A 52,971-nucleotide genomic window follows, 5' to 3' on the forward strand; every position below is an offset into this window, starting at 1 on the left:
CGCGGCCATCTGCAGGTTCTCGACCACCGAGAGATTGCCGAAGATGCCGCGGCCTTCGGGCACGTAGGCGATGCCGCATTGCGCGATGTCGTAGGTCGGACGCTGCGTCATGTCGCGGCCGGCCACGTGCACCGTGCCCTCGCGCGGCCGCACGAGGCCCATGAGCGTCTTGAGCAGCGTGCTCTTGCCCATGCCGTTGCGGCCCATGAGCCCGATGGTCTCGCCGCGCCGCACGTGGAAATCGATGCCACGCAGCACGTGGCTCTGGCCGTAGTACGTGTGCAGGCCGCGAGCGTCGACGAGGAGGTCGTTGTTCACACGTGCTCCTCGCCCAGGTACGCGGCCTGCACGCCCGCATCCGTGCGGATCATCTGCGGCGGTCCGCTGGCAATCACCTGGCCGTTGACCATCACCGTGAGCTGGTCGGCCAGCGCGAAGACCGCGTCCATGTCGTGCTCCACCAGCAGGATGGCGTGTGCGTCCTTCAGGCGGTGCAGCAGTTGCACCATGCGTTCCGCTTCCGCCGTGCCCATGCCGGCCAGCGGTTCGTCCAGCAGCAGCACGCTTGGCGCGGTGGCCAGCGTCATCGCTATCTCCAGCTGGCGCTGCTCGCCATGGCTGATGGTGCCGGCGAGGACGTCGCGTCGGGACGCCAGGCCGGCCAGTTCGAGCGCGCGTTGCGCCTGTTCGTTGACGGCCGCGAAGGACGTGGCCTTGCGCAGCCAGCGCGCGGGGTGCTGTGCGCGCGACTGCGCAGCGAGGCGCACGTTCTCCCACACGGTGAACGGAAGGAAGATGTTCGTCTTCTGGTAGCTGCGTCCGAGGCCCGCGCGTGCGATGGCTTCCGGGCTGCGGCCCGTGATCTCGGTGCCGCCCAGGTGGATTGTGCCGCTGGTGGGCGGCAGGTCGCCCGAGAGCAGGTTGGTGAGCGTCGATTTGCCCGCGCCGTTGGGGCCGATGACGGCATGGATGCGGCCGCGCCAGAGGTCCACCGAGACATCGTTCACCGCGGCGAGTCCGCCGAATCGCTTGGTGAGATGCGCGGCCGAGAGCAGCACGTCGTCAGCCACCGTCCTGCCCCTTGCCACGCATGGCGCGTTCGACGAGCCCAAGCAGCCCGCGCGGCGCGAAGGCCACCACGGCGACGATGAAGAGTCCCATCCACAGCTGCCAGTGCTTGCCGGCATCGAAGCCGCCGACCTGCGGCAGGTCCTTGAACCAGTGCAGCAGCCACTCGAAGGCGAAAGCGCCGACCACCGCGCCGGCGAAGTTGCCCATGCCGCCGAGGATCACCATCATGATCGCGTGCGCGCTCATCTGGAATCCCATCAGCTCGGGATTCACGAAGCCGGTCTGCGCGGCCCACAGATAGCCCGCCAGGCCCGCCAGCGCGCCAGCCAACGTGAACGCCGCGAGCTTGTAGCCGAAGGTGCCGTAACCCAGCGCGCGCATGCGGTGCTCGTTGATGCGGATGCCGGCCAGCACGCGGCCGAACGGGCTCCACAGCAGCCGGCGCAGGAACGCGTACACCAGCAGCAGGCAGGCGAGGGTGAAGAAGTAGAAGACGCGCTTGTTCTCCAGGTCGAACAGCTTCGCGTCCGGCTTGAAGTTGATGTACAGGCCGTCGGAGCCGCCCAGCGGCTTGTTGTCGAAGAACAGGTAGAACACCATCTGCGCGAACGCCATGGTGACCATGATGAAGTAGATGCCGTGCGTGCGGACGACGAAGAAGCCGATCACGAGGGCAGCGAGTGCGGACGCAGCCATCGCGGCCGGCAAGGTCCACCACAGCGACACGGGCTCGGCCTGCGGCATCAGGAAGGCGAGGGTGTAGCCCGCCAGCCCGAAGAACGCGGCATGTCCCAGCGACACCAGGCCCGTCACGCCCTGCAGCAGGTCGAGGCTCATGGCAAAGATGGCCAGCACCATCATGCGGGCGACCATCTGGCTGTAGAAGTCGGTGGCCATGAAGGGGCAGGCGACCAGGGCCACTAGTCCGAGCGCCAGCAGCACCTGCAGGCTGCGCGGCAGCACTTCGAGATGGGACTTGGCGGTGCTCATTGCCGGAACAGGCCTTCCGGGCGCCACAGCAGCACGGCCGCCATCAGCATGTAGACCAGCATGCCCGAGACCTGCGGCAGCAGCACCTTGCCGAACGTGTCGACCGTGCCCACGAGCAGTGCCGCCACCAGCGCGCCACGCACCGAGCCGATGCCGCCGATCACCACCACGACGAAGCACATGATCAGCACCTGCGATCCCATGTTGGGGTACACGCTGGAGATCGGCGCGGCGATCATGCCGGCCACGGTGGCCAGGCCGACGCCCAGCGCGAACACCACGGCGTGGATGCGCTTGATGTTGACGCCCAGCGCTTCGGCCATCGCGTGGTTCGACGCACCGGCGCGGATCTTCATGCCCAGCCTCGTCTTCGAGATCAGCGCATAGAGGCCAAGCGCCAGCGCGATGCACACCGCGGACATGAAGAGCCGGTACACGGGGTAGGACAGGTTGTCCGTCAGCGGCACCGATGCGGCGAGCGCAGCGGGGACGCCCACGCCATGCACGTCGTCGCCCCAGAGGATGGAGCGCAGTTCCTCGAAGACGTAGATCAGGCCGAAGGTGAGGAGCACCTGGTCGAGATGGTCGCGGTGGTAGAAGTGCCGGAACAGCAGGCGCTCCAGCAGCAGGCCGAAGGCGACCGCGATCACCGCGCCCACCGCGATGGCCAGCGGCAGGTTGCCAAGCCGGCTGGAGAGCCACCACGCGAGGTAGGCCCCCAGCATGTAGAAGCTGCCGTGCGCGAGGTTGACGACGCCCATGATCCCGAAGATCAGCGTCAGGCCGGCGGCCAGCATGAACAGCAGCAGCCCGTACTGGACGCTGTTCAGCAACTGGATCAGGAAATTCGCGAGGTCCATCCGGGAGGCGGGCAAAAAAATGGGAGGCGTGAACCTCCCAGGGGAGCGAGCAGGAGGCGTGTCCTCAGGCGTTCAACTTGCAGCCGGCGCCCGAATCCGCCAATGCCTTGGCCGCCACGCCGACGACCTTGTTCTCGCCCTTTTCCACGCGGCGCAGGTAGATGTCCTGCACCGGGTTGTGCGCCTTGCTCATGGTCCACTTGCCGCGCGGGCTGTCGATGGTGGCCGACTCCAGCGCCTTGTACAGCGCCTGCTTGTTGCCGATGTCGCCCTTGACCGCGGCGGCGCCCTGTTCGAGCAGCAGTCCGGTGTCATAGCCCTGCACGGCATAGACGTCCGGCTGCATCTTGAAGCTCTTGGCGTAGTCGAGGCGGAATTTCTGGTTGCGCGGCGTGTCGAGCGAGTCGCTGTAGTGCATCGTGGTCATGATGCCCTCGGCCGCAGGACCGGCCGCGTCGAGCACGCCTTCGGTGAGGAAGCCAGAGCCCCACAGCGGGATCTTGTCCTTCAGGCCCGCGGCGGCGTAGTCGCGGATGAACTTGGCGGCACCGCCGCCAGCGAAGAAGCAGGCCACGGCATCGGGCCGCAGCGAGGCGATCTCGGTGAGCAGCGCCTGGAACTCCACGTTCGGGAAGGGCAGGCCAAGTTCCTTGACGATGGTGCCGCCGGCCTTGGTGTAGCTCTCCTTGAAGCCCTCGAAAGCTTCGTCGCCCGCCGCGTACTTCCACGTGATCCACACGGCCTTCTTCAGGCCCTTGTCCATCATCGGCTTGCCGAGCGCGAGCGTCGGCTGGCTGTTGGTGAACGAGGTGCGGAACACGTTGGGCGCGCACAGGGCGCGCGTGGCTGCATGCACGCCGGCGTTGGGGATCAGGTTCAGCACGCCGGACTCGCGCGCGACGCGCTGGATGCCCATCTGCACGCCGGAGTGCACGGTGCCGATCAGGACATCGACCTTGTCACGTTGCACGAGACGATTTGCGTTCTCCACGCCCTTGGACGGCTCGGACTCGTCGTCGACCTTGAACCATTCGATCTCGCGTCCGCCGAGCTTGCCGCCTTTCTCGTTGATCGCCATGCGCACGCCGTTCTCGATGGCGACGCCCAGCTGCGCGAAGGTGCCCGTGTAGGGCAGCATGAAGCCGACCCGCACCTTGTTCGATTGCGCACGCACGATCTGCGGCAGCAGCAGGCCCGCGGAGGCGGCGCCCACGACGGCGGCGCTGCGGGACAGGACGAGGCGGCGGGTGGTCATTCTTCGGTCTCCGGTGACTGTTGTGGCTCCGTCGGTTTTGTACCGCAGCGTGCGCTGCGCCGCACCATGAGTTACCCCAATGATGGCCGCGCGTGCGCGCTGCTCAGCGAGCGGCCGCGCGCAGCTTGAAGCGCTGGATCTTTCCGGTCGCCGTCTTCGGCAACTCCGGCACGAACTCGATCCATCGCGGGTACTTGTAGGGCGCGAGCTGGTTCTTCACGTGCTGCTGCAGGTCCGCGGACGAGGCCTGCTGCCCCGGCTTGAGCACCACGTAAGCCTTGGGCTTGACAAGCTGGTCCTCGTCCGCCACGCCGATCACCGCGGCTTCGAGAACCGCCGCATGCGTGGCGAGCGATGCTTCGACTTCGAACGGCGACACGTAGATGCCGCCCACCTTCAGCATGTCGTCGCTGCGCCCGCCGTAGGTGTAGTAGCCGTCGGCATCGCGCGTGTACTTGTCGCCGCTGCGGGTCCACTCGCCGGCGAATGTCGCCTTGGTCTTGGCGCGGTTGTTCCAGTACATCAGCGCCGCGCTCGGTCCGTTGATCTGCAGCTCGCCGATCTCGCCCGTGCCGCACTCCCGGCCATCGTCGCCGACGATGCGCAACTCGTAACCCGGCACCGCCTGGCCCGTGGTCCCGTAGCGCACCTGGCCAGGCCGGTTGGACAGGAAGATGTGCAGCATCTCCGTCGAGCCGATGCCGTCCAGGATCTCGCAGCCGTACTCCGCGGTCCAGCGTTTGCCGATGTCGGCGGGCAGCGCCTCGCCCGCGCTGGTGCACACGCGCAGGCGCACGTCGGCACGCTTTGGTCGCGAGGGATCGGCCAGCAGCGCAGCAAAGAGCGTTGGCACGCCGTAGAAGATCGTCGGCTGGTGGGTGGTGATCACCTTGAACACCTCGGCCGGCGTCGGCCGCGAGGGCAACAGCACCGTGGTGGCGCCCACGCTCATGGGGAAGGTGAGGGCGTTGCCCAGGCCGTAGGCGAAGAAGAACTTGGCCGCCGAGAACACGACGTCGTCCTCGCGGATGCCCAGGACGCCACGGCCGTACAGCTCGGCGGTCTGGACCAGGTGGCTGTGCAGGTGCACCGTCCCCTTGGGCGTGCCCGTGGAGCCGCTCGAATACAGCCAGAAGCACGCATCGTCGCTGCAGGTGCCCGCGACCTCGTGCCGGTCGCTGCCGGAGGCGACGAGCGCGGCCACCGAGCGCGGGCCATCGTCGCCGGCGACGAACACATGCTCCAGCGTGCCGACGCTGCCCACCAGCGGTTCGAAGGCGGGCAGCAGCGGCCTGGAGACGAACAGCGCCCGGGCCCGCGAATCGCGCAGCATGAATGCGAAGTCAGTGGTCGTCAGCAGCGTGTTCGCGGCCACGGGGACCACGCCGGCGAGGATGCAACCGAGGAAGACCACGGGCCATTCAGGCGTGTCCAGCATGGCGATCAGCACGCGCGACTCGGGCGCGATGCCCTTGTCGCGCAGCGCATTGGCAAAGCGGTGTGCCTGCTCGCGCAACTGGCCATAGGTCATGCGCGTGCCACTCGCCGCATCGATGTACGCGACTTTCGACGTGCGCGCTGCGTTGCGTTCGAGCAGGTCGTGCGCCGCGTTGTAGTCGCGGGGAATCTCGACTCGTGGCGGGCTGGTGGTGTGGTCGGCGTGGCTCAGGCGCATGTGTCTCCTTGTTCTCGTCGCCGTGGGGATGCGGGCGAAGCCCGGTCTCAGGCCTCGGCGTTCTCGTCCGCCAGCGCCTGCGTGAGCCACTGGCGGCACCACGCGGTGCCTTCTTCCTCGGGCATCGTGCCGGCGCTGGCGTCGTGGCACCAGACCTCGCCGATGCGCTGCGCACCCAGACCCTGCAGGCGCTCGTCGAACTTCTTGCCGCCGAAGCAGAACGTCTGCATGTACGTGCGATCGCCCAGCGCGATCACGCCGTAGCGCACGTGGCCGAGGAACCTCGGCGTGGCGTCGAGGGAGTCGTACAGGCCGCGCGCGTTGTCGGGCACGTCGCCCGATCCGTACGTCGAGCTGCAGATGAGATAAAGCGCATCGGGCTCGTCGAAGGCCGAAATGTCCTGGCCGTCCATCAGCACCACCTCGATCTCGTCGACCAGGTCCGCGCAATCCATCTGGATCGCCTGTGCCACGTAGTCGGCGGTGCTGGTCATGGTGCCGACGAGGATCTTGAGCTTCATGGCTGTCTCACATGCAGTAAACTGCTTGACATGTCGATGGCAGGAAGTATAGTGCAATCCTCTTGCACGTCAAGACCGCCTCGATCCCCCCGCCATGCAACTCACTCCCGACCAGGACAGCCGCGCTACCCTCACGGAGCTGGGCGCCCGCGTGCGCGCCTGGCGTGCCCGCCGGGGCATGACCCGCAAGCAGCTTGCCCATGATTCCGGCCTGTCCGAGCGCTTCCTCGCCGACGTGGAAGCGGGCAAGGGCAACGTGTCGATCAACTCGCTCGAAGCCGCGGCGCGGGCGCTGAACATCACCATCCTCGAACTGCTCCAGGACGCGGCGCGGCCCGCCCTCGCTCGCGTGCACAACCTGCTGGGCCGGCTGGACGAGGCGCAACTCGAGAAGGCGCACGCCCTCATCGCGGATGCCTTCGGCCTCGCCGACGCGCATGGCCGCGAGCAGCGCATCGCGCTGATCGGCCTGCGTGGTGCGGGCAAGTCCACGCTGGGCGCGCAGCTGGCGGCCCAGCGCGGCGTGCCCTTCGTCGAACTCGATCGGGAGATCGAGCGCGAGGCGGGCACGAGCATGAACGAGATCCTGCTGCTGCACGGACAGTCGGGCTACCGCCGCTACGAGCGGCGCGCGCTGTTCCGCATCGCCGAGGACCATGCCGATGGCGTGGTGATGACCACCGGCGGCAGCATCGTGAGCGAGCGTGAGACGTTCGACCTGCTGCAAAGCCGCTTCTACTGCGTGTGGCTCAAGGCGAGCCCCGCGGAACACATGAGCCGCGTCGTTGCCCAAGGGGACATGCGGCCCTTCGACACCACGCGGGGCGCGACGGGCGAAGCGATGGAAGACATCCGCCGCATCCTGTCCAGCCGCGAGGCCCTGTATGCGCGAGCCGACGCGGTGGTCGACACCGCGGCCCGCACCGTGAAGCAATCGCTGAAGGACCTGGAGCGCGCCGTTCCGGCCCCGGCATCCATCCCCAAGGAGACCGCATGAACGCCATGACCGAGCCGCTGCTCTTCAAGCAGGGGGACCGCGAACTCGTGCGCTTCGCCACCCATCCGGCCCGCTATCGGCACTGGGCGCTCGCCGTCGACGGCGACGTGGCGCGCCTCAAGCTCGACATCGACGAGGAGGGCGGCATCAAGCCGGGCTACAAGCTCAAGCTCAACTCGTACGACCTGGGCGTCGACATCGAACTGCACGACGCGCTGAACCGCATCCGCTTCGAGCATCCCGGCGTGAAGGTGGTGGTGTTCGAGTCGGGCAAGGAAAAGATCTGGTGCTCCGGCGCCAACATCTACATGCTGGGTCTGTCGACGCATGCCTGGAAGGTGAACTTCTGCAAGTTCACCAACGAGACGCGCAATGGACTGGAAGACTCCTCGCGCCATGAAGGCCTGAAGTCCATCGCGGCCGTCACGGGTGCGTGCGCCGGCGGCGGCTACGAGCTCGCGCTGGCCTGCGACCGCATTGCGATGGTCGACGACCGCTCCAGCACCGTGAGCCTGCCCGAGGTGCCGCTGCTGGGCGTTCTTCCCGGCACCGGCGGCCTGACGCGCGTGACCGACAAGCGCAAGGTGCGGCGCGACCTGGCCGACATCTTCTGCACCACCAGCGAGGGTGTCCGTGCCGACCGCGCGAAGGACTGGCGCCTGATCGACGCCCATGCGAAGCCGCAGCAGTTCCCGCAGCTGGTGGCTTCCGAGGTGGAGGCGCTGCGCGCCCAATCCACCCGCCATGGTCCGCAGCAGGGCATCGAACTCACGCCGGTCGGCGGCACGATCGACGAGCAGGGCTACCACTACGACCTGGTCGACGTGCAGATCGATCGCAGCGCACGCGTCGCGACGCTGACGATCAAGGCGCCGGCCACGATGATCGAGTCCTCGGCCGACGCCATCGTCGCCGCAGGCGCGCAGTGGTGGCCGCTGAAGCTGGCGCGCGAACTCGATGACGCGATCCTCAACCTGCGCACCAACGAGCTGGAGATCGGCACCTGGGTCATCAAGACCCGCGGCGATGCGCAGCGCGTGCTGCAGGCCGACGCCGTGCTGGAGCAGCAGAAGGACCACTGGCTGGTGCGCGAGACGGTCGGCCTGCTGCGCCGCACGCTGGCGCGCCTGGACGTCACCAGCCGCTCGCTGATCGCGCTGGTCGACCAGGGCTCGTGCTTCGCCGGAACCTTCTACGAACTGGCGCTCGCCTGTGACCGCATCTACATGCTGGACCTGCCGGACGCACCCGATGCGGCACCGGTGCTGCGGCTGTCGCCAGCGAACTTCGGCCGCTATCCCGAGGTGAACGGCCTCACGCGCCTGCAGACGCGCTTCAACGAAGACGCCGCCACCATCGCGCAACTGCAGGGCCTGGGCGACAGCGCGCTGCGCGCCGACCAGGCGCTGGGCCTGGGCCTGGTGACGGTGGCGCCCGACGACATCGACTGGGACGACGAGATCCGCCTGATGCTCGAGGAGCGCGCGTCGCTCTCGCCCGATGCACTGACCGGCATGGAAGCTTCGTTGCGTTTTCCCGGCAAGGAGACGATGGAGACGCGCGTCTTCGGCCGCCTCTCGGCGTGGCAGAACTGGATCTTCATCCGCCCCAACGCCGTGGGCGAGGAGGGCGCGCTCAAGCTGTTCGGCACGGGCAAGAAGGCCCGGTTCGACTGGAAGCGCGTGTAAGACAGAAATCGGATTCCCAACGCAGAGGACACCGAGTGAGCGCAGAAGCCGCAGAGGAATTCATTGAAGGTGTTTTCTGCGTCCTCTGCGCTTGCTCTGCGTCTTCCGCGTCTGGGAGTCCGTCCCCGCATTTAGGAGTTGCCCCATGTCCACGATCGACCTGCAAGCCCTGATCCCCAACAACGTCGCCCTCGGCGACAACCGCCAGCTGCAGCGCGCGCTGGAACACTGGCAGCCCGCCTTCCTGCGCTGGTGGGACGAGATGGATCCAGCGACTTCAAGGCCAGCGATGTCTACCTTCGCACCGCCGTCGGCGTCGATGCGTCCGGCTGGGCGCAGTACGGCTACACGCCGATGCCGGAGTACCGCTGGGGCATCTTCCTGGCCGACCGGCAGGAGGGCCGCAAGATCGGCTTCGGCGACTTCATGGGGCAGGACGCATGGCAGGACGTGCCCGGCGAATTCCGCTCGACGTTCCGCCGCCTGATCGTCACGCAGGGCGACACCGAGCCCGCCTCGGTGGAACAGCAGCGCCTCCTGGGGCACACGGCGCCGTCGCTCTATGACCTGCGCAACCTGTTCCAGGTGAACGTGGAGGAGGGCCGCCACCTCTGGGCCATGGTCTACCTGCTGCATGCCTACTTCGGCCGCGACGGCCGCGAGGAGGCCGAGGAACTGCTGGAACGCCATTCGGGCGACCCCGACAAGCCGCGCATCTTGGGCACGTTCAACGAGCCGATGGACAACTGGCTGTCGTTCTTCATGTTCACGTATTTCACGGACCGTGACGGCAAGTTCCAGCTCAAGTCGCTGGCCGAGAGCGCGTTCGATCCGCTGTCGCGCACCTGCCAGTTCATGCTGACCGAGGAAGCGCACCACATGTTCGTGGGCGAGACCGGTGTCGGCCGCGTCATCAGGCGCACGCTGGAGGTGATGAAGGAGCTGGACACCGACGACTGGAAGAAGGTGCGCAATGCCGGCGCCATCGACCTGCCCACGATCCAGAAGTTCATGAACTACTGGTTCACCAGTTCGCTGGACCTGTTCGGGTCGGAGTCATCGTCGAACGCTGCCAACTACTTCAGCAACGGCATCAAGGGGCGGCCCGACGAGGCGAAGTTCGCCGACCACGTGGAGGCCGACACCGGCATGACCGTCCAGGTGCCGGATGGCAAGGGCGGCGTGAAGGAAGAGACCATCGCCGTGCGCAACGGCATCAACGAGATCACGCGGCTGGAGTACGCCAAGGACTGCAACATCGGCGTGACGCGCTGGAACATGCTGGTCAAGCGGGCCGGCGTGCCGTTCGAATTCAAGCTGCCGTCCACGCGCTTCCGCCGCCAGGTGGGTGCATGGGCCGGGCTGCACACCGACCTGCAGGGCAACCCGATCACGGCCGCCGAATTCGAGGCGAAGAAGGCCGACTGGCTGCCCGTCGACGACGACGTGCGATTCGTCAAGAGCCTGATGCAGCGGGTCACCGAGCCGGGGAAGATGGCGGCGTGGATCGCACCGCCCGACCGCGGCATCAATGCGCAGCCGGTCGACTATGAATACGTGAAGCTCTGATCCCGAGAACCTGTCGCGCGAAGCCGGCCTGGTGCCGGCTTTGTTATTGGTGTCGCTGAAAGCGCCGGCCTACCAGCTGTGGGAGGAGGCGCACTGGGATGCTTTCCCATGTCCCACGGCGAGCCGCCAGGTGATCACCCAAGCTGGGCGCACGCCTCGACGGCACACGTCGCGGCTTCACCTCAAGGAGATCACCATGAGCAGACTGCTTTCCATCCTCGTTGCCTCCCTGATCGCGGGCGGTGCCTTTGCGCAGACCACAGGCGTGACCAGCGCGACCTCCGGCGTGTCCGGCTCGACGTCCTCGAGCGGTGGCGCCTCGGTGCAGGCTCCGCCGACCGGCGCCGGCGCGACCACGGGTGGCACGCTGGGCGCCAGCGGCGGCGCCATCGTCGAGCCCGGCTCGACACCCGCGACCCGCGCGAGCTCGCAAAGCTCGGGCAGCACGTCTGCCAGCAGCTCGGCCAACCTCGGCGCGTCGTCGAGCACGGCCACCATGGGCGCACCTGCCGCGCCGGAGCAGGAGCGCCACGAGCGCCATCACCGCGACACGTCGACGGCCGACCGCGAGGCGACGTCGACGATGGGTAACCGCGACTGCCCGCCCGGACTTGCCAGGAAGGACAACGGCTGCCAGCCCCCGGGCCAGGCCAGGAAGCTCCACCACGACGTGCAACGCTGAGCGATGGGGAGGCGTCCTACCGGCGGGGCGCCTCCCGTCCCACGGCAACGAGCCCATCCAGCGTCAATGCTGCTGGGATAGACGAGGAGTGCACGATGACCCATCGATTCATTGCCGCAGCGCTGCTGGCCGCCCTGGCCGGTGTGGCACAGGCGCAGAGCGGAACCAGCCTTGGCTCCCTGAGCACGCAGACGCCTCCGCCAGGTGCCGGCAGCGAGACGCTGCCGCCTGGCCCGGCGCAGCGCAGCCTGCCGAGCCGGCCCTCGACCGCGTCGGTCCCGTCCGTCTCGGGCGGCGGCATGAACACGCCGGATAGCTCGGGGGTTCCGGGCAGCAGCAGCATCGGCAGCACGATTGACCCCAACGTGGGCGGCAGTGGCAGCGCAGGTCTGGCTGCGATGGGCGGCGGCATGGACATGTCCGGCGCTCCGGCGCGCGAGATGGGGTCCGGCGCGATGACCGATTGCCCGATGGGCACCACCCGCAAGATGGGCCTGTGCGTGCCCCATGGGCAGGCCCGCAAGAAGCAGCCCTGATCGGCCTTCAGTCGGGCGCGATGTTCGCGCCCCGTGACGCGAGCAGTTCGCGCAGCACCGAACGGTGGCAGCGCGCCTCGTTCTCGCAGTAGCAGCCGACGGCGAAGTTCGCGTGCTGCGACAGCGCGGCCAGCAGGTCCAGCGTGTGCGCTGCGTCAGGCGCCGCCATCTCGGCCTTGTACCTGCGCACGAACGCGGCCCATTCCTTGTCGGACTGCGCGGCCAGCGCGGACTGCACGTTCTCGGCGCTCGGCGCAAGGTTGGGGTACCAGACGTCATACCAGTCGTCGCTGGCGAAGCGTGCCTTGGGCACGCCGCGCGGCGGCCGCCGCACGGTGCCGATGCGCAGGCCTTCCCCGGCTGCGCGGGGCGTTCCCAGCCTCACGATGCGAATCGCCATGGAGCCTCCTTGCCACCGGCCGGTAGAATGCGGACCGTCGGAGCGTAGCGCAGTCTGGTAGCGCATCTGGTTTGGGACCAGAGGGTCGTAGGTTCGAATCCTATCGCTCCGACCATTCACTCCTCGCCTGCGGTCTCCGCGTTTCCTCGCAGACATCCGTCCCGTCTTCGCACCAACAATCGCTGGTCGGCGCATGCCACCACATCGAACCGCGGAGACTCGACACATGACCCTGAAACGACGCCACCTGTTGCAGGCCACCGGCGCTTCCGCGCTGCTCGCCGGCATCGGCCAGCATGCCTTCGCCCAGGCCGGCCTGGACACCGCCACCATCGTCACCGGCTTCGCTGCCGGCGGCACGTCGGACACCACCTGCCGCCGCATCGCGCAGCGCATGCAGCCGGACTACGCCAAGGCCGTGGTGGTGGAGAACCGCACCGGCGCGGGCGGGCAGATCGCGGTGACGTACGTGAAGGGCCGGCCCGCCGACGGCGCGACCATCCTGCAGACGCCCACGTCGATGCTCACCATCTACCCGCACATCTACCGGAAGCTGCCTTACGACCCGGTGGCCGACCTCACGCCGGTGAGCCTGGCGTGCGTGTTCGACTTCGGCTTCGCCGTGGGACCCGCCGTGCCGGCCAGCATCAAGACCGTGCCCGAGTTCCTCGGGTGGGCCAAGGCCAACCCGAACGGCGCCAACTTCGGCTCGCCCGCTGCGGGCTCCACGCCGCACTTCATCGGCGCGCTGCTCGGCAAGCAGGCGGGCGTGGAGCTCAAACATGCCGCGTACCGCGGCACGCAACCCGCGATGCTGGACCTGCTGGGCGGCAACATCTCCGCGGTGTCGGGCCCCATTGGCGACATCATCCAGCACCTGTCGACCGGCAAGGTGCGCATCCTCGGCGTGTCGGGCGCCAAGCGCAGCCGCTTCGCGCCGGACGTGCCCACCTTCGGGGAGCAGGGCATCGCCAACATGGCGCACAGCGAGTGGTTCGCGTTCTTCCTGCCGGCCAAGGCCGCGCCGGACGTGGTGAACCGGCTGAACACGGCGATGAAGTCGGCGTTGGCCCAGAAGGACGTGATCGATGGCCTCGCGGGTTTCGGCCTCGAGGCGATGTCGTCCACGCCGAACGAACTGGCGGACCTGCTCAAGCGCGACACGGCCAAGTGGGGCCCGATCGTCAAGCAGGTCGGCTTCACCGCCGAGAACTGAGGAGCCTTTCGCGGCGGGCGAGCACAACGACTCGCGGGCCGCACGACCCGCGCATGGACCGTCGCCATTTCCTGCAGCACTCCGGTGCACTTCTCGCCGCGGCTTCGGCCGCATCGTCCGCTCGCGCGGGAACGGCATTCGCAGCTCCCGCGCCGCTGGCGCCGATCCGCGCCACGCCCGACCGACTGATCGACATCTCCGTGTGCACGCGGCCGTTCCGTCCGCAGGGGCCGCGCATCGAGGCCGAGCAGCGGTACGGCAAGACGCTGGTCCACAACTACGGGCACGGCGGCAGCGGCTGGTCGCTGTCCTGGGGTTCGGCGCGCATGGCCATCGCCATGGCGCTGACCACGCGCGAGAAGTACCTGGCCGTCATCGGCTGCGGTGCCATCGGCCTCACGTCGGCACGTGTGGCGCAGCGCGCCGGCCTCCGCGTCCGCATCTACTGCAAGGAGCGGCCGCCCGAGGTGCGGTCGTCGCTGGCCTCGGGCGTGTGGTCGCCCGATTCGCGCATCTGCAGCAGCGAGCACGCCACGCCGGCCTTCGCCGAGCGCTGGGAGGCAATGGCCCGCGCCTCGTTCAAGACCTACCAGTCGCTGCTCGGACTGCCTGGCGATCCCGTGAGCTGGCATGACGGCTACGTGCTGTCGGACGTACCGTTCGGCGAGCCATTGCCGGCAACCGAGGACAACGGCGAGCCCGATTACCCCGACCTCGAGTCACGCTTGCGCGACATCCGGCCGCTGTCGGTGGCGCTGTCCGCCGACGAGCATCCGTTCCGGGTGCCGCATGTGCGGCGCTACACCCAGATGGTGTTCAACATCGCCAGCTACTCGCGGCTGCTGATGGAGGACTTCTTCCGCGAGGGCGGCGAGATCGAGCAGCGCGAGTTCGTGCATCCCCGGCAGTTGGCCGGGCTGCGCGAGCGCACCATCGTCCACGCGACGGGCTACGGCGCGCGGGCCCTGTTCGGCGACGACTCGCTGGTGCCGGTGCGCGGCCAGACCGCAAGGCTGGTGCCGCAGCCCGAGGTGGACTACGGCCTGAGCTGGCGCGGCCACAACCTCTTCGTCGTGCCGCGGCGCGACGGGATCCTGGTGCAGGCCCAGGGGCCGCACGACTGGAACAACGAGGACGTGCAGGTCGATCGCCCGCTGTCCGAGGATGCGGTGGCTCGCCTGGCGGCGGCCTTCGCACCGCGATCCTGAGCCAGGCTCACCCGGCACTCGCGCGGGCAGCCGGCGCCTTGCTGCTCGCGGCCACCTCGATGTAGATGCGGCCCACCTTCGGGAATCGCTGGCGCACGCGCGCCTCGATGCGCGCGATGGCGGCGGCGATCTCGCGTGCAGGCGTGTGGTCGTCGAACACCACGCTGGTGGTCACCAGGACTTCCTCCGGGCCGATGTACATCGACAGCACCGGCCCGATGTCACGCGCGGCGGGCTCTTCGCGCACGATGGCCCGGATCGCATCGGCTGTCTCGGGGCGGATCCCTTCGCCGACCAGCAGTCCGCGCGACTGCTGGATCAGGAGCACGGCAACGCCGGCCAGCAGGATGCCGATGAGGATGGAGGCCACGCCGTCGAGGGCCGGCATGTCGAATCGGTGGCTGAGGTAGACGCCTGCGGCCGCGATGGCCAGTCCGGCCAGTGCCGCGGAGTCTTCCGCCACGACGGTGTACGCGGTCGGATCCTTGCTGGCCTGCAGCGCTTCCCACACCGGCTGCTTGCCGCGCTCGCGTGAGAACGCGCGCCATCCCAGGCTGAAGCTGATGCCTTCGAAGACGGCCGCGCAGGCGAGGACCACGTAGTTCCAGAACGGGTCCGTCATCTCCACGGGCGTGCGCAGGTGCACGATGCCCTCGTAGAGCGACACGCCGCCGCCGAGCCCGAAAATCAGCACGCCGACGATGAGGCTCCAGAAGTACAGCTCCTTGCCGTGGCCGAACGGATGCTCCGCCGTGGCCGGCCGGCCGCTGCGATGCATGCCGACCAGCAGCAGGGCGCCATTGCCGGTGTCCACCAGCGAATGCACGCCCTCGGACAGCATCGCCGAGCTGCCGGTGATGCCGGCGACGGCGAACTTGGTGATGGCGATCGCGACGTTGGCCGCGATGGCGCCGTAGACGGCAGTCTTGGACTCAGCCACGAACGATTCCTGCAGGGATGGCCCCATTGTTCGCGGCGCCCCGCGGCCGATTGACCCGGACGGATGGTCCACGCGGTGTCGGACGGCGTCGGCATCGGCACCTTGCCGATGGGTGCCGGAAGGTGCTGCGTGGATCCTTCAGTGGCAGCCTACAAGCATCGCGGGCGCGCCCCGTGCACGATGGCCGCAAAGGCAGCGCATGCACAGGCACTGGATGGAAGCACGATGAGTCCGGCATTGCAGGCGGGAGGATGGGGCCTGCTGGCCGGCGGTGCCCTCGTGCTGGGTGCGGCGGTGGCCTGGTTCGTGCGGGTGCCGCCGCGGCTGATCGCCGCCGTGATGGCCTTCGGTGCCGGCGTGCTGATCTCCGCGCTGGCTTTCGAGCTGATGGAGGAGGCCTACGAGCGTGGCGGACTGCTGTCCACCGGCGCCGGCTTCATCGGGGGCGCCGCCATCTACACGCTGGCCAACTGGATGCTCTCGCGCCATGGCGCCAAGCACCGCAAGCGTTCGAACGCCCAGCCGTCGGAGTCCGAGGACAGTGGCAGCGGCGCGGCCATCGCCATCGGCGCTTTGCTCGACGGCATTCCCGAATCCATCGTCATCGGGCTGAGCCTGCTGAAGGGCGGTGCCGTGAGCCTGGTCGCGGTCATCGCCATCTTCCTGTCGAACATCCCGGAAGGCCTGTCGAGCGCTGCTGGCATGAAGAAGGCCGGCAGGTCGGCGGCCTACGTGTTCGGCGTCTGGATCGCCATCGCGGTCGCCTCCGGCGTTGCCTCCTGGGTGGGCTATGCGCTCTTCCGCGAGGTGTCCGCGGGATGGGTCGCTGCGACCACGGCCATCGCTGCCGGCGCGATCCTTGCCATGCTGGCCGACACCATGATCCCCGAGGCCTTCGCCCACACGCACGATGCCGCGGGCCTGATCACGGTCGTCGGCTTTTTCTGCGCCTTCGTGCTGTCCAAGCTGGGTGGGTGACGCGCCTGCCGCGCAGGTCAGCGCCCGGAGTGGCCGAGCGGCACGCGGGCGGATCGCTCGTCGGCATCGAGCATCGCGATCAGGGCACCCAGGTCGCGATCGAGCCGGGCCAGCACGCGCGCATCGAGCTGCGACAGTGCGGAGGGCAGGACGCCGGTGAAGGGGACCGGTGCCTTGCGCAGGGCCTTCGCACCCTTGGTCGACAGCTGCAGGCGCACGAGGCGCTTGTCGGCATCGACGCGATCGGACACGACGAGGCCATCTTCGAGCAGCGGCTTGAGCAGGTTGCTGGCCGTGGACTGGTGGATGTCCATCGCCTTGGCGAGCTGGCCCACGCCGATGCCAGGCTGGTCGCGAATGACGCTCAGCGCCCAGAGCTGGGCGCCGGCGATGCCGGCCCGCTTCTCCACGGCCCGGAAGTGCGCCTTGACGGCATTGAAGACGATGCGAAACCGGCGCAGCACGCGCACGGCGGAATCACTGAGCTCGACTTCCGGTGTCGCGCGGACGCGCGCCGGCTTCTTGGCGGAGGGCATGCGCAATCGTAAGCGCGGGCGCGACAAAAAGGACGCCCCCGAAGGGGCGGTCCGGAGCCGGACGACAGGGGTCCTCAGGGAACATGAAGAAACCGCTGCAAGGCATCGAGCAAACCTCGCAGCCGGATCATGCTATTCCATTTGTCCAAATGCGCATCCCGGGATTTTCCCCGGGCTTGATGCGACAATTTGGCCCGCCACCGGCCCCGTTCACCGCCGAGCTTCGCTATAGTGGCACCCTTCGCAGCGGCCCCATCCGATGGGCAGCCGTCCCGCGTCGCAGACCGATTTGCATGACGAAGACCCCCGTCCCCGACGAGGTCCGCCGCTTCATCCTCACCAGCATCCCGTCGGTTCCCTTCCTGGAAGCGCTGCTCCTGCTGCGATCCGGAGGTGCCCAGGGTTGGGACGCGAGGAGCGTCGCGCGCAGGCTCTATATCGACGACGTGCAGGCGTTCGCGCTGCTGCATGCACTGAGCGAGGCCGGCCTCGCTTCCGCCACGCCCGATGGCGGGTATCGGTACGCCCCGGCGGCCGAGGGCCTGCCACAGCTGATCGACGAACTCGCTGCCACATACTCGTCCAACCTGGTGGGCGTGACCGAGCTCATCCACTCGAGCATCGACAAGCGCGCGCTGCAGTTCGCCGATGCATTCCGCTGGAAGAAAGAGAACTAGCGATGGCGACGCTGATCTACTCCCTGTGTGCATTGACCAGCCTTGCCTGCGTCGTGTTGCTGTGGCGGGCCCAGCGCCGCTCCCGTTCGCGCCTGCTGTTCTGGACCGCGTGGTGCTTCCTGCTGCTCACCGTCAACAACGTGCTGCTCGTGCTCGACAAGGTGGTCTTCCCGGTGGAGGTGGACCTGCGCTTCTGGCGCCTGAGCACGGGCCTGGTCGCGGTGGCGCTGTTGCTGTATGGGCTGGTGATGGAGGAGAACTGACGATGGAACAAGTGATGCTTGGCGCAATCGCGGCCTGCTGCGCGACCGTCGCCCTGTTCTTCCTGCGGTTCTGGCGGCAGACGCGGGACCGCTTCTTTCTCCTGTTCGCGGCAGCCTTCGTGCTCGAAGCAGTCGACCGCCTCGGACTGGCCCTGATTCCCTATGCGGCCGAGGACGAGCCCGTGTTCTATATCGTGCGCCTCGTGGGCTACGGATTGATCCTGCTGGCGATCTGGCAGAAGAACCGCGGGCCCGCGCGCTGAGCATGCGTTTCATAACGCTGCAGCTGCGGTTCCTGGTTCCCCTGCTGGTGGTGCTGGGTGCGGCGGCGTACTTCTCGCTGCCGCTGATGGACCGGCTCACCCTGCGCTGGTTCGCGCGGGACCTGAACATGCGCGGTGCGCTGGTGGCCAACACGCTGTCCGAATCGATGTCCGAGGCGATCCAGGATCCGCGCGGCCGCAAGCTGCAGGCCCTGTTCGGCCGCGCCGTGCTGGACGAGCGCCTGGTCGCCATGGGGTGGTGTCCGCCCGGCGGCGGACTGGCCGTGCGCACGCCGACGTTCCCGCGCGACATGAGCTGCGCAGATGCCGAGCGCATCGCCAGCGAACCCGATCCGCAGCTGCGCATCGAGGGCGGTCCGGTGCACGTGAGCGTGCACGACGTGCAGGCCGAATCGGGTCCGGTGGGCCGCCTCGTGCTGATGCACGACCTGAGCTTCATCGACCGGCGCAGCCAGGACACGCGGCGCTACCTCATTTTCCTGATCGCGGGCCTGGGCGTCCTGATCGCGCTGGTGACCATGGTGGTGGCCCAGCTCAGCTGGCGGGGGTGGGTGCGCGGGACGCGCGCGCTCCTGCGCGGTGAAGGCCTGCTGCGTCCCATGGGCGCGGCCTCGCCGGAGCTCGAGCCCATCGCGCAGGAGCTGCGTACGCGCTTGCGCGACCTGGAGGACGAGTACCGGCGGGCGCGCACGCAGGAGTCCGACTGGTCGGCCACCCGCCTGCAGTCGCTGCTGCGCACGCAATTGAGTGGCGACCAGGTGATCGTGGTCTCCAACCGCGAGCCGTACATCCACGACCGCGGCCCCGGCGGCGAGGTGATCGTGCGCCGTCCCGCCAGCGGGCTGGTCACGGCGGTGGAACCCGTCATGCGCGCCTGCTCCGGCACCTGGATCGCGCATGGCGGCGGCAGCGCCGACCGCGACGTCGTCGACAAGCACGATCGCGTGGCACTGCCTCCGGGCGAGCCGGACTACCTGCTGCGGCGCCTGTGGCTCACCCCCGAGCAGGAGCAGGGCTACTACTACGGGTTCGCCAACGAGGGCCTCTGGCCGCTGTGCCACGTGGCGCACGTGCGTCCGGTATTTCGCGAATCGGACTGGCAGCAGTACCGCGAGGTGAACCAGCTGTTCGCCGATGCGGTGGTGGCGGAGGCGCGCGGCGAGGATCCGCTGGTGCTGGTGCAGGACTACCACTTCGCCCTGGTGCCCGCGATGGTGCGGCGCAAGCTGCCGCGCGCGACCATCCTCACGTTCTGGCACATCCCCTGGCCCAACCCCGAGTCGTTCGGCATCTGCCCCTGGCGCAACGAACTGCTCGAGGGCATGCTGGGCAGCAGCATCATGGGGTTCCACACGCCGTTCCACTGCAAGAACTTCATCGAGACGGTGGACCGGTTCCTCGAGGCGCGCATCGAGCACGAGCATTCGACCGTGACGCATCGTGGCGAGCACACGTTCGTCGAGAGCTATCCGATCTCGATCGAGTGGCCGTCGGCGCAGACCGTGGCGGGCTGGCCCTCGCCGCAGGCCTGCCGGCACTCGCTGGGCGTCGAGCTGGGCATTCCCGCGGACCACCGCCTCGCGGTCGGCGTCGACCGGTTCGACTACACCAAGGGGATTCTGGAGCGCCTGCATGCGGTGGAGCGCCTGCTGGAGAAGTACCCGCAGTGGCGTGACCGCTTCACGTTCGTGCAGGTGGCGGCGCCCACGCGCGCGATGCTCGAGGAGTACCAGTCCTTCCAGCAGCGCATCCAGGCGCTGGCCCGCCGCATCAACGAGCGCTACGCGACCGGTGGCCGCGACGTGGTGCGGCTGCTGGCGCGCCACCACGAGCACGACGAAGTGAACCGGCTTTACCGCGCCGCCGATGCGTGCCTCGTGACCAGCCTGCACGACGGCATGAACCTGGTGTGCAAGGAATTCGTCGCCGCGCGCGACGACGAGCAGGGCGTGCTGATCCTGAGCCGGTTTGCGGGTGCCGCACGCGACCTTCCCGAGGCGCTGCTGGTCAATCCGTACCACGTGGAGGAAATGGCCGACGCGCTGCACCAGGCGCTGACCATGCCGCACGCCGAACAGCGTGAGCGCATGGCTAGCCTGCGCAGCACGGTGCGTGAATTCAACGTGTTCCGCTGGGCCGGCCGCATGCTGACCGATGCGGCCCGCTGGCGCCTGCGGGAGCGAGTATCGCTGCGCGTGAAGCGCCACCGCGACGACACGCTGGCGTGACGGGCGAGCCGGAGGCCGGAAGGCCTACCGGTAGTACGCCTCCACCTTGCCCTTCAGCTTCAGCATCAGCGGCTGGCCCTTGCGGTCCACCGTCTTGCCGGCGGGCACGCGCACCCAGCCTTCGCTGATGCAGTACTCCTCGACGTCATGGCGGTCCTTGCCGTTGAAGCGGATGCCGACGTCGTGCTGGAACACTTCGGCGACATGGAACGGGCTGCGCGGGTCGGCGGAGAGGTGGTCGGGCAGGGGCGGGCGGTCGGGTGTGGTTTCCATGGGCCGCCATTGTGCAGAAGCCGCGGGCCATGCCTGAGTTCGGCGACGACAGCGCACTGCCGTCGAGCCACCACGGCACGGCGGTTTGCCGCAACATTGCGGGATGGCTTCTCCCTCGATCCCGAATGCAGAACTGATCCAGGCCGTGCTGGACGGCCACGTGGTGCAGGTCACGACCGGTGACGGCGGGCACTGGACGGACATGGACGCGAACGTGGCGGTGACGACGCTGGTGCGTGCCGCGCCCGGCCTGCGTTTCCGTCGCAAGCCGCACGCGCTGGTGGCCTGGTTGCCGGTGTACCGCAGCGACAAGGATGACGTCGGCATCGGCAACGTCTACCTGGATCGCTCCCACGTGCCGCGCGAGTTGCCCACGGGGCCCGTTGTGCGGTTGTTGCGGCTGGAACTCGATGCGCAGACGCTGGACTCGGCGACCGTCGTCATCGAGTCGCCGTGACCTGCGCCATCAACCCATGACGAGGATCTGCGCGATCACGCCCGTGCGCACGGCGACGAGCACGTAGTCGGGACCGACCTGCACCCACTCGTAGCCGCGCGGAGGGGCCGCGAGGCGGTGCGCGCGCCAGTCGTTGACGACATAGACATGGTCGCGGTACTCGGCGGGGATGCGGCCGCCGCGGTGCCATTCGGGCCCGCGGGCGCCGACATGCATCGGTTCGCGCATCTCGTGCTCCCACTGGCCACGTCCGCGATCGGGCTGCACCGGACCTTCGCGGCGCATCGGTTCCCGGGCCTCGCGATGCTCGGGGCCGCGGTGGTCATCGCGCGGTTGTGCGAGCGCGGGCAGCGCGCTGCCCGCGGCGAGTGCGACGATGACCGTCGCGAAGACATGTCTGCGGTGCATGGCGATCTCCTTGTGCTTGCAGGACCACCATGCTGTTGCCGGCGTTCGGGCCCCGTCGCGAAGCCCGCATCCCGCTGCCGCAAAGTTCGTAGCGGCGTGTAGCAGCTGCTCCGGACTCAGTGCGAGGCGGCAGTTTGCCGCTGGGTCGCGAACAGCTCGATGAGCGCCGCGTTGAACTGCGGGATGTCGTCGGGCTTGCGGCTGGAGACCCAGTTCCCGTCACGAACGACGGCCTGGTCGGTCCACTCGGCACCGGCGTTGCGCAGGTCGTCCTGCAGCGTGGGCCAACTGGTGAGCTTGCGACCCTTCACGAGGCCGGCGGAAACAAGCAGCCAGGGCGCGTGGCAGATGATGGCGAAGGGCTTGACATCGCGCTGCATCGCCTGCACGAAGCGCTGCGCATCCGGGTTGAGCCGCAGCGTGTCGGCGTTCATCACGCCGCCGGGCAGCAGCACCGCGTCGAAGTCGGCCGGGTCGGCCTTGTCCAGCGTGAGGTCCACGTCGAACTTGTCGGCGGGCTTGTCGTGGTTGAAGCCCTGGATCTGGCCGGGCTTGGCGGACACGATGCGCGCCTGTGCACCGGCCTGCTGCAGCGCCTTGCGTGGCTCCGCGAGTTCGGCCTGCTCGAAGCCGTCCAGTGCGAGGATCGCGACCGAGAGGCCGCTGAGGTCTTGGGTTGCCATGGTGTGTCACTCCTTTGCAGCCACGGTACCCCTCGGCCGCTTCCGCCGCTGTCGGCCCGTCCGGGAAGCAGCCGTAGGAGGTTGCGGGCCGGCCTTTCCTCGCGCCTGCGTGTGGGTTGCACTCCCGGAGCTACGCGGCGGTCCGCGGCGAAGATGCGAGAATCCGCGGGCTTTCCTGCTGCCCGTAGCTCAACTGGATAGAGCAGCTGCCTTCTAAGCAGCAGGTCGGGGGTTCGAGTCCCTCCGGGCAGGCCAGGTCTCGGGCAGGCGAGGGCAGCGCCGCAGGCGCTGGGCGGCTCACCGCCGGTTGTTCTCCACCGCTGCCTTCAGGGCGGCCATGATCGACACCAGCTGGGCGTCCGCCTTGGCGCGCAGGTCGCGGGCCTGCAGCAGCAGTTGCCCCATGCGCGGATCGGCGGCCGCCTGGCCGACGCTGCGCACGAGTTCCTCGGCTTGGGCGGCCGCGTTCTCCGAGTCGCGCCACTCGTGCATGCGTCGTTCGAATTCGTCCCGGTTCAATGTGGCCACCTGCGCCGATGTTAATCGCATGTGAGCGCGCTGTGAGGCGGGACCAACCCCGGCCGTCCGGCTGGCCGGGTTGCGGCGGTGAACCCACCGCGCCATCATGACGCGATGGAACGAGCTCGCAAGCGCAACGCCGGCACGGCTCGCCTGCTGTGGATGGCGGGGTGCGCGCTGTGCCTGCTGTTCTGGGCCGCCGTGCTCTACTTGCTGGTGTTCCGCTAGCCCAGCCTTTCGAGCCCATCCGCAGCCATAATCGACGCATGCCGCCCTTGAGCAACGAAGAGCAGGAATTCATCAGCGATGTCATCGGCCAGGATGGGCCGCTGCAGTCCACGCCTGCCGGGAAGGTGGCCGATTTCCGCTCCTTGCCAAGCCCGGTCCCGCTGATCCGCCTGTACCGCACGCTCAATCGCCTCGCGGCCGGCACCGAGCTCACCGTCCTGACCACCGAGCGCGGCACCCTGGAGGAGTTCCAAGCCTTTGCACGAATGACAGGCCACGCGCTGCTGGAGCAACGCGAATCCGACGACGGCTACGTGCACGTGTTCCGCCGCCGTTGAGGCCAGCACGCGGCCTTCAGCGCTGCTGGTACTGGGTTTTCCCGAACAACACGTCGCGGGTCTTGTCGTCGGTCAGTGGGCGGCGCATCTCCGCCAGCACCTGCACGCCGCGCTGCACCGCGGGCCTGCTCTCGATGGCGTGGAACCAGCGCTCCAGGTGCGGATGGGTCGAGAGCTCCATGCCCTGGTTCTTCCAGTTGCGCAGCCAGGGCCAGGTGGCCATGTCCGCGATGGAGTACTCGGCGCCGCCCAGCCACGGGCTGGCGGCCAGCCGGCGGTCGATGACGCCATAGAGGCGGCGCGCCTCGTTGGTGTAGCGCTCGATGGCATAAGGCAGCTTCTCGGGCGCGTACTGCCGGAAGTGATGGTTCTGTCCCAGCATCGGACCGACGCCGCCCATCTGGAACATCAGCCACTGCAGCACCTCGTAGCGGCCGCGCACGTCCTCGGGCAGGAAGCGCCCGGTCTTTCCGGCCAGGTAGACCAGGATGGCACCCGATTCGAACAGCGAGATGGGCCGCCCGTCAGGGCCATCGGGGTCGGTGATGGCCGGGATCTTGTTGTTCGGGCTGATGGCCAGGAACTCGGCTGCGAACTGGTCGCCCGCACCGATGTTCACCGGGATGGCCTTGTACGGCAGGCCGCACTCCTCCAGCATGATGTGCACCTTGTGGCCATTGGGTGTGGGCCAGGTGTACACGTCGATCATCAGTAGCCTCCTTGCGCCTTTGCTTCGATAATGGAAGCACTTTAGGCCAAAGGCTCGCTCGATGTTCGACAAGCTCCGAAAGGCATTCGCACGGGATGGCGTGCCGGAGGCCCCGACCTCCAGCACGGCGCCGTCGACGGACATCGGCGCGCTGGGCCCGGTTTCCGAATGGGCCGCGACGCAGGGCCTCACCTTCTCGGGGCGCGTGGGCGGTGCCTCCTTCTCGCTCAAGGGCACGGTCGGCGGCAAGGTCTGGCGCATGGAGGTCGGGCGGCCGTCCCGCAAGTACGTCCAGGGCGAGGAGCTTCGGGGTCGCGCGGAACTCGGCACCAACCCCGACGTGGCGGTGCTGCTGATGAACCGGCCGCTCAAGGCGATGCTCGAGAAGCAGGCCTATTCGCTGTACACCGATGGCCTGCAGACCAGCCTCAACGCGACGCTGCCCGAGGAGATGCGCTGGCTGGCCGTCTACGAGGAAGTGGGCTGGGAGAGCGCGCCGCGCCTGTTCTGGGAGCGCTACTCGGTGCTGGCGGCCGACCGCGAGCATGCGCTGGCCTGGCTCGACTCCGCGTTGATCCGGCAGATGCTCGACTGGCCCGATCCGGCGCCCGCGCCCACGGTGCCCTTCATGCTGATGCTGCTGCGCGGCAAGTGCTACCTGCGCATGCAGCAGGGGGCGGGCGACGTGCCGACGCTGCAGCACGCCTCGCACATCTTCACCAGCGCCTGCGAGAGCGCGCTGGGGGCCTTCCGGCAGTGACCGTCAGCTGCCGCGGGTGACCGCGGCTTCGGCATCGCGGCCGTAGCTGCCGTACTTGCCGAGTTCCCACTTGGCGATCGCGTTGCGGTGCACCTCGTCCGGCCCGTCGGCGAAGCGCAACGTGCGCGCGCCGGCATACGCCGAAGCCAGCGGGAAATCGTCGCTGACGCCGCCGCCGCCGTGTGCCTGCATGGCCCAGTCGATCACTTGGCACGCCATGTTGGGCGCCACCACCTTGATCATCGCGATCTCGGTCCTGGCGACCTTGTTGCCGGCCATGTCCATCAGCCAGGCCGCCTTCAGCGTGAGCAGGCGGGCCATGTCGATCTTGCAGCGCGCCTCGGCGATGCGCTCCTGCGTCACGGTCTGCTGCGCCACGGACTTGCCGAAAGCCACACGGGCCAGCGACCGCCGGCACATCAGCTCCAGCGCACGTTCGGCCAGACCGATCAGCCGCATGCAGTGGTGAATGCGCCCGGTCCGAGGCGGCCCTGGGCGATCTCGAAGCCGCGACCTTCGCCGAGCAGCATGTTCGAAGCCGGCACGCGCACGTCCTCGAAGTACATCTCGACGTGGCCGTGCGGCGCGTCGTCGTAGCCGAACACGTTGAGCGGCCGCACGATGCGGATGCCCTTGGTCTCGGCGGGCACCAGGATCATGCTCTGCTGGGAGTGCCTCGGCGCCTCCGGGTCGGTCTTGCCCATGGTGATGAACACCTTGCAGCGCGGGTCACCCGCGCCGGAGATCCACCACTTGTGGCCGTTGATCACGTACTCGTCGCCCTGGCGCTCGATGCGGGTCGAGATGTTGGTGGCGTCGGACGAGGCCACCTCGGGCTCGGTCATTGCGAAGGCGGAACGGATCTCGCCTTCGAGCAGCGGCTTCAGCCAGCGCGCCTTGTTCTCCTCGGATCCGTAGCGCGCGATCGTCTCCATGTTTCCGGTGTCCGGCGCCGAGCAGTTGAACACCTCGCTGGACCACGGCACGCGGCCCATGATCTCGGCCAGCGGCGCGTATTCCTGGTTGGTGAGGCCCGCGCCCTTGTAGCCCGAGGCCGATGCGCTGTCGACCGGCAGGAACAGGTTCCACAGGCCCGCCGAGCGCGCCTTCGGCTTGAGGTCCTCGATGACCTGCAGCGGCGTCCAGCGCTTGCCCGCGGCCGTGTTGGCCTCGAGTTGCTGCTTGTAGGTCTTCTCGTTCGGATAGACGTGGTCATCCATGAACTTCAGGAGCCGGGCCTGCAGTTCGCGGGTCTTGGGGGAGTACTCGAAGTCCATGGAATGCCTCTCGATGAAAAAGGTGCGTCAGGCGCGCTGGGCGAATTGCCAGGCCAGCTGCGCCATGGGGCGGGCGCTGGCGCCGGAGGCCGCAGCCTGTGCGCTGGATGCCGTGCCGGCCTCCACCCGCTTGGCGATGCCTTGCAGGATGGCGGCGATGCGGAACATGTTGTAGGCCATGTAGAAGTTCCAGTCGGCCTTCAGGTCGGCCACTGTCGACAGGCCGGTGCGGTCGCAGTAGCGGCGGATGTAGTCGTCCTCGCTCGGGATGCCGAGCGATGCGAGGTCCAGGCCGCCGATGCCGCGGAAGGCGCCGTGCGGAATGTTCCAGGCCATGCAGTGGTAGCTGAAGTCGGCGAGCGGATGCCCCAGCGTGGACAGCTCCCAGTCGAGGACGGCGATGACGCGCGGCTCACTGCGGTCGAACATCAGGTTGTCCAGGCGGTAGTCGCCATGCACGATGGACACCTTGCTCTCGTCGCGCGCCGCCGGCGGGATGTGCGCGGGCAGCCATTCGACCAGTTTCTCCATCGCCTCGATCGGCTGGCTCATGGGACCGGCGCCATCGGTGGATGCCTTGTACTGCTTGCTCCAGCGGCCGATCTGGCGCTCGAAGTAGTTGCCAGGCTTGCCATAGCCGGAGAGGCCACGCGCCGCGAAATCGACGGTGTGCAACGCCGCGATCACACGGTTCATCTCGTCGTAGATCGCGCCGCGCTGCTCGCGCGAGAGGTCCGGCAGGGCCTGGTCCCAGAGGACGCGGCCCTGCATGAACTCCATGACGTAGAACGCGCGGCCGATCACCGACTCGTCCTCGCACAGGCAGTGCATGCGCGGCACCGGCACGTCGGTGCCTGCCAGGCCGGACATCACGGCGAACTCACGCTCGACAGCATGCGCGGACGGCAACAGCTTGGCCACCGGACCCGGCTTGGCACGCATCACGTAGCTGCCGCCCGGCGTGGTGAGCTTGTAGGTCGGATTGGACTGGCCGCCCTTGAACATCTCCACCGTCAGCGGGCCGCGAAAGCCCGGCATGTGCTTCTCCAGCCAGGCGGTGAGGGCTGCGGTGTCGAACGCGTGCTTGTCCGTGACGGGACGCGTGCCGACGAAGTGGTCGAAGTCGCTCATGGGGCCGGGCGCGTGGACGGTGTGGGGTGTGTGGAGAGATCGCGTCTCATGCGTTCTCCGTCTCGACGATGCGCATCAGCGCTTCGCGGTCGCGAACGATGAGGCCGGCCGGCTCGATGCGGATCACCTGTTCGCGCTCCATCGCCTTGAGCTCCTGGTTCACGCGCTGGCGCGAAGCGCCCAGCAATTGCGCGAGTTCTTCCTGCGCCAAGTGCAGGCCGATGCGCATCTCGCGACCGTCCGCCAGTTGCGGAACACCGTAGCTGCGCACCAGGTGCACCAGCTGCTTCGCGAGGCGCGCGCGCAGCGGCAGCGTGTTGAGGTCTTCGACCAGGCCGAACAGCTGGCGGATGCGGCGCGCGTGCAGCCTCAGCATGGCCTCGTACAGCTCGACGTGCGAGGCGAGGATCTTGCGGAAGTCGGCCTTGGCCACGCACAGGATCGTGGTGTCCCCATGCGCATACGCGTCGTGCGTGCGCCGGTCGCCGTCGAAGATCGCGACGTCGCCGAACCATATGCCCGGTTCGACGTAGGTCAGCGTGATCTGCTTGCCGGAGATGGACGTGGAGCTCACGCGCACCGCGCCGCGAGCGCACGCGATCCATTCCTCCGGCGGATCGCCGCGCGCGGCGATCAGCTCGCCGTCCTTGAAGCGTTTGACGTAGGCACATCGAAGAATGTCGTGGCGCAGGGCGGGCGACAGGGACGAGAACCAGCGGCCGCCATTGATCGCCTCGCGTTCCTCGATGGTAAGAATGGGCTCGTCCATGGGGTGTCTTGTCAGTGACTGGAGCGCGCGTGACGCGCTGCCGATTGTCGCGTGCGGGACGGCGACATCCGTCAGGGTTTCACCCCCGGTCACGCACGGATCAGTAGCGCGGCTTGTCTTTCGACAGGAACGCGGCGATCCCGATGCCTGCATTGCGGTGGTGCAGGTTGCGCACGAAGTGGTCGCGCTCGCTCGCCAGCTGGGAATGCAGCGGTGCGTCGACCGCTTCGTTGAGCAGCACCTTGACGCTCTCCAGCGCATTGGGGGCGCGATCGTTGAGTCGCTCGGCGAAGGCCAGCGCCTCCGCAAGCGCCGAGCCGCTGGCCACCACGCGATTGACGATGCCCAGCGCATGCAGCCGCTCGGCGCCGATGCGCTCGCCAGCCATTAGCAACTCGGTGGCCAGCTGGCGCGGCATGGCGCGCGCCAGCGACCACGTGGCTCCGCCGTCCGGGGACAGCGCGATGTTGGCGTAGGCCATGACGAACACGGCATCGGCCGCGGCGACGATCGCGTCACAGGCGAGGGCGAGGGAGAAGCCGGCGCCGGCGGCCGGTCCCTCGACCGCGGCGATGACGGGCTTCGGAAAATTTCGGATCGTCTCGATCCAGTCGTGCAGGCCCTCGATGCTCTGCGCCTGCACTTCGGGTGGCTGCTGCCGGTTGGCCTGCAGCCGCTGCAGGTTGCCGCCGGCGCAGAAGGTGCGGCCCTCACCGGTGATCACGACCGTGCGGATTTCCGCCTGGGTTGCGGCCACGTCCAGCGCCTCGATGCCCGCGGCGTAGATCTCCGGCCCGAGCGCATTGCGCAGTTCGGCGTTGCTGATGGTCAGCACCATCGTGCCGCCATGGGTGGTGCTCTTGAGTTCGGCCGGCATGCGATCAGTTCTCTTCCTGCAACAGCGACAAACCGATGGCGCCGCGGCGGCGGAGCCATGGGCTGGGGCGGTAGCGTGGGTCGCCGTAGACGGTCTGCATGTTGAAGAGCACTTCGAGCACGTTGGCCGGTCCCCACCGGTTGCCCATCGCGAGGGGCCCCATGGGGTAGCCGAGGCCGAGCGTGACGGCCGTCTCGAGGTCCTGCGGACTGCAGATGCGCTGCTGGCAGATGTCCGATGCGATGTTGACGATGGTGGCCACCACCCGCTGCGTGACGAAACCAGCCGAGTCGCGAATGACGCTGACCGCCTTGCCGTCGCGGGCGAACAGGGCATGGGCGGCGTCGCGCATGTCGGCCCGCGTGGCCGGGTTGGTGGCGAGCACGCGGCGCTTGGTCGCGGCATCTTCCACCAGCATGTCGATGCCGATCGTGCGTGCCGGATCGAGCCGCTCGACCACGGCGACAGTCGTCACGTCGAAGCCGAGCGGCGCGACCACGGCCAGTGCGGTGGAGGAGGGCGACTGGCCGGTCTCGATCTTCGCGCCGAGCGTCTTGAGCAGTTGGTACAACTCCTGCCGCCGTGCGGCGCGGGTCGAAACCCACACGGGCGGCAGTTCGTCGACTTGCGGTGCAGCGGTTTCGGCGGGCACCTGGGCCTTGCCGCCGTCATAGCGGTAGAAGCCTTCGCCGGACTTGCGCCCGACCATCCCCGCGGCCAGCCGCTGGGCCGTGATCACGCTGGGCCGGTAGCGCGGCTCGTCGTAGTACTGGCGGTAGATCGATTCCATCACCGGATGCGAGACATCCAGTGCAGTCAGATCCATGAGCTCGAACGGCCCCAGCTTGAATCCGGCCTGGTCCTTCAGGATGCGATCGATGGTGGCGAAGTCGGTGACGCCCTCGCCGACGATGCGAAGCGCCTCGGTGCCATAGCCGCGGCCGGCGTGGTTGACGATGAAGCCGGGCGTGTCCTGGGCCTGCACCGGCATGTGGCCCATCTGCCGTGCATAGGCCGACAGCGAATCGCAGACGGCCGGGTCGGTCTTGAGGCCGGCGATGACCTCGACGACCTTCATCAGCGGCACCGGATTGAAGAAGTGGTAGCCGGCACAGCGGCCGGGATGCTGCAGGCCGGCGGCAATTGCGGTGACCGACAGCGACGAGGTGTTCGTGGCCAGCACCGCGTCGGGTGCCACGATGGTCTCGAGCTGCGCGAACAATTGCTTCTTGACGTCCAGCCGTTCGACCACCGCTTCGACGACGAGACGGCAGTCAGCCAGTTGTGCCAGGGACGATGCAGGCACCAGGCGGGCCTTGCAGGCGTCGACCGCCGTCGTTTCCATGCGGCCCTTCTCGGCCAGCCGGTCCCATTGCGCGCCGATCTCCTGCAACGCGCGGTTTGCCGCGTCCGGCTGCGTGTCGAAGACCCGCACCCGCGAGCCGGCCTGCGCGGCGATCTGCGCGATCCCGCGGCCCATCGCGCCTGCGCCAACGACGCCAACGGTGTCGTACAGAGTGTTCATCGGCGAATTATCCGGCACCGAAACCTGTCAGACTCGACAGTGGCTGTGCAAGAATGGCACGGACCATGCAGCACCACTGGCCATCCCGATACGCAGCCTTGGCGGTCGCGGGTTGCTTGGTCCAGGCGTCCGGTCACGCCGCGACAGTGGGGCGGGCACAAGGTGCCGTGCTGATCGGCCGTCCCCTCGAGGTCACGGTTCCAGTGCAGCTGGAGGGTTCCGCGGACGCCGTGCCTGAGTGCGCGCAGGCAGAGGTGTTCTACGGCGACGCGAAGATCCCCGCCAGCACGGTCAACGCCGAGATGCAATTGGGGGCTGCCGGGCCTGTCGTGCGGGTCCGTTCCGGGGCCGTGATCAATGAGCCGGTGGTCACGGTCTACCTGCAGGTGGGATGCGGCAACAAGTTCACCCGCCGCCTGGTGCTGCTGGCCGAGCCGGATCCGACTGTCGACGTGCAGCGGCCTTTTCCCAGCGTCGCGGCGCCTGAGCGCTCAAAGCTTGCCGAAGCCGCGGTGAACGCAGCGCCGTCGAACCTGTCCATGCGCAGCGACGCGGCCGTGCCCGTGCCCGCGCTCGCAGCTCCCGCGCCGAAGCCGGCGCAGCCGCCTCGGCACAAGCGTGCATCGCCGACTACGGAGGCCCCCAGCAAGGCGGGTCGCGCTGCGTCGGGCGTGCCGGCCGCGCCGTCGAAGCAGGTCGCGAGCAGCCCGGTGCCTCCACAGGCTGCACCTACTGCACCGGCGAGCCGCGACCGGTTGACGCTCGATGTTCCCGTCGGCCCCGCGGAGCCCAGTCCACCTTCCGAGGAGGCGATTCGCCAGGCGGCCCGGCTGCAGGCGATCGAGCGCGACCTGCGCGACATGCGGCAGTTCCTGCAGCGCAGCGATGTGGCGATGCTGCGGCTGCAGACTCAGCTGGCGAAGGCAGAATCCGAGCGGTATGCCAATCCGCTGGTCTACGCCTTGGCTGCCCTGCTGGCCGTCATGGCCGCTCTCCTGGCGTACCTGTGGCGTCGGGCGGCTGTCGCGCGGGATGGCACTGCGGCGAATTGGTGGCACGCACCGAGCGGGGAGCGGTCCGGCCGCCGAGCCGTGCCGGCCAGCGTCGCGCATGTGGCCGGGTCACGAAACGACAAGACAGGCAAGGCAGCCGCCTCACCAGCGAACGCCACCGATTCGGGGGCGGAGGGAGACGCCGAAGGATTGGTTCCATCCGTGCCGCGTGTGCCGCCGGTGGCGTCGCGTACGGACGACTTCCAGACCAGCCAGGGCACCCGGGCGCTGAAGGCGGAAGAACTGCACGACGTCCAGCAGGAGGCGGATTTCTTCTCCTCGCTCGGCGAGTACGACCGTGCCATCGAGGTGCTGCGCGGACATATCCAGGCGCATCCGGAGACGAGTGCGGTCGCCTGGCTGGACCTGGTGGAGATCTACCACAAGCTCGGCCGCCGCGAGGAGTTCGACTGGGTGCGCCGCGAGTTCCAGCGCCGCTTCAATGCCGATGTCCCCACCTTCGACGAGTACAGCCAGGAGAGCGCCGGCATCGAAGCCTATGACAACGCCATGGCGCGCATCGCGGCCCTTTGGCCGGCGCGCCGCGTGCTGGACGTCATCGAGGAATCGATCTTCCGAGGGCCCAGCAAGGACGGCACGCAGGCGTTCAGCCTGCAGGCCTACCGGGAGCTCCTGCTGCTGCATCACATCGGACAGCAGGTGCTGGTGGGCAGCGCCACGCCGCCCTCGGTGTTCGGCGACGCGTCGCCGGCGAGCTCGCATGGCTTCTCGCACACCTCGATCCACCCGCTGTCCACCGGCCTTGCTGCACTCGACCAGCAGCCGGCGACGCAGATCTCCGATTCGCAGCCGGCCACGCTGATCCAGGACCAGCTACCCGACTTCGTCCTGGAGGACCTCGACCTCGACCTGAACCTGGACGAACCTGCTTTCACGCAGCAAGTCGCACCACGCAGCGCGCACTTGCTGGATTTCGACCTGCCCGACCTGATCCAGGCCGACTTGAGCAAGGTGGCCCGCGCCCGCGGCTAGCCCGTGCTGGCCTTCAGCGGCGCACCTGCAAGGCGGCAGGGTTGACCACGTTGGTGGGGTGCCCCTCGATGAAATTCACCACGTTGTCGAACGCCGCGCCGAAGTAGAGCTCGTAGCTTTCCTGCTCCACGTACCCGATGTGCGGCGTGCAGATGCAGTTCTCCATGCGGAGCAGGGCGTGCCCCTGCAGGATGGGCTCGCTCTCGAAGACGTCGACGGCGGCCATGCCGGGCCGCCCGCGGTTCAGGGCTGCCAGCAGGGCGTCGGGTTCGACCAGTTCGGCCCGGGAGGTGTTCACGAACAGCGACGTGGGACTCATGCGGCCCAGGTCCTCGAGCCGGACGATGCCTGCAGTCTCGGCGTTCAGGCGCAGGTGCAGGCTGAGCACATCGCTTTCGCTGAACAATTGCTCGCGGCTTTCCGCGGCGATGAATCCGTCCGCCTCGGCACGCGACCGCGAGCCTTCGCGGCCCCACACCAGCACCCGCATGCCGAACGCCCGGCCGTAGCCGGCCACGAGCTGGCCGATCTTGCCGTAGCCCCACAGGCCGAGCGTCTTGCCCTTGAGCACCATGCCGATGCCGAAGTTGGCGGGCATCGACCCCGACTTCATCCCCGACTGTTGCCAGCCACCGTGCTTGAGCGTCTGGATGTACTGCGGCAGCCGGCGCATGGAGGCCATGATCAGCGCCCATGTGAGTTCGGCTGGCGCCACCGGCGAGCCGACTCCTTCCGTGACCACGATGCCGCGCTCGGTGCACGCATCGATGTCGATATGCGCCCCCGCCTTGCCGGTCTGCGAGATCAGCTTCAGTCGTGGAAGCTTCTCGATCAGCTGGCGCGTGATGTGCGTGCGCTCGCGGATCAGCACGATGACGTCGGCGTCGCGAAGACGCACGGACAATTGGCCTATGCCCTTCACCGTGTTGGTGTAGACCTTCGCAGGATAGGCCTCGAGCCGGGCCGCGGCGCGCAGCTTGCGCACGGCATCCTGGTAGTCGTCGAGGATGACGATGTTCATGCCGCCGATTGTGCCCTGCGTCAGCCGCGGGGATGCCGGGTGGCTGCCGCTAGCATCTCGGCTTTCTGCAAGAACTCCCAGGAGACTTTTGATGGCGATCACGATGTCGTCGGCCAGCCTGCCGATCTTTCGCACCATGCTTGGCAATCTGAGCCACATCCTCGACAAGGCCGTGGCCCATGCGCAGGCCCGCAAGTTCGACCCCGCCGTGCTGACCTCGTACCGCCTAGCGCCGGACATGCTGCCGTTCACGCGGCAGATCCAGATCGCCTGCGATGCCGCCAAAAACGGCGTAGCCCGCATGGCTGGCATCGAGGCGCCCAAGTTCGAGGACACCGAGCAGACCTTCGAGGAATTGAAGGCACGGATCGCCAAGACGCTGGCCTGGCTGGAGACGGTGCCGGCCGAGAAGCTGGATGGCAACGAGACCAGGGAAATCACGTTCCCCGTGGGACGCGAAGCCACCCGGACCATGACGGCCGAGGCTTACCTGAAGCACTGGGCGCTGCCCAATTTCTTCTTCCATGTGAGCATGGCCTACGCCATCCTGCGTCACAACAGCGTGGAGCTCGGCAAGGCCGATTACCTGGCGGGCGCCGCCCGCTGACTGCTGGCTAGGCTGCCGCGGCTTCCAGCGCGGCCAGCCGGTCGAGTTCAGCGCAGACGTCTGCCATGCGGCCCGAGATGACCATGCGGCCGGCTGTACTGGAGGCGTGCCCCGCGTCGACGATGCGCAGGACCCGCAAGGTGCGACTGTCGTGGCGCACCGACGGCCATGCCACATGGCCATGGCCCGCTGCGGTATTCAGCCCGGTGCGCCGGGCCGAAGCGTCGGCCTCGGGCGCGCGAGATACATGCCGGCCGACGGTTTGCCAGAGTGCGCGAAGCGGCCGCAACAGGCCGGCAAGAGTGCACATCCATCCCATGTCTTTTCCTCCTGGAACCTTGCTTGGAACACAGGCGAGATTCAATGAAGCCGGACGGTGCAGGGTGCTGCCGCATGCTGCGCCAGACGCCCGCCACCTGCACCTCCGGTGACGTCACATGAGCATCGTGTTGCGGATCAGGCCGACGGCCAGTCCTTCGATCTCGAAAGGCTCACCGGGCTCCACCACGATGGTGGGGTAGTCGGGGTTTTCCGCATGCAGCTCGATCAGGTGCTTGTTGCGCCGGAAGCGCTTGACCGTGACCTCGTCGCCGAGCCGGGCGACGACGATCTGGCCATTCTTGGCGTCCTTGGTGGCCTGCACGGCGAGCAGGTCGCCGTCCATGATGCCGGCGTCGCGCATCGACATGCCGCGCACCTTGAGCAGGTAGTCGGGCTTGCGCTGGAACAGGCTGCTCTCGACGTAGTAGGTCTGGTCGACGTGTTCCTGCGCCAGGATGGGAGAGCCGGCAGCGACGCGCCCGACCAGGGGCAGGGCGAGTTGCGACAGGCTGGGAAGTGGCAGCGAAAACTGCTTGAAGCGCGACTCGTGAATGGATCGCAGCGCGTCGCCCTTGAGGCGAATGCCGCGCGAGGTGCCGCTGACCAGCTCGATGACGCCCTTGCGCGCCAGGGCCTGCAGGTGCTCCTCGGCGGCGTTGGCCGACTTGAATCCCAGTTCAGACGCGATCTCGGCGCGCGTAGGTGGTGCACCTGTGCGCGCAATTGCGGCCTGGATCAGGTCCAGAATCTGCTGCTGGCGCGCCGTGAGCTTGGGCGATTCGATCATGCGAGGGCTCCTTGGATGGATGCTGGTTGTCCATCCAGTGGCTGTATTTTTAACCAGCTCGTGAGAAAGTGCAAGTGGAAGAAGAAGAACGCGTCGTCGTGCTCGGAACAGGTGGAACGATCGCAGGCTCTGCGAGCTCGGCTGCCGACCACGTCGGCTACAAGGCGGGCCAGGTTCCCGTGCAGCAGCTGCTGACCGGTATCCCAGCGCTGGCGCACGTGTCACTCGTCGCGGAGCAAGTGGCGCAAGTCGACAGCAAGGACATGGGCCCCGCCGTGTGGCTGCCGCTGGCCCGACGCTGCCAGCATTGGCTGGCGCAGCCCCAGGTCACAGGCGTGGTGGTGACCCATGGAACGGACACTCTGGAGGAGACGGCTTACTTCCTGCATCGGGTCCTTGCGCCGGCCAAGCCGCTCGTGCTGACATGCGCGATGCGCCCGGCCACCGCGCTGTCGGCCGATGGTCCGCAGAACATCGCGGATGCGATCGCCGTGGTGCGCACCGCGGGAGCGCGAGGCGTCGTCGCCGTTTGCGCAGGTCGCGTTCACGCGGGTGTCGATGTCCGCAAGGTGCATCCGTACCGGCTCGATGCCTTCTCGTCGGGGGATGCGGGCGTGCTGGGGCATGTCGAAGATGGACGTCTGCGCCAGCTGCGCGACTGGCCGGCGCAGGGCGAGGTGGCCCTGCCCGTGGAGGCGCTGGACACCCGGCACGAGTGGCCGCACGTCGAGATCGTCCTGAGCCACTCCGGCGCGAGTGGACGCGCCGTGGAAGCGCTGGTGCGTGACGGCGTGCAGGGCCTGGTGGTGGCTGGCACCGGCAATGGCAGCGTCCATGCGGCGCTGGAAAGCGCGCTGGTGGCCGCGATGAAGCAAGGCGTTCAGGTTCTGCGCACCACCCGCTGCGCCGAGGGGGAGGTGGTCGGCCGCGACGCGGATCCGCTGCCCAAGACAACTCTCACGCCCGTGCAGGCGCGGATCGAGCTCCAGCTGCGATCGCTCGCGAGATGACGGACCAGTCGCTAGTCGCGCCGGTACGGCCCGTCCGTGCGTGCGAAGCCGCGATCGATCAGCTCGCGAGCGCCTGCAGCGCGCGCGCGGTGATTTCCTCGACGGTGCCCATCCCGCTGATCGCGCGGTATTTCGGCGCATTGGCCGGGTCGGACTTGGCCCAGCCGGCGTAGTAGTCGACCAAGGGGCGTGTCTGGGAGGCGTAGACCTCCAGCCGCTTCATCACAGTCGCTTCCTTGTCGTCCTCGCGCTGGATGAGCGGCTCGCCGGTGACGTCGTCGATACCGGGGACCTTGGGTGGATTGAATTTCACGTGGTACGTGCGTCCGGAGGCCACATGCGAGCGGCGGCCGCTCATGCGTTCGACGATCGCCTCGAACGGAACGTCGATTTCCAGAACGTAATCGAGCTTCACGCCCGCGTTCTTCATCGCGTCGGCCTGCGGAATAGTGCGGGGAAAGCCGTCGAAGAGGAAGCCGCGCGCGCAATCGGGTTGCGTGAGCCGCTCCTTGACCAGCCCGATGATGATCTCGTCGCTGACCAGGCCGCCCGAATCCATCACCTTCTTTGCCGCGACGCCCAGGGGCGTGCCGGCCTTGACCGCGGCACGGAGCATGTCACCGGTGGAGATCTGCGGGATGCCGTACTTCTGGCAAATGAAGGTGGCCTGCGTTCCTTTGCCCGCGCCTGGCGCGCCCAGCAAGATCAATCTCATGGTGTCCTCGGGATGGTTTTCGATGCGGGGGCGCTGCGGGCCCGCGTCATCTCGCGCCGGCCGTCGCGCTTATGCGCTTGAGGATAGCACGCAGCTCTTGCCGGACCTTACGTGTTGCCGCTGGCGAACAGCTGGCGCACGCGCTCCAGGTCTTCCGGTGTATCGACTCCCGGCGCCGGCGCGCTGAGGGCGACGTGCACGGCGATGCGATAGCCGTACCAGAGGGCGCGCATCTGCTCCAGCGCCTCGATGCGTTCGAGCGGCGCCTGTGCAAGAGTCGGGAAGTGGCGCAGGAATCCGCAGCGGTAGCTGTAGATGCCGATGTGCCGCAGCGGCGCGGGATCCGGGAGCGCATGAATGCCGTGCGCGAACCCATCGCGCCACCAGGGCAGCGGTGCGCGGCTGAAGGTCAGAGCGAGCCCGGCCGCGTCCGTCACCACCTTGACCACGTTCGGGTTGGTGAACTCTGGCACTTCGCCGATAGGGTGGGCAGCGGTGCCCATCGCGGCATCGTCTCGTCGCTCGAGCAGGGCTGCGACCTGGTCAATGAGGCTGGGCGCGATCAGCGGCTCGTCCCCCTGGACATTCACCACCACCTCCGTGTCGGACAGACCGAGCAGGCTGCTCGCCTCGGCAAGGCGATCGGTGCCGGAAGGATGGTCCGACGCGGTCATCACCGCATCGACGCCGTGCGCGCGGCACGCGTCCAGGATCGAAGGATCGTCTGCAGCCACGACCACGCGCTCGGCGGCGGAGAGGCGAGCACGTTCTGCCACCCGAACGACCATGGGACGGCCCGCGATGTCGGCGAGCGGCTTGTCCGGCAGTCGTGTCGATGCGAGCCGGGCAGGGATGAGGACGGTGAATCCCACTAGACCAGCGGCGTTCGTGCGGGGAGGCGCTCGAGTTCGTCGTCGCTGAGCGTCCGCGCTTCCTCCTCGAGCAGCACCGGGATGCCGTCGCGGACGGGGTACGCGAGGCGCGCGCTGCGGGAGATGAGTTCCTGGCGGCTGCGGTCGTAGTCCAGGTGGCCCTTGGTGACGGGGCACACGAGCAGCTCAAGCAGCTTGGGATCCATGCGGCGATGATAGCTTTGCCGTCAGCAGCGCATCGAGGCTTTCGAAGAAGCCGGCCTCGATCTCGACGGAAAGCGGAACGGCCCAGGCCTCCGGATGCGACTTCCACAGCTTGGCGGCATCCTTCTCCGTGCAGAGGAGCGGGAGGCCCGCGGGCATCGGCGGCAGCGGGGCCGAATAATCATGGTGGTCAGGGAGTGCAATCGTCGCGGCAAGCGCGATGCCCTCGCGGCGGAGCATCTCGAAGAACGCCTCTGGCCGGGCGATTCCGGCGACGGCGGCGCAACGCTGGCCTGCCAACGTCCTGAGAGTGAGGCGCGCGCCGTCGCCCCGTGCTGCCTCCGTGGCCAGATGCCGCTTGATGACGAAGCCTCCAATGTCCGGGGTGCACTCGGTGCGGATGACAAGGTCCGCCGGGCGCGGCCAGGGCTCGCGCAGTGGACCGGACGGAAGCAGCCAGCCATTGCCGACGCCACGATCATCGAAGACCACGATCTCCACGTCGCGCGCGAGCGCATGGTGCTGCAGCCCGTCGTCGCTGAGCACGACGCGCACCTCAGGGTGCCGGGCCAGGAGAGCGTGCACCGCGGCGGGCCGGCGCTGGGCCACGACCACAGGGACTCCGACCTGCGAGGCGATCAGGAGTGGTTCGTCGCCCACCTGGGCCGGATCGCTGCCTGGCAAGACCTCGAGGCAATCGTCTCCCCGTCGCCCGTGCCCTCGCGAGACGACGCCACACGGAATGCCGCGGTCCAGCAGGTGACGCGCGATTGCCATCACGACAGGCGTCTTTCCCGCTCCGCCTGCAATGACGTTGCCGATCACCACCACCGGGATAGGCAAGGACTCTGCGCGCAGCCAGCCCTGCCGATAGAGGCTGCGCCGCGCTCCGGAGAGAAGAGCGTAGATGACTGTGAGCGGGAGGAGGAGCCAGGCAAGCGGGCCGCGGCGCAGCCAAGCCGCCTGGAGGGCTGCGCGCACGCGCACTCAGTGGGCCGCGGCTTGCGCGGACGACTGGGCGGCGAAGGTGACCTGGTTCAGACCGGCGCGACGCGCTGCTTCCAGCACGGTGATCACGGACTGGTGGGGAGCGGTTGCATCGGCGCTGACGATCACGACACTGTCCTTGCCGGCCTTGGCGGCATCGGTCATGGCCATGGACAGCACCTCGGGAGTGCGACCGACGACTGCCTGCTTGTTGACGCTGTAGCGGCCATCGCTGCTGACCGCGACCACCAACTCCCGCGGGTAGTCGCGCTGGGCATCCGCATCTGCCACCGGCAATCGCAGTTGCAGCTCGGTGAACTTGCTATAGGTGGTGGACAGCATCAGGAAAATGAGCACCACCAGCAGGACGTCGATGAACGGGATCAGGTTGATCTCGGGCTCTTCACGCGATTGGCTGCGGAAGTTCATGCAGGGACTCCTGTGGCACCGATCAGGCGCGGCGAAGCGAGTTCAGATGGCGCACGAATCGTTCGGACGAGAGCTCGAGGGTGAGCAGGTACGTGTCGACGCGGGCGCGGAAGTAGCGCCAGAAGATGAGCGCCGGAATGGCCACCACGAGTCCGAATGCGGTGTTGTAGAGGGCCACGGAAATGCCGTGCGCGAGCTGCGCAGGATTGGCTGCTGCACCGGTCGTGGGCGATTGCGCGCCGAAGATCTCGATCATGCCGATCACCGTGCCGAGCAGGCCCAGCAGCGGTGCGGCAGAGGCAATGGTTGCAAGCGCACTCAGGTACCGCTCCAGGCGGTGCGCGACGGCACGCCCGGCACCCTCCATGCTGGAGCGCAGGTCTGCCTCGGTGCAACGTGGGTTGCTGTTCATCGCGCGAAAACCGCTCGCCAGCACCTCGCCCAAGGCGGAGTTCTGTTCGAGCTGGGTCACCACGTCGGGACCGGGAACGCCGCTGCGCGAGACGGCCAGGGCCTCGTCCAACAGCTTGGGGGGCGCGACACGGGAGCTCTTCAGGCTCAGGAAGCGCTCGATGATGAGGGCCAGCGCCAGGATGGAGCAGGCAACCAGGGGCCAGATCGGCCAGCCTGCGGCTTGTATGATCGACAGCAAGAGGGGCTCCGCCACGGAAAAAAGCTGAACTGCACGCGATTATGAGCGAGCTGGACAGCTGTAGGACCAAACGCCGCGCGCGTAGGACCTGACTCACAAAAGTTGTGGACAACTTTGTGCAGAAACACCACGCCGCGCCGTCCCGGCCCGCGCCAATCCTGCATCGTGTCAAAACGATGACATTTTCAGCAGCATTTTCTTCTTTGAAATCAACGGCTTGCACGACAGGCCCGTGCTTTTTGCCAAAGGCCCGGTCCATGCGAGCGGGCTGCGCCGCGCTGTGGATGAATCGTCCTCCGATTTGCGGTCCCACGCCGCCGGGACTATGATGGTGGGCAGTCCTGAAGCAGTGCCGGCGCCCCGAATCTGGCAAGTCGGGGCGCTATGCCGCGCCGTTGCTGATCTCCTGGATGCGCGACTCAATCCCGTCGCGGTTCGCGGGGAGGTTTCCGGTCTCTCGCGCGCATCCAGCGGCCACCTGTACTTCAACCTCAAGGATCCCAACGGGCAGTTGCGATGCGCCATGTTCCGGCGCGCGGCTGCGCTGCTGGATGGGCTGCCTTCGGACGGCGATCTCGTCGAAGTCCAAGGGCGTCTTGCCATCTACGAGCCACGTGGCGATCTGCAGCTCATTGTCGAGTCGCTGACGCGCGCGGGGCAGGGGGCGTGGTACGAGCGCTTCCTGCGCGTCAAGGCTCGCCTGGAACAGGAGGGTTTGTTCGACGAGCAGCGAAAGCGGCTGCTGCCTGTCATGCCGTGCGGCATCGAGCCTGGTCACGTCGCCGGCGGCCGCAGCGTTGCATGACGTAGCCACGGCATTGCGCAGGCGCGTGCCGCACCTGCCTGTCGTGTTCGCGCCGGCGTCGGTGCAGGGCGCGCAGGCTGTTCCAGAGCTCGTGCAGGCTCTCGAAGCGCTTTATCGCATTGCCGAGCAAGGCGCCATCGACGTCATCCTGCTGGTGCGCGGCGGCGGCTCGATCGAGGATCTCTGGTCATTCAACGAGGAAGCGGTGGCGCGTGCGATCGTGCGCAGTCCCGTTCCGGTGGTCTGCGGCGTGGGGCACGAGACGGACGTGACCATCGCCGATTTCTGCGCCGACCTCCGAGCCCCCACGCCGACTGCGGCCGCGGAATTGGTGGCCCAGCCTCGGTCGGACATGCTGCAGCGCCTGCAAGGCTGGCAGGGGCGCCTGCAGGAAGCCGTTGCGCGCCGGGTCGATGCAGCATCTCAGCGGCTGGACATCGCGACGGCACGTGTGGGACGCCCTTCGGCCCGCCTGGCGCAACAGCATCGGGCCATTGCGCAGCTGGAGGACAGGCTGCGTCATGCGCTCGTGTTGCGCATCGAGCGCGCACGTGCGCGGATCGCTGCACTCACGACCGACCGGCGCACGGCGCACGTGCACGCGGTGCAGCGGTCCGGCGAACGATTGCACAGGGTCGCGTTGAGGCTGCAGTTGCTGGACCCGCGGCTGGTGCTGCAGCGCGGCTACGCCCTGCTCACTGACGACGGGGGCCATGTGATCTCACAAGCGGGGCAGGTGAGTGCAGGGCAGAGCGTCCGCGCGACGCTCGCCGAAGGAGAGCTGGACCTGACGGTGGCCCGCCCGCGTCTTCTGTAGGGCCGGCATTCGTGCCTAGAATCGACGGCTTCGAACCCTCACCCCAATACCAACTCTCGAGGACCACCATGGAACACACCCTGCCTCCGCTCCCGTACCCCATCGACTCGCTGGCACCGAACTATTCCAAGGAGACCCTCGAGTACCACCATGGCAAGCACCACAACGCGTATGTGGTGAACCTGAACAACCTCCAGAAGGGCACCGAGTACGAGAACATGACGCTCGAGGAGATCATCAAGAAGTCCTCCGGTGGCATCTACAACAATTCGGCCCAGATCTGGAACCACACCTTCTTCTGGAACTGCATGAAGCCGGGCGGCGGCGGCGAGCCGACGGGCGCGCTCGCGCAGGCGATCCAGAAGAAGTGGGGCAGCTATGCGGCGTTTCGCGAAGCCTTCGTGAAATCGGCAGTCGGCAATTTCGGCTCGGGCTGGACCTGGCTGGTCAAGAAGGCCGACGGCAGCGTCGACATCGTCAACACGGGTGCAGCCGGCACGCCCCTGACCACCCCCGACAAGGCGATCCTCACCGTGGATGTCTGGGAGCACGCGTACTACATCGACTACCGCAACCTGCGGCAGAAGTTCGTTGAGACGTTCCTGGACAAGCTCGTGAACTGGGACTTCGCCCAGAAGAATTTCGCGTGACGCGGTCGCACCGCTGAAAAGAAGAGGGCCCGCGATGCGGACCTTCTCGTTTGGCTGCGAGCCTTCAGTGGAACGGTTCGCCCGTGAGCTTCGTTCCGGCCCTGATTCCCCGCTTGGTGAACCATCCCTGGTTCATCTCCAGCACGAAGCGCACCGGCCGCGTGGAGCAGTGCGAATCGATTGTCTGTGGCTTCATGTCGGCCAGATTGACGATCTCCCCATCGTCCGCGATGAAGGCCGCGGTGAGCGGCAGGATCGTGTTCTTCATCCAGAAGCACTGCACGCCGGGCTGCTCGAAGGCGAACAGCATGCCTTCGTGCTGTGGCATCTGCTTGCGGTACATCAGGCCGATCTCGCGCTGGTCGGGCGACTGCGCGACCTGGGCGTCGATCTGGTGCATGCCGGCGGAGAGGCGCACGTGCGGAAGATCCGTCTGCGGCTCCTGCGCGAAGGAGGAGCCGAGAGTCGCTGTGAGGGCAAGGCCGAGGAGCAGGTGTCGCATGCGGCGATTGTGAGACGCAAACAAAAATGCCCGCTGGCGCGGGCATTCGTGGGAAGCAGGCCGGATCAGGAAGCCTTCTTCTCTTCGGCAGCGGCCTTCTTGGACTTCTTCGACGACTTCTTGGCCACCTTCTTGGTGCTCTTCTCGGCCTTGGCTTCCGACTTGGCGGCGGGGGCCGAAGCAGCGGCGGTGGCAGGGGTGGCCTGCGCGAACACGGCGGCGGAGAACACGGTGGCGATCAGGGCGGCGAGCAGCTTGTTCATGGCATCAATCCTCGTTGGGAACATTCTGGGAGACCAGTCCTCCCAGAACATCCGGAAGGCCCATCCGTAACGGGGCGCCGCGTTGTCCGGTTGACATGGCCGGGTGCGATGCAGGAGGACGCACCAGCCCCAAAACGAAAATGCCCGCCAGAGGCGGGCATCGTGCCGTGAGGGCGCCAGGAATTACTTCTTGGCTTCGTCCTTCTTGGCCTCTTCCTTCTTCTCGACCTTGGCGACCTTCTTGTCAGCCTTGGCGGTCTTCTTCTCGGCCTTCGCGTCGGCCTTGGCTTCCTTCTTTTCGGCCTTGGCTTCGGCCTTGGCTTCCTTCTTCTCGGCCTTGGCTTCAGCCTTGGCAGCAGCCTTCGGGGCCGATGCGGTGGCGGCCGGGGCAGCGGTCTGGGCGAACGAAGCGGCGGCGAAGAAGGTGGCCACCAGGGCGGCGAGCAGCTTGGTCATTCTTGGTTCCTTTGAATTGATGGTTTCCAAAACACCTCCCGTCCCGGGAAGCCATTCCGCAACGCATCAGTTGACCGATCGGTTGACAGGCCGCCCGGCGCCTGCGGTTGTGGGCTGGCGCGGATCGTGGTCCGTCCTCGCGACTAGAATCGATCGACGTCGCCGGGGTGTCGCACCCCTTCCCACCCCAGGGCCCCTGTCCTTCCATGTACCAGCACATCAAGGTGCCCACCCAGGGCGAGAAGATCACGGTCAATGCCGACATGTCCTTGAACGTGCCGGACCAGCCGATCGTCCCGTTCATCGAGGGTGACGGGACCGGCATGGACATCACGCCCGTGATGCTGAAGGTGGTGGACGCGGCCGTCGCCAAGGCGTACGGCGGCAGGAAGAAGATCCACTGGATGGAGATCTTCGCTGGCGAGAAGGCGACGAAGGTCTACGGCCCCGACGTGTGGCTGCCGGAGGAGACCCTGGAGGTCGCACGCGAGTACGTCGTGTCGATCAAGGGCCCGCTGACCACGCCCGTCGGCGGCGGCATCCGCTCGCTGAACGTCGCGCTGCGCCAGGAGCTGGATCTGTACGTCTGCCTCCGACCCATCCAGTACTTCAGAGGCGTTCCCTCGCCGCTGAAGGAGCCGGAGAAGACCAACATGGTCATCTTCCGCGAGAACTCCGAGGACATCTACGCCGGCATTGAGTACGAGGCCAACTCCGACAAGGCCAAGAAGATCATCAAGTTCCTGACCGAGGACATGGGGGTCAAGAAGATCCGCTTCCCGCAGACGTCGGCCATCGGCATCAAGCCGGTGTCGGTGGAGGGCACCGAGCGCCTGGTGCGCAAGGCGCTGCAGTACGCGATCGACAACAACAAGCCCAGCGTCACCCTGGTCCACAAGGGCAACATCATGAAGTTCACGGAAGGCGGCTTCCGTGACTGGGGCTACGCGTTGGCCAAGAAGGAGTTCGGCGCGGTCGAGATCGACGACGGCCCGTGGTGCAAGTTCAAGAATCCGAAGACGGGCAAGGACATCGTCCTCAAGGACAGCATCGCCGACGCCTTCTTGCAGCAGATCCTGCTGCGTCCTGCCGAATACAGCGTGATCGCCACGTTGAACCTCAATGGCGACTACGTGTCCGACGCACTGGCCGCCCAGGTGGGCGGCATCGGCATCGCTCCGGGCGCCAACCTCAGCGACTCGGTCGCCATGTTCGAAGCGACCCACGGCACCGCCCCCAAGTACGCCGGCAAGGACTACGTGAACCCGGGCTCGGAAATCCTCTCTGCCGAGATGATGCTGCGCCACATGGGTTGGACGGCCGCTGCCGACCTGATCATCAGCTCGATGGAGAAGGCCATCCTGTCCAAGAAGGTGACCTACGACTTCGCCCGGCTCATGGATGGCGCCACCCAGGTCAGCTGCTCGGGCTTTGGCCAGGTGATGATCGACAACATGTGAGCAGCACTCGCCGCGAGGTGCGGTTCCCAGTAAAAAAGCCGCCCTCGGGGCGGCTTCTTGCTTTCCCGCCGGGGGAGGTTACTTGGTGGCCATGTCTGGCCGGTTCGCAGGGGCATGGAACTGCGGAGCGCGGACCTTGGAATGCCGAAGGGGCCGTTCAACACCGGCCGGTTCCGTGCGGATGGGCTGGATCTCGGCGTGGATGTTCTGCGCCAGCTGGCCCTGGGCCCTTGGGTAACGTCGAAGCTCACTCGTGAGCCCTGCTTCAGGGTCTTGAAGCCGTCCATCGAGATGGCGGAGAAGTGCGCGAAGACGTCCGAGCCGCCGCCGTCAGGCTCGATGAATCCGAATCCCTTGGCATCGTTGAACCATTTCACAGTACCGGTCGCCATTGTCGGCCCCCTTTGTTGTTCCCGAACTGAATCTGGAAGTGTCCGGGATTCGTTCGCCCTCTGTCAATAATTCCACATACTTAAGTTTTGATGCGCTGCAGAACAACCCCTTGCGGGCGAGCCGCTCGCAGGGCTCCAGAATGGAGCGCCGCGTACCTTGCCCGCAGCGGTTGGGCCACCTGCGATGGGACTCGGAAGCCGCAGCGCTTGAATGTCGCCTGGCGGTCACCATTTGCGAATGGCGGTGCAGTGCGAAAGCCTGCTCGATAGAATGAATTTCATGGCAAGCAAACCCCCCGTGCCCGCACCGGTAGCGCCCAAGGCGCGGCCGACGGAGGACGACGGCGGCTCGGTGGTGCTCGAACGGCGGACCCAGAAGACCAAGCCGCCCCAGATGTACCAGGTCGTCATGCTCAACGACGACTACACCCCGATGGAATTCGTCGTCGTGGTGATCCAGGAGTTCTTCAACAAGGACCGCGAGACCGCGACGCAGATCATGCTCAAGATCCACCTCGATGGAAAAGGCATCTGCGGCGTGTACTCGCGGGACGTCGCCGCAACGAAGGTCGAGCAGGTCCAGGAGGCCGCCCGCCAGGCGGACCACCCGCTGCAGTGCGTGAGTGAACCCATCGAGTGAATCGTGGGTCCAAACGGTTGAATCGAGAAGCAAGGCAGAAGGAATTTTCATGATTGCCCAGGAATTGGAAGTCAGCCTCCACATGGCGTTCGTGGAGGCGCGCCAGCAGCGCCACGAGTTCATCACCGTGGAGCACCTGCTGCTTGCCCTGCTGGACAATCCCAGCGCGGCGGAGGTGCTGCGCGCCTGTTCCGCCAACATCGACGACCTGCGCAAGTCGCTGGCCAACTTCATCAAGGACAACACGCCGCAGGTGGCGGGCACGGACGACGTGGACACCCAGCCGACGCTGGGCTTCCAGCGCGTGATCCAGCGCGCCATCATGCATGTGCAGTCCACCGGGAACGGCAAGAAGGAAGTCACCGGCGCCAACGTGCTGGTCGCGATCTTCGGCGAGAAGGACTCGCACGCGGTCTACTACCTGCACCAGCAGGGCGTCACCCGGCTGGACGTCGTGAACTTCATCGCGCACGGCATCAAGAAGAGTGACCCGCCGGAGCCCGCGAAGAGCGGCGAGGCGTCCTCCGGTGACGGCGAGGACGGCGGCGAGAAGAACGAGAAGGCGTCGCCGCTCGAGCAGTTCACGCAGAACCTGAACCAGGCGGCCAAGGACGGCAAGATCGATCCTCTGATCGGCCGCGAGTACGAGGTCGAGCGCGTCATCCAGATCCTGTGCCGCCGGCGCAAGAACAACCCGCTACTCGTTGGCGAGGCGGGCGTCGGCAAGACCGCGATCGCGGAGGGCTTGGCCTGGCGCATCGTGCAGAAGGACGTGCCGGAGATCCTGGCCGAGTCGAACGTGTACTCGCTCGACATGGGTGCGCTGCTCGCGGGCACCAAGTACCGCGGCGACTTCGAGCAGCGCCTCAAGGGCGTGCTCAAGTCGCTGAAGGACAAGCCCAACGCCATCCTCTTCATCGACGAGATCCATACGCTGATCGGCGCCGGAGCGGCGTCGGGTGGCACGCTGGACGCCTCGAACCTGCTGAAGCCGGCGCTCTCCAGCGGCCAGCTGAAATGCATTGGCGCGACCACGTTCACGGAGTACCGCGGCATCTTCGAGAAGGACGCCGCCCTGTCGCGGCGCTTCCAGAAGGTCGACGTGGTCGAGCCCAGCGTCGAGCAGACGGTGGAGATCCTGAAGGGCCTGAAATCGCGCTTCGAGGAGCACCACAGCGTCAAGTACGCGGCAGGCGCCCTGCAAGCGGCGGCGGAACTGTCGGCCAAGTACATCAACGACCGCCACCTGCCCGACAAGGCGATCGACGTGATCGACGAGGCCGGTGCTGCCCAGCGCATCCTGCCGCTGTCCAAGCGAAAGAAGACCATTTCCAAGACCGAGGTCGAGGAGATCGTGGCCAAGATCGCGCGAATCCCGCCGGCCAACGTCTCCAACGATGACCGCGGCAAGCTGCAGAACATCGAGCGCGACCTGAAGAGCGTCGTCTTCGGCCAGGACAAGGCCCTGGAGGTGCTCGCGGGTGCGGTGAAGATGGCGCGCTCGGGCCTTGGGCGCGCGGACAAGCCGATCGGCTCGTTCCTGTTCTCCGGCCCCACGGGCGTGGGCAAGACCGAGGCAGCCAAGCAGCTGGCCTACATCATGGGCGTCGAGCTGATTCGCTTCGACATGTCCGAGTACATGGAGCGTCATGCCGTGTCGCGCCTGATCGGCGCGCCCCCCGGCTATGTGGGCTTCGACCAGGGTGGCCTGCTCACCGAGGCCGTGACGAAGAAGCCGCACGCGGTGCTGCTGCTCGACGAGATCGAGAAGGCGCATCCGGACATCTTCAACGTGCTGCTGCAGGTGATGGACCACGGCACGCTGACGGACAACAACGGGCGCAAGGCCGACTTCCGCAACATCATCATCATCATGACGACGAATGCGGGCGCCGAGACCATGAACAAGGCGACCATTGGCTTCACCAACCCGCGCGAGTCGGGCGACGAGATGGCCGACATCAAGCGCCTGTTCACGCCGGAGTTCCGCAACCGCCTCGATGCGATGGTGAGCTTCAAGGCGCTGGACGAGCAGGTCATCCTGCGCGTCGTCGACAAGTTCCTGCTGGTCCTGGAGCAGCAGCTGGCCGAGAAGAAGGTGGAAGTCACCTTCACCGACAAGCTGCGCAAGCACCTGGCGAAGAAGGGCTTCGATCCGCTGATGGGGGCACGTCCGATGCAGCGCCTGATCCAGGACACGATCCGGCGCGCGCTGGCCGACGAACTGCTGTTCGGCCGGCTCACGGAAGGCGGCCGCCTGACCGTCGACCTGGACGACAAGGACGAAGTGGTCCTCGATATCCAGCCGCTGCCCAAGAAGGAAGGCCGGGCCAAGCCCGAGCCGGAGGAAATCTCGAGCGAGTGATCGCGCGGGCTCCACGCAAGAACGCCAGCCGGAAGGCTGGCGTTTTTCTTTGCGGCGCCGGTCAGCCCTTGTCGAGCAGGGCCAGCACCAGCTCCCAGCGCCTGGGTTCGACCGGCGTGATCGAGAGCCGGTTGCCCTTGCGCAGCACGACGAGGTCTTCCAGGCCCGGAGTCGCGCGAAGTTCCGGCAGCGAGATGGTGCGGGTCTTCCTCAGGACCTGCACGTCCACCAGCGTCCACCGCGGCGCGTCCTTTTTTGAGGCCTCGTCGTAGTAGGGCGACTTGCGATCGAACTGCGTGGGATCCGGGTAGGGCGCCGAGGCCACGCGCGCGATGCCGACGATGCCCGGTTCCGCGCAGCTGGAGTGGTAGAACAACACGCCGTCGCCTACCCGCATCTGGTCCCGCATGAAGTTGCGGGCCTGGTAGCCGCGGACGCCGGTCCACGGCACCGTCGAGTGCGGCGCTGCCAGTGCGTCGTCGACCGACACCTCATCGGGTTCCGATTTCATCAGCCAGTAGTTCATGGCGCACCCCATCCCTTCAGCCGCCGATTGTCCTCGCGAGTGAACGGACCGAAGGCACGATGAGCCCGGCTCCCGTCGCCAGCAGCAGCGCACAGACGAGCACCAGCACGGCACGCCGCGGCCACGGCGGAGGATGCCGGCGCATCCACCACGTGATGGCCGCCGCGAGCGGGGTGGCGACCGCACACAGTCCCATCGCTCTTGCGCTGAACTGGCCGCTTGCGACCACGAGCGAGAGTCGCAGCGCCGAACTCACGGCCAGTGCCGCCACGAGGGTGTCCCGCAACGACTCCAGCTCCAGCGGTTGGCGGTAGTACTGGTACACCAGGGGCGGCCCGGACGCGGAGAACAAGCCGCCTAGCACGCCCGACAGGGCGCCGAACAGGCCGAAGGTCCAGCCAGGTGAGCGGCGGGCAAGCGGTTCGGCGCGGAACAGGACCACGAGCGCACACGCCACTACCGTCACCCCCAGCAGCAGCCGCAACACCATGACGATGTTCGACTGCAGCCAGGCAAGCAAGAACACCCCTAGCGCAACCCCGATCACGCTGCCGCTGCCTGTCATGCGCAGCATGGGCCAGTCGATGGATCGGCGGGACGACCGCAGTGCCACGGCCGCACTCACCAGCGACAACACGGTGGCCACGTTGGCGACCTCTGCCAGCGGGGCCACATCCAGCAGACCGCACAGGCCCAGCAGGATCAGCGCCATGGCGAAGCCCGTGATGCTCTGTGCGCCGGTGGCCACCGCGACGCACAGGAGAAAGGCGCAAAGCTGCCAGGCAGTCATCTCGGTCCCTGCCGCTCGTCGATGCCCGCACAGCGTCGCGAGCGGCCACGGCGGCTCCCTCTCGGTGACTAGAGGCGCGCCAGCCTGTCGAGGGCGGTGCGCAGGGTCTCGTCCCGCTTGGCGAAGCAGAAACGCACCACGCGTTGGTCGAAGCCGTCCCCGTAGAAGGCGGACAGGGGGATGGCCGCGACGCCGATCTCGCGCGTGAGCCACTGGCAGAAATCAGCCTCTGCCAGGTCGCTGACCGCCGAGATGTCCACGCACTGGAAGTAGCTGCCTTCGCTGGGCAGCAGGCGCAGCCGCGTGCCCGCGAGCCCGGCACGGAACAGGTCGCGCTTGCGCTGGTAGAAGGCCGGCAACTGGAGGTATGGCTGCGGGTCGGCCATGTAGGCGGCCAGTCCATGCTGCACGGGCGTGTTGACCGTGAACACGTTGAACTGATGGACCTTCCGGAATTCCGCCGTCAGCGGGGCGGGTGCAGCCACGTAGCCCACCTTCCAGCCGGTCACGTGGTACGTCTTGCCGAAGCTCGAGACGATGAAGCTGCGCGCGGCCAGGGCCGGAAAGCGCGCGGCGCTCTGGTGCGCCTGGCCGTCGAACACCATGTGCTCGTAGACCTCGTCGCTGATCACGAGCGTATCGGTCGGGGCGAGAAGCTCCTGCAGGCGCAGCATCTCCTCGCGGGTCCAGACCGTGGCGCTGGGGTTGTGCGGCGAGTTGATGATGATTGCCCGCGTACGCGGTGACAGCGCCGCGGCGATGCGGTCGAAGTCGGGACGGAACGTGCCGGGCACCAGCGGCACGCGCACGACGACGCCCCCTGCGAGCTCGATGTTGGGGACGTAGCTGTCGTAGCAAGGCTCCAGCACGATCACCTCGTCGCCGGGCCGCACCACGGCCAGGATGGCGGTGATGATGGCCTGCGTGGCGCCCGCGGTGATGGTGACTTCCGTGGCCGGGTCATACCGATGCCCGTACAGCGCGGCGATCTTGCCGGCCACGGCCTCGCGCAGCCCGGGCACGCCCGTCATGGGTGGGTACTGGTTCAGGCCGCGCGTCATCGCGTCGGTGACGGCGTTCACCAGCTTCGGGTCGCATTCGAAGTCCGGGAACCCCTGGCCCAGGTTGACGGCGCCGGTCTCGGTGGCCAGGGCCGACATGACGGTGAAGATGGTCGTGCCCACCGAGGGCAGCTTGGTGGTGACCGGCGGTGTTCTCGCTGCGATGGACTCAGAGCTCATAGTCGTTCGGGTGCCCGCTCATGGCGCGGGCGATCAGGTTGCGGTCGAGGCGGTCCGACAGCAGCTCGGCGAACCGGAAGACGAAGTTCCGCAGGTAGGCGCCGCGCTTGAAGGCGACCCGTGCGATGTTCTGGCCGAGCAGGGCGCCGAGCGGTCGCGCGGCAAGGTCGGCATTCTGGCCCTCGTCGCGAACGGCCATTTCCGCCACGATGCCCACGCCGAGGCCAAGCCGCACGTAGGTCTTGATCACGTCGGAATCGATTGCCTCGAGCGCGATGCGCGGCTGCAGCTTGCGCTGCGCGAAGGCGGAATCGATGCGCGTGCGGCCAGTGAAGGACGGGTGGTACGTGATGATGGGCTCGGCCGCCAGGTCCTCCAGCGTGATCCGTTCCTTGGCCGCGAGCGGATGGCCTTGCGGCATCACCAGCACGTGCTGCCATTCGTAGCAGGGCAGCGTGACCAGCTCCTGGTACTCCGAGAGGGACTCGGTCGCGATGCCGATCTCGGCAATCTCGTCGATCAGCATGCGCGCCACCTGGTCCGGCGACCCTTGGTGGAGGCTGATGTTGACCTTGGGGTAGACCTCACGCAGCCGCGCGACAGCTGGCGGCAGCACATAGCGCGCCTGCGTGTGCGTCGTGGCGATCGAGAGCGTGCCGCTGTCCTGCGCGCTGAACTGCTCGCCGATCCGCTTCAGGTTTCCCACCTCGCGCATGATCAGTTCGATGCTGCGCAGCACATGCTGCCCGGGCTCCGTGATGCGCTTCAGGCGCTTCCCGTGGCGCGCGAAGATCTCGACCCCAAGTTCCTCCTCGAGTTCGATGATCGCCTTGGACACGCCCGGCTGGGACGTGTGCAGCGCCTTGGCGGCTTCCGTCAGATTGAGGTTCCGGCGGGCGGCTTCCTGGACAAACCGGAACTGGTGCAGGTTCATGCCTAAAATCGTCTAAAGAACCGCATCAATTATGCCAAGGGAAACTAAAGCTGTCGAAGCGCCAAGGCGGCGAGCAGATCCAGCACCTCTGTTCGTTCGCCGACCGCGGCACTGACCTCCAAGTGCACCTGGGGATGTGCAGCCCGGGCCTGTGCCAGCAGCAGGGGCAGGTCTTCACGCGCGTGCTTCCCGACACCGAGGAACATCGGCACGACCAGCACGCGCGTTGCTCCGTCCGAAGCCAGGTCGTTGACGGCGGCGCCGAGATCAGGGGTCTCGAGCTCGAGGAACGCGCAGGTGACCCGCACGTCCGGCTGTCGCTGCCGGATGCGTGCCGCCACCTGGTCCATCGGTGCGCGCCATGAAGGGTCGCGCGAGCCATGGCCGAAGAGGATGACAGCCCGGGTCATCGTCGCAGCACGAGCCAGCTGAACGCCGCCAGCGAGAGCAGGGAGTAGACCAGGCCCGGCGCCGCCGCCGTGAGCCATGGCCACCAGTCGCGCAGGTTGCCGACGTAGCCGAAGACGTTGTTCAGGAGGAAGAAGCTGATGCCGATCAGCACGCCACCGAACACGTAGCTTGTGATTCCGCCCGAGCGGAAGTGGAGGTACGCGAAAGGCAGTGCCAGCACGACCATCACCAGGCAGCTGAGGGGATAGAACACCTTGCGCCAGAACTCGATCTCGTAGCGCTGCGAGGTCTGCCCGTTCTGCTCGAGGTGGCTGATGTACTGGAACAGGTCGAGCGTGGCCATGCGATCCGGCTTGAGCAGCGCCACCGACACCATCTCCTGCGAGATCTCGGTGGGCCAGCGCAGGTCGGGTTCGATGGTGCGAGCCACCCTCGCGCTGTCGCCGCGGAACACGGTGCGCTCGGCCTGGTGCAGCACCCACCCACCGCGAGCGAAGTTGGCCTTGGGCGCCTGCAGCATGGTGACCAGGAAGCCGCGCTC

The 52,971-nt window shown here is 67.4% G+C and carries 59 protein-coding genes, 2 tRNA genes and 3 pseudogenes (2 of these 64 running past the window's edge); 25 read left to right on the forward strand and 39 right to left on the reverse strand.

Annotation, left to right across the window (positions count from 1 at the left end):
- The 7 genes from ACPWT1_RS15535 to ACPWT1_RS15565 form a co-directional block, all read right to left on the reverse strand.
- Positions 1-318 carry the start of an ABC transporter ATP-binding protein gene (locus tag ACPWT1_RS15535; protein ID WP_427912052.1) on the reverse strand. It extends 399 nt beyond the left edge of the window, so the window shows 318 of its 717 coding nt (coding positions 1-318); the start codon lies at positions 316-318; the stop codon falls past the left edge of the window.
- Complete coding sequence (locus tag ACPWT1_RS15540) at positions 315-1,070, reverse strand: ABC transporter ATP-binding protein (protein ID WP_427912053.1); 756 nt, start codon at positions 1,068-1,070, stop codon at positions 315-317. Before ACPWT1_RS15540 ends, ACPWT1_RS15535 begins: the two co-directional genes overlap by 4 nt.
- A complete protein-coding gene (locus ACPWT1_RS15545; protein WP_427912054.1) occupies positions 1,063-2,061 on the reverse strand; it encodes a branched-chain amino acid ABC transporter permease in 999 nt (332 codons plus the stop codon). The genes ACPWT1_RS15540 and ACPWT1_RS15545 overlap by 8 nt, the downstream gene beginning before the upstream one ends.
- Entirely contained in the window at positions 2,058-2,921 is an 864-nt protein-coding gene (locus ACPWT1_RS15550; RefSeq protein WP_427912055.1) for a branched-chain amino acid ABC transporter permease, read from the reverse strand. Before ACPWT1_RS15550 ends, ACPWT1_RS15545 begins: the two co-directional genes overlap by 4 nt.
- Before the next feature lie 64 nt (positions 2,922-2,985).
- Positions 2,986-4,176 carry an ABC transporter substrate-binding protein gene (locus ACPWT1_RS15555; RefSeq protein WP_427912056.1) on the reverse strand — a complete coding sequence of 397 codons (1,191 nt, stop codon included), beginning with the start codon at positions 4,174-4,176 and terminating at the stop codon, positions 2,986-2,988.
- A 103-nt stretch (positions 4,177-4,279) separates the two neighbouring features.
- Entirely contained in the window at positions 4,280-5,851 is a 1,572-nt protein-coding gene (locus ACPWT1_RS15560) for a benzoate-CoA ligase family protein (protein ID WP_427912057.1), read from the reverse strand.
- Positions 5,852-5,898: 47 nt separating this feature from the next.
- The gene (locus ACPWT1_RS15565) at positions 5,899-6,372 is read right to left on the reverse strand and encodes a flavodoxin domain-containing protein (protein ID WP_427912058.1); all 474 of its coding nucleotides are present in this window, start codon (positions 6,370-6,372) and stop codon (positions 5,899-5,901) included.
- Positions 6,373-6,466: 94 nt separating this feature from the next.
- Between ACPWT1_RS15565 and ACPWT1_RS15570 the strand changes: the two genes are divergently transcribed.
- From ACPWT1_RS15570 to ACPWT1_RS15590, 5 genes and pseudogenes are all read left to right on the forward strand, one after another.
- Entirely contained in the window at positions 6,467-7,369 is a 903-nt protein-coding gene (locus tag ACPWT1_RS15570) for a helix-turn-helix transcriptional regulator (protein ID WP_427912059.1), read from the forward strand.
- On the forward strand, positions 7,366-9,057 hold the full coding sequence (gene boxC / locus ACPWT1_RS15575) for a 2,3-epoxybenzoyl-CoA dihydrolase (RefSeq protein ID WP_427912060.1): 1,692 nt from the start codon (positions 7,366-7,368) through the stop codon (positions 9,055-9,057). The genes ACPWT1_RS15570 and boxC overlap by 4 nt, the downstream gene beginning before the upstream one ends.
- Before the next feature lie 145 nt (positions 9,058-9,202).
- Positions 9,203-10,626, forward strand: a pseudogene (boxB, locus tag ACPWT1_RS15580) (benzoyl-CoA 2,3-epoxidase subunit BoxB).
- 196 nt (positions 10,627-10,822) lie between these two features.
- On the forward strand, positions 10,823-11,308 hold the full coding sequence (locus ACPWT1_RS15585) for a hypothetical protein (RefSeq protein WP_427912061.1): 486 nt from the start codon (positions 10,823-10,825) through the stop codon (positions 11,306-11,308).
- A 95-nt stretch (positions 11,309-11,403) separates the two neighbouring features.
- Entirely contained in the window at positions 11,404-11,844 is a 441-nt protein-coding gene (locus ACPWT1_RS15590) for a hypothetical protein (RefSeq protein WP_427912062.1), read from the forward strand.
- Between the two features lie 7 nt (positions 11,845-11,851).
- Here the strand turns inward: ACPWT1_RS15590 and ACPWT1_RS15595 are convergent, their stop codons facing one another.
- Positions 11,852-12,244, reverse strand: coding sequence for a DUF488 domain-containing protein (locus ACPWT1_RS15595; protein ID WP_427912063.1), 393 nt, complete (start codon positions 12,242-12,244; stop codon positions 11,852-11,854).
- A gap of 38 nt (positions 12,245-12,282) precedes the next feature.
- On the opposite strand from ACPWT1_RS15595, the gene ACPWT1_RS15600 reads away from it, so the two are divergent.
- The 3 genes from ACPWT1_RS15600 to ACPWT1_RS15610 all read left to right on the forward strand — a co-directional run bounded on the left by ACPWT1_RS15600 (position 12,283) and on the right by ACPWT1_RS15610 (position 14,668).
- Positions 12,283-12,359 (forward strand) — tRNA-Pro (locus ACPWT1_RS15600).
- A gap of 111 nt (positions 12,360-12,470) precedes the next feature.
- Entirely contained in the window at positions 12,471-13,460 is a 990-nt protein-coding gene (locus ACPWT1_RS15605) for a Bug family tripartite tricarboxylate transporter substrate binding protein (protein WP_427912064.1), read from the forward strand.
- 53 nt (positions 13,461-13,513) lie between these two features.
- A complete protein-coding gene (locus ACPWT1_RS15610; protein WP_427912065.1) occupies positions 13,514-14,668 on the forward strand; it encodes an FAD-dependent oxidoreductase in 1,155 nt (384 codons plus the stop codon).
- 7 nt (positions 14,669-14,675) lie between these two features.
- On the opposite strand, the gene ACPWT1_RS15615 is transcribed toward ACPWT1_RS15610, so the two are convergent.
- On the reverse strand, positions 14,676-15,608 hold the full coding sequence (locus ACPWT1_RS15615) for a cation diffusion facilitator family transporter (RefSeq protein WP_427912066.1): 933 nt from the start codon (positions 15,606-15,608) through the stop codon (positions 14,676-14,678).
- 225 nt (positions 15,609-15,833) lie between these two features.
- Here ACPWT1_RS15615 and ACPWT1_RS15620 point away from each other — a divergent pair, with 225 nt between their 5' ends.
- Positions 15,834-16,586 (forward strand): ZIP family metal transporter, encoded by a 753-nt coding sequence (locus ACPWT1_RS15620; RefSeq protein ID WP_427912067.1) that lies wholly within the window; start codon positions 15,834-15,836, stop codon positions 16,584-16,586.
- Positions 16,587-16,603: 17 nt separating this feature from the next.
- Here ACPWT1_RS15620 and ACPWT1_RS15625 read toward each other — a convergent pair whose 3' ends face one another.
- On the reverse strand, positions 16,604-17,122 hold the full coding sequence (locus ACPWT1_RS15625) for a MarR family winged helix-turn-helix transcriptional regulator (protein ID WP_427912068.1): 519 nt from the start codon (positions 17,120-17,122) through the stop codon (positions 16,604-16,606).
- A 293-nt stretch (positions 17,123-17,415) separates the two neighbouring features.
- Between ACPWT1_RS15625 and ACPWT1_RS15630 the strand changes: the two genes are divergently transcribed.
- The 4 genes from ACPWT1_RS15630 to ACPWT1_RS15645 are packed head-to-tail and all read left to right on the forward strand — an operon-like array spanning position 17,416 to position 20,574.
- A complete protein-coding gene (locus tag ACPWT1_RS15630) occupies positions 17,416-17,799 on the forward strand; it encodes a hypothetical protein (protein WP_427912069.1) in 384 nt (127 codons plus the stop codon).
- Between the two features lie 2 nt (positions 17,800-17,801).
- Positions 17,802-18,062 carry a DUF5985 family protein gene (locus ACPWT1_RS15635; RefSeq protein WP_427912070.1) on the forward strand — a complete coding sequence of 87 codons (261 nt, stop codon included), beginning with the start codon at positions 17,802-17,804 and terminating at the stop codon, positions 18,060-18,062.
- Between the two features lie 2 nt (positions 18,063-18,064).
- Positions 18,065-18,325: a DUF5985 family protein gene (locus tag ACPWT1_RS15640; RefSeq protein WP_427912071.1), complete on the forward strand. Its 261-nt coding sequence runs from the start codon at positions 18,065-18,067 to the stop codon at positions 18,323-18,325.
- A gap of 2 nt (positions 18,326-18,327) precedes the next feature.
- Positions 18,328-20,574 (forward strand): alpha,alpha-trehalose-phosphate synthase (UDP-forming), encoded by a 2,247-nt coding sequence (locus tag ACPWT1_RS15645; RefSeq protein ID WP_427912072.1) that lies wholly within the window; start codon positions 18,328-18,330, stop codon positions 20,572-20,574.
- A gap of 24 nt (positions 20,575-20,598) precedes the next feature.
- Here ACPWT1_RS15645 and ACPWT1_RS15650 read toward each other — a convergent pair whose 3' ends face one another.
- A complete protein-coding gene (locus ACPWT1_RS15650; protein WP_427912073.1) occupies positions 20,599-20,847 on the reverse strand; it encodes a DUF3297 family protein in 249 nt (82 codons plus the stop codon).
- A gap of 103 nt (positions 20,848-20,950) precedes the next feature.
- On the opposite strand from ACPWT1_RS15650, the gene ACPWT1_RS15655 reads away from it, so the two are divergent.
- Positions 20,951-21,304, forward strand: a complete 354-nt coding sequence (locus ACPWT1_RS15655) for a hypothetical protein (protein ID WP_427912074.1) — start codon at positions 20,951-20,953, stop codon at positions 21,302-21,304.
- A gap of 9 nt (positions 21,305-21,313) precedes the next feature.
- Here the strand turns inward: ACPWT1_RS15655 and ACPWT1_RS15660 are convergent, their stop codons facing one another.
- Entirely contained in the window at positions 21,314-21,712 is a 399-nt protein-coding gene (locus ACPWT1_RS15660; RefSeq protein WP_427912075.1) for an RcnB family protein, read from the reverse strand.
- A gap of 116 nt (positions 21,713-21,828) precedes the next feature.
- Positions 21,829-22,395 (reverse strand): type 1 glutamine amidotransferase domain-containing protein, encoded by a 567-nt coding sequence (locus tag ACPWT1_RS15665; protein ID WP_427912076.1) that lies wholly within the window; start codon positions 22,393-22,395, stop codon positions 21,829-21,831.
- A gap of 178 nt (positions 22,396-22,573) precedes the next feature.
- On the opposite strand from ACPWT1_RS15665, the gene ACPWT1_RS15670 reads away from it, so the two are divergent.
- A tRNA-Arg gene (locus tag ACPWT1_RS15670) sits at positions 22,574-22,650 on the forward strand.
- A 42-nt stretch (positions 22,651-22,692) separates the two neighbouring features.
- Here the strand turns inward: ACPWT1_RS15670 and ACPWT1_RS15675 are convergent.
- Complete coding sequence (locus tag ACPWT1_RS15675) at positions 22,693-22,923, reverse strand: hypothetical protein (protein ID WP_427912077.1); 231 nt, start codon at positions 22,921-22,923, stop codon at positions 22,693-22,695.
- 257 nt (positions 22,924-23,180) lie between these two features.
- Here ACPWT1_RS15675 and ACPWT1_RS15680 point away from each other — a divergent pair, with 257 nt between their 5' ends.
- Positions 23,181-23,480 carry a sulfurtransferase TusA family protein gene (locus ACPWT1_RS15680; protein WP_427912078.1) on the forward strand — a complete coding sequence of 100 codons (300 nt, stop codon included), beginning with the start codon at positions 23,181-23,183 and terminating at the stop codon, positions 23,478-23,480.
- A gap of 16 nt (positions 23,481-23,496) precedes the next feature.
- Here ACPWT1_RS15680 and ACPWT1_RS15685 read toward each other — a convergent pair whose 3' ends face one another.
- Complete coding sequence (locus ACPWT1_RS15685) at positions 23,497-24,189, reverse strand: glutathione S-transferase N-terminal domain-containing protein (RefSeq protein WP_427912079.1); 693 nt, start codon at positions 24,187-24,189, stop codon at positions 23,497-23,499.
- 61 nt (positions 24,190-24,250) lie between these two features.
- Here ACPWT1_RS15685 and ACPWT1_RS15690 point away from each other — a divergent pair, with 61 nt between their 5' ends.
- Complete coding sequence (locus ACPWT1_RS15690) at positions 24,251-24,949, forward strand: hypothetical protein (RefSeq protein WP_427912080.1); 699 nt, start codon at positions 24,251-24,253, stop codon at positions 24,947-24,949.
- A 3-nt stretch (positions 24,950-24,952) separates the two neighbouring features.
- On the opposite strand, the pseudogene ACPWT1_RS15695 reads toward ACPWT1_RS15690, so the two are convergent.
- From ACPWT1_RS15695 to ACPWT1_RS15715, 5 genes and pseudogenes are all read right to left on the reverse strand, one after another.
- Positions 24,953-26,226: pseudogene (locus ACPWT1_RS15695) on the reverse strand (acyl-CoA dehydrogenase family protein).
- Between the two features lie 27 nt (positions 26,227-26,253).
- The gene (locus tag ACPWT1_RS15700; RefSeq protein WP_427912081.1) at positions 26,254-27,357 is read right to left on the reverse strand and encodes a phosphotransferase; all 1,104 of its coding nucleotides are present in this window, start codon (positions 27,355-27,357) and stop codon (positions 26,254-26,256) included.
- 46 nt (positions 27,358-27,403) lie between these two features.
- Positions 27,404-28,126 carry a Crp/Fnr family transcriptional regulator gene (locus ACPWT1_RS15705; RefSeq protein WP_427912082.1) on the reverse strand — a complete coding sequence of 241 codons (723 nt, stop codon included), beginning with the start codon at positions 28,124-28,126 and terminating at the stop codon, positions 27,404-27,406.
- Positions 28,127-28,226: 100 nt separating this feature from the next.
- Entirely contained in the window at positions 28,227-29,003 is a 777-nt protein-coding gene (locus ACPWT1_RS15710; protein WP_427912083.1) for an oxepin-CoA hydrolase, alternative type, read from the reverse strand.
- A gap of 4 nt (positions 29,004-29,007) precedes the next feature.
- Positions 29,008-30,528: a 3-hydroxyacyl-CoA dehydrogenase gene (locus ACPWT1_RS15715; protein WP_427912084.1), complete on the reverse strand. Its 1,521-nt coding sequence runs from the start codon at positions 30,526-30,528 to the stop codon at positions 29,008-29,010.
- A 167-nt stretch (positions 30,529-30,695) separates the two neighbouring features.
- Here ACPWT1_RS15715 and ACPWT1_RS15720 point away from each other — a divergent pair, with 167 nt between their 5' ends.
- Positions 30,696-32,573 (forward strand): type IV pilus assembly protein FimV, encoded by a 1,878-nt coding sequence (locus ACPWT1_RS15720; protein ID WP_427912085.1) that lies wholly within the window; start codon positions 30,696-30,698, stop codon positions 32,571-32,573.
- Between the two features lie 13 nt (positions 32,574-32,586).
- On the opposite strand, the gene ACPWT1_RS15725 is transcribed toward ACPWT1_RS15720, so the two are convergent.
- Entirely contained in the window at positions 32,587-33,594 is a 1,008-nt protein-coding gene (locus tag ACPWT1_RS15725; RefSeq protein ID WP_427912086.1) for a D-2-hydroxyacid dehydrogenase family protein, read from the reverse strand.
- Positions 33,595-33,685: 91 nt separating this feature from the next.
- On the opposite strand from ACPWT1_RS15725, the gene ACPWT1_RS15730 reads away from it, so the two are divergent.
- Entirely contained in the window at positions 33,686-34,201 is a 516-nt protein-coding gene (locus ACPWT1_RS15730; protein ID WP_427912087.1) for a DUF1993 domain-containing protein, read from the forward strand.
- 7 nt (positions 34,202-34,208) lie between these two features.
- On the opposite strand, the gene ACPWT1_RS15735 is transcribed toward ACPWT1_RS15730, so the two are convergent.
- Positions 34,209-34,520 carry a hypothetical protein gene (locus tag ACPWT1_RS15735; protein WP_427912088.1) on the reverse strand — a complete coding sequence of 104 codons (312 nt, stop codon included), beginning with the start codon at positions 34,518-34,520 and terminating at the stop codon, positions 34,209-34,211.
- Positions 34,521-34,634: 114 nt separating this feature from the next.
- Positions 34,635-35,309: a transcriptional repressor LexA gene (lexA, locus tag ACPWT1_RS15740; protein ID WP_427912089.1), complete on the reverse strand. Its 675-nt coding sequence runs from the start codon at positions 35,307-35,309 to the stop codon at positions 34,635-34,637.
- A 68-nt stretch (positions 35,310-35,377) separates the two neighbouring features.
- Between lexA and ACPWT1_RS15745 the strand changes: the two genes are divergently transcribed.
- Entirely contained in the window at positions 35,378-36,319 is a 942-nt protein-coding gene (locus ACPWT1_RS15745) for an asparaginase (protein ID WP_427912090.1), read from the forward strand.
- A 58-nt stretch (positions 36,320-36,377) separates the two neighbouring features.
- On the opposite strand, the gene adk is transcribed toward ACPWT1_RS15745, so the two are convergent.
- From adk to ACPWT1_RS15775, 6 genes are all read right to left on the reverse strand, one after another.
- A complete protein-coding gene (gene adk, locus ACPWT1_RS15750) occupies positions 36,378-37,034 on the reverse strand; it encodes an adenylate kinase (RefSeq protein ID WP_427912091.1) in 657 nt (218 codons plus the stop codon).
- 107 nt (positions 37,035-37,141) lie between these two features.
- Positions 37,142-37,906: a 3-deoxy-manno-octulosonate cytidylyltransferase gene (kdsB, locus tag ACPWT1_RS15755; protein WP_427912092.1), complete on the reverse strand. Its 765-nt coding sequence runs from the start codon at positions 37,904-37,906 to the stop codon at positions 37,142-37,144.
- Positions 37,906-38,112 carry a Trm112 family protein gene (locus tag ACPWT1_RS15760; protein WP_427912093.1) on the reverse strand — a complete coding sequence of 69 codons (207 nt, stop codon included), beginning with the start codon at positions 38,110-38,112 and terminating at the stop codon, positions 37,906-37,908. Before ACPWT1_RS15760 ends, kdsB begins: the two co-directional genes overlap by 1 nt.
- On the reverse strand, positions 38,093-39,097 hold the full coding sequence (gene lpxK, locus ACPWT1_RS15765; RefSeq protein WP_427912094.1) for a tetraacyldisaccharide 4'-kinase: 1,005 nt from the start codon (positions 39,095-39,097) through the stop codon (positions 38,093-38,095). The genes ACPWT1_RS15760 and lpxK overlap by 20 nt, the downstream gene beginning before the upstream one ends.
- A complete protein-coding gene (locus tag ACPWT1_RS15770) occupies positions 39,098-39,526 on the reverse strand; it encodes an ExbD/TolR family protein (RefSeq protein WP_427912095.1) in 429 nt (142 codons plus the stop codon).
- 22 nt (positions 39,527-39,548) lie between these two features.
- Positions 39,549-40,178 carry a MotA/TolQ/ExbB proton channel family protein gene (locus tag ACPWT1_RS15775; protein WP_427912096.1) on the reverse strand — a complete coding sequence of 210 codons (630 nt, stop codon included), beginning with the start codon at positions 40,176-40,178 and terminating at the stop codon, positions 39,549-39,551.
- Between the two features lie 325 nt (positions 40,179-40,503).
- On the opposite strand from ACPWT1_RS15775, the pseudogene xseA reads away from it, so the two are divergent.
- Together xseA and ACPWT1_RS15785 are read left to right on the forward strand one after the other, a co-directional pair.
- A pseudogene (gene xseA, locus ACPWT1_RS15780) lies at positions 40,504-41,800 on the forward strand (exodeoxyribonuclease VII large subunit).
- A 68-nt stretch (positions 41,801-41,868) separates the two neighbouring features.
- Entirely contained in the window at positions 41,869-42,450 is a 582-nt protein-coding gene (locus ACPWT1_RS15785; RefSeq protein ID WP_427912097.1) for a superoxide dismutase, read from the forward strand.
- Between the two features lie 64 nt (positions 42,451-42,514).
- On the opposite strand, the gene ACPWT1_RS15790 is transcribed toward ACPWT1_RS15785, so the two are convergent.
- The 3 genes from ACPWT1_RS15790 to ACPWT1_RS15800 form a co-directional block, all read right to left on the reverse strand.
- The gene (locus ACPWT1_RS15790; RefSeq protein WP_427912098.1) at positions 42,515-42,952 is read right to left on the reverse strand and encodes a DUF192 domain-containing protein; all 438 of its coding nucleotides are present in this window, start codon (positions 42,950-42,952) and stop codon (positions 42,515-42,517) included.
- 65 nt (positions 42,953-43,017) lie between these two features.
- Positions 43,018-43,215 carry a hypothetical protein gene (locus ACPWT1_RS15795; protein ID WP_427912099.1) on the reverse strand — a complete coding sequence of 66 codons (198 nt, stop codon included), beginning with the start codon at positions 43,213-43,215 and terminating at the stop codon, positions 43,018-43,020.
- Between the two features lie 183 nt (positions 43,216-43,398).
- Positions 43,399-43,671, reverse strand: a complete 273-nt coding sequence (locus ACPWT1_RS15800) for a hypothetical protein (protein WP_427912100.1) — start codon at positions 43,669-43,671, stop codon at positions 43,399-43,401.
- A 206-nt stretch (positions 43,672-43,877) separates the two neighbouring features.
- On the opposite strand from ACPWT1_RS15800, the gene icd reads away from it, so the two are divergent.
- A complete protein-coding gene (gene icd / locus ACPWT1_RS15805; RefSeq protein WP_427912101.1) occupies positions 43,878-45,131 on the forward strand; it encodes an NADP-dependent isocitrate dehydrogenase in 1,254 nt (417 codons plus the stop codon).
- Here icd and ACPWT1_RS15810 read toward each other — a convergent pair.
- Complete coding sequence (locus tag ACPWT1_RS15810; RefSeq protein WP_427912102.1) at positions 45,050-45,523, reverse strand: cold-shock protein; 474 nt, start codon at positions 45,521-45,523, stop codon at positions 45,050-45,052. The two genes, icd and ACPWT1_RS15810, sit on opposite strands and share 82 nt — an antisense overlap.
- A 271-nt stretch (positions 45,524-45,794) precedes the next feature.
- Between ACPWT1_RS15810 and clpS the strand changes: the two genes are divergently transcribed.
- Positions 45,795-46,163 (forward strand): ATP-dependent Clp protease adapter ClpS, encoded by a 369-nt coding sequence (clpS, locus tag ACPWT1_RS15815; protein ID WP_427915573.1) that lies wholly within the window; start codon positions 45,795-45,797, stop codon positions 46,161-46,163.
- 49 nt (positions 46,164-46,212) lie between these two features.
- On the forward strand, positions 46,213-48,528 hold the full coding sequence (gene clpA / locus ACPWT1_RS15820) for an ATP-dependent Clp protease ATP-binding subunit ClpA (protein ID WP_427912103.1): 2,316 nt from the start codon (positions 46,213-46,215) through the stop codon (positions 48,526-48,528).
- A gap of 61 nt (positions 48,529-48,589) precedes the next feature.
- On the opposite strand, the gene ACPWT1_RS15825 is transcribed toward clpA, so the two are convergent.
- The 6 genes from ACPWT1_RS15825 to lptG all read right to left on the reverse strand — a co-directional run.
- The gene (locus tag ACPWT1_RS15825) at positions 48,590-49,054 is read right to left on the reverse strand and encodes an EVE domain-containing protein (RefSeq protein WP_427912104.1); all 465 of its coding nucleotides are present in this window, start codon (positions 49,052-49,054) and stop codon (positions 48,590-48,592) included.
- A gap of 16 nt (positions 49,055-49,070) precedes the next feature.
- On the reverse strand, positions 49,071-49,844 hold the full coding sequence (locus tag ACPWT1_RS15830; RefSeq protein WP_427912105.1) for a TSUP family transporter: 774 nt from the start codon (positions 49,842-49,844) through the stop codon (positions 49,071-49,073).
- Between the two features lie 68 nt (positions 49,845-49,912).
- Positions 49,913-51,085, reverse strand: coding sequence for a pyridoxal phosphate-dependent aminotransferase (locus tag ACPWT1_RS15835; protein WP_427912106.1), 1,173 nt, complete (start codon positions 51,083-51,085; stop codon positions 49,913-49,915).
- Positions 51,075-52,019 carry a CysB family HTH-type transcriptional regulator gene (locus ACPWT1_RS15840; RefSeq protein ID WP_427912107.1) on the reverse strand — a complete coding sequence of 315 codons (945 nt, stop codon included), beginning with the start codon at positions 52,017-52,019 and terminating at the stop codon, positions 51,075-51,077. Before ACPWT1_RS15840 ends, ACPWT1_RS15835 begins: the two co-directional genes overlap by 11 nt.
- A gap of 44 nt (positions 52,020-52,063) precedes the next feature.
- Positions 52,064-52,429, reverse strand: coding sequence for a sirohydrochlorin chelatase (locus ACPWT1_RS15845; RefSeq protein WP_427912108.1), 366 nt, complete (start codon positions 52,427-52,429; stop codon positions 52,064-52,066).
- Positions 52,426-52,971: the 3' end of an LPS export ABC transporter permease LptG gene (gene lptG / locus ACPWT1_RS15850; protein ID WP_427912109.1), read on the reverse strand. Its footprint extends 546 nt past the window's final position; 546 of the gene's 1,092 nt are visible here — the last part of the coding sequence; its start codon lies beyond the right edge, outside the window; the stop codon is at positions 52,426-52,428. Before lptG ends, ACPWT1_RS15845 begins: the two co-directional genes overlap by 4 nt.

Source organism: Ramlibacter sp. MMS24-I3-19 (genome assembly GCF_050320135.1).
GTDB lineage: Bacteria > Pseudomonadota > Gammaproteobacteria > Burkholderiales > Burkholderiaceae_C > Ramlibacter.

Coding starts and splice junctions, on each gene's coding strand:
- ACPWT1_RS15545 (WP_427912054.1), bottom strand. CDS start 2,061: ATGAGCACCGCCAAGTCCCATCTCGAAGTGCTGCCGCGCAGCCTGCAG.
- ACPWT1_RS15550 (WP_427912055.1), bottom strand. CDS start 2,921: ATGGACCTCGCGAATTTCCTGATCCAGTTGCTGAACAGCGTCCAGTAC.
- ACPWT1_RS15555 (WP_427912056.1), bottom strand. CDS start 4,176: ATGACCACCCGCCGCCTCGTCCTGTCCCGCAGCGCCGCCGTCGTGGGC.
- ACPWT1_RS15560 (WP_427912057.1), bottom strand. CDS start 5,851: ATGCGCCTGAGCCACGCCGACCACACCACCAGCCCGCCACGAGTCGAG.
- ACPWT1_RS15565 (WP_427912058.1), bottom strand. CDS start 6,372: ATGAAGCTCAAGATCCTCGTCGGCACCATGACCAGCACCGCCGACTAC.
- ACPWT1_RS15570 (WP_427912059.1), top strand. CDS start 6,467: ATGCAACTCACTCCCGACCAGGACAGCCGCGCTACCCTCACGGAGCTG.
- boxC (WP_427912060.1), top strand. CDS start 7,366: ATGAACGCCATGACCGAGCCGCTGCTCTTCAAGCAGGGGGACCGCGAA.
- ACPWT1_RS15585 (WP_427912061.1), top strand. CDS start 10,823: ATGAGCAGACTGCTTTCCATCCTCGTTGCCTCCCTGATCGCGGGCGGT.
- ACPWT1_RS15590 (WP_427912062.1), top strand. CDS start 11,404: ATGACCCATCGATTCATTGCCGCAGCGCTGCTGGCCGCCCTGGCCGGT.
- ACPWT1_RS15595 (WP_427912063.1), bottom strand. CDS start 12,244: ATGGCGATTCGCATCGTGAGGCTGGGAACGCCCCGCGCAGCCGGGGAA.
- ACPWT1_RS15605 (WP_427912064.1), top strand. CDS start 12,471: ATGACCCTGAAACGACGCCACCTGTTGCAGGCCACCGGCGCTTCCGCG.
- ACPWT1_RS15610 (WP_427912065.1), top strand. CDS start 13,514: ATGGACCGTCGCCATTTCCTGCAGCACTCCGGTGCACTTCTCGCCGCG.
- ACPWT1_RS15620 (WP_427912067.1), top strand. CDS start 15,834: ATGAGTCCGGCATTGCAGGCGGGAGGATGGGGCCTGCTGGCCGGCGGT.
- ACPWT1_RS15625 (WP_427912068.1), bottom strand. CDS start 17,122: ATGCCCTCCGCCAAGAAGCCGGCGCGCGTCCGCGCGACACCGGAAGTC.
- ACPWT1_RS15630 (WP_427912069.1), top strand. CDS start 17,416: ATGACGAAGACCCCCGTCCCCGACGAGGTCCGCCGCTTCATCCTCACC.
- ACPWT1_RS15635 (WP_427912070.1), top strand. CDS start 17,802: ATGGCGACGCTGATCTACTCCCTGTGTGCATTGACCAGCCTTGCCTGC.
- ACPWT1_RS15640 (WP_427912071.1), top strand. CDS start 18,065: ATGGAACAAGTGATGCTTGGCGCAATCGCGGCCTGCTGCGCGACCGTC.
- ACPWT1_RS15645 (WP_427912072.1), top strand. CDS start 18,328: ATGCGTTTCATAACGCTGCAGCTGCGGTTCCTGGTTCCCCTGCTGGTG.
- ACPWT1_RS15650 (WP_427912073.1), bottom strand. CDS start 20,847: ATGGAAACCACACCCGACCGCCCGCCCCTGCCCGACCACCTCTCCGCC.
- ACPWT1_RS15655 (WP_427912074.1), top strand. CDS start 20,951: ATGGCTTCTCCCTCGATCCCGAATGCAGAACTGATCCAGGCCGTGCTG.
- ACPWT1_RS15660 (WP_427912075.1), bottom strand. CDS start 21,712: ATGCACCGCAGACATGTCTTCGCGACGGTCATCGTCGCACTCGCCGCG.
- ACPWT1_RS15665 (WP_427912076.1), bottom strand. CDS start 22,395: ATGGCAACCCAAGACCTCAGCGGCCTCTCGGTCGCGATCCTCGCACTG.
- ACPWT1_RS15680 (WP_427912078.1), top strand. CDS start 23,181: ATGCCGCCCTTGAGCAACGAAGAGCAGGAATTCATCAGCGATGTCATC.
- ACPWT1_RS15685 (WP_427912079.1), bottom strand. CDS start 24,189: ATGATCGACGTGTACACCTGGCCCACACCCAATGGCCACAAGGTGCAC.
- ACPWT1_RS15690 (WP_427912080.1), top strand. CDS start 24,251: ATGTTCGACAAGCTCCGAAAGGCATTCGCACGGGATGGCGTGCCGGAG.
- ACPWT1_RS15700 (WP_427912081.1), bottom strand. CDS start 27,357: ATGAGCGACTTCGACCACTTCGTCGGCACGCGTCCCGTCACGGACAAG.
- ACPWT1_RS15705 (WP_427912082.1), bottom strand. CDS start 28,126: ATGGACGAGCCCATTCTTACCATCGAGGAACGCGAGGCGATCAATGGC.
- ACPWT1_RS15710 (WP_427912083.1), bottom strand. CDS start 29,003: ATGCCGGCCGAACTCAAGAGCACCACCCATGGCGGCACGATGGTGCTG.
- ACPWT1_RS15715 (WP_427912084.1), bottom strand. CDS start 30,528: ATGAACACTCTGTACGACACCGTTGGCGTCGTTGGCGCAGGCGCGATG.
- ACPWT1_RS15725 (WP_427912086.1), bottom strand. CDS start 33,594: ATGAACATCGTCATCCTCGACGACTACCAGGATGCCGTGCGCAAGCTG.
- ACPWT1_RS15730 (WP_427912087.1), top strand. CDS start 33,686: ATGGCGATCACGATGTCGTCGGCCAGCCTGCCGATCTTTCGCACCATG.
- ACPWT1_RS15735 (WP_427912088.1), bottom strand. CDS start 34,520: ATGGGATGGATGTGCACTCTTGCCGGCCTGTTGCGGCCGCTTCGCGCA.
- lexA (WP_427912089.1), bottom strand. CDS start 35,309: ATGATCGAATCGCCCAAGCTCACGGCGCGCCAGCAGCAGATTCTGGAC.
- adk (WP_427912091.1), bottom strand. CDS start 37,034: ATGAGATTGATCTTGCTGGGCGCGCCAGGCGCGGGCAAAGGAACGCAG.
- ACPWT1_RS15760 (WP_427912093.1), bottom strand. CDS start 38,112: ATGGATCCCAAGCTGCTTGAGCTGCTCGTGTGCCCCGTCACCAAGGGC.
- ACPWT1_RS15770 (WP_427912095.1), bottom strand. CDS start 39,526: ATGAACTTCCGCAGCCAATCGCGTGAAGAGCCCGAGATCAACCTGATC.
- ACPWT1_RS15785 (WP_427912097.1), top strand. CDS start 41,869: ATGGAACACACCCTGCCTCCGCTCCCGTACCCCATCGACTCGCTGGCA.
- ACPWT1_RS15790 (WP_427912098.1), bottom strand. CDS start 42,952: ATGCGACACCTGCTCCTCGGCCTTGCCCTCACAGCGACTCTCGGCTCC.
- ACPWT1_RS15795 (WP_427912099.1), bottom strand. CDS start 43,215: ATGAACAAGCTGCTCGCCGCCCTGATCGCCACCGTGTTCTCCGCCGCC.
- ACPWT1_RS15800 (WP_427912100.1), bottom strand. CDS start 43,671: ATGACCAAGCTGCTCGCCGCCCTGGTGGCCACCTTCTTCGCCGCCGCT.
- icd (WP_427912101.1), top strand. CDS start 43,878: ATGTACCAGCACATCAAGGTGCCCACCCAGGGCGAGAAGATCACGGTC.
- ACPWT1_RS15810 (WP_427912102.1), bottom strand. CDS start 45,523: ATGGCGACCGGTACTGTGAAATGGTTCAACGATGCCAAGGGATTCGGA.
- clpS (WP_427915573.1), top strand. CDS start 45,795: ATGAATTTCATGGCAAGCAAACCCCCCGTGCCCGCACCGGTAGCGCCC.
- clpA (WP_427912103.1), top strand. CDS start 46,213: ATGATTGCCCAGGAATTGGAAGTCAGCCTCCACATGGCGTTCGTGGAG.
- ACPWT1_RS15825 (WP_427912104.1), bottom strand. CDS start 49,054: ATGAACTACTGGCTGATGAAATCGGAACCCGATGAGGTGTCGGTCGAC.
- ACPWT1_RS15830 (WP_427912105.1), bottom strand. CDS start 49,844: ATGACTGCCTGGCAGCTTTGCGCCTTTCTCCTGTGCGTCGCGGTGGCC.
- ACPWT1_RS15835 (WP_427912106.1), bottom strand. CDS start 51,085: ATGAGCTCTGAGTCCATCGCAGCGAGAACACCGCCGGTCACCACCAAG.
- ACPWT1_RS15840 (WP_427912107.1), bottom strand. CDS start 52,019: ATGAACCTGCACCAGTTCCGGTTTGTCCAGGAAGCCGCCCGCCGGAAC.
- ACPWT1_RS15845 (WP_427912108.1), bottom strand. CDS start 52,429: ATGACCCGGGCTGTCATCCTCTTCGGCCATGGCTCGCGCGACCCTTCA.